Source organism: Streptomyces sp. NPDC057307, assembly GCF_042667665.1.
Classification (GTDB): Bacteria; Actinomycetota; Actinomycetes; order Streptomycetales; family Streptomycetaceae; genus Streptomyces.
Map to the genome: position 1 here is coordinate 54,909 of NZ_JBHUZM010000013.1, position 54,912 is coordinate 109,820.

General features: G+C 71.3%; 48 protein-coding genes and 1 pseudogene. 21 read left to right on the forward strand and 28 right to left on the reverse strand.

Features of this window, described 5'->3' with window-relative positions; genetic code table 11:
- Window positions 1-276: 276 nt before the first annotated feature.
- Together ACFUN8_RS08140 and ACFUN8_RS08145 are read right to left on the reverse strand one after the other, a co-directional pair.
- Window positions 277-1,047 (reverse strand): signal peptidase II, encoded by a 771-nt coding sequence (locus tag ACFUN8_RS08140; protein WP_383633250.1) that lies wholly within the window; start codon window positions 1,045-1,047, stop codon window positions 277-279.
- A gap of 14 nt (window positions 1,048-1,061) precedes the next feature.
- On the reverse strand, window positions 1,062-3,098 hold the full coding sequence (locus tag ACFUN8_RS08145; protein ID WP_383633390.1) for a HelD family protein: 2,037 nt from the start codon (window positions 3,096-3,098) through the stop codon (window positions 1,062-1,064).
- Window positions 3,099-3,596: 498 nt separating this feature from the next.
- On the opposite strand from ACFUN8_RS08145, the gene ACFUN8_RS08150 reads away from it, so the two are divergent.
- Window positions 3,597-3,806 (forward strand): hypothetical protein, encoded by a 210-nt coding sequence (locus ACFUN8_RS08150; RefSeq protein ID WP_383633253.1) that lies wholly within the window; start codon window positions 3,597-3,599, stop codon window positions 3,804-3,806.
- A 75-nt stretch (window positions 3,807-3,881) separates the two neighbouring features.
- Here the strand turns inward: ACFUN8_RS08150 and ACFUN8_RS08155 are convergent, their stop codons facing one another.
- Window positions 3,882-5,525 (reverse strand): DNA repair helicase XPB, encoded by a 1,644-nt coding sequence (locus ACFUN8_RS08155; RefSeq protein ID WP_354608214.1) that lies wholly within the window; start codon window positions 5,523-5,525, stop codon window positions 3,882-3,884.
- Window positions 5,526-5,671: 146 nt separating this feature from the next.
- Window positions 5,672-5,977, reverse strand: a pseudogene (locus ACFUN8_RS08160) (NUDIX domain-containing protein); the annotation flags it as partial.
- Between the two features lie 151 nt (window positions 5,978-6,128).
- Here ACFUN8_RS08160 and ACFUN8_RS08165 point away from each other — a divergent pair.
- A complete protein-coding gene (locus ACFUN8_RS08165; RefSeq protein WP_383633257.1) occupies window positions 6,129-6,974 on the forward strand; it encodes a helix-turn-helix domain-containing protein in 846 nt (281 codons plus the stop codon).
- Entirely contained in the window at window positions 6,952-7,230 is a 279-nt protein-coding gene (locus tag ACFUN8_RS08170; protein WP_383633260.1) for a DUF397 domain-containing protein, read from the forward strand. The genes ACFUN8_RS08165 and ACFUN8_RS08170 overlap by 23 nt, the downstream gene beginning before the upstream one ends.
- Before the next feature lie 116 nt (window positions 7,231-7,346).
- Here the strand turns inward: ACFUN8_RS08170 and ACFUN8_RS08175 are convergent, their stop codons facing one another.
- From ACFUN8_RS08175 to ACFUN8_RS08195, 5 genes are read right to left on the reverse strand one after another with little or no spacing between them, the layout of a single operon-like run.
- Window positions 7,347-8,282: an ROK family protein gene (locus tag ACFUN8_RS08175; protein WP_383633263.1), complete on the reverse strand. Its 936-nt coding sequence runs from the start codon at window positions 8,280-8,282 to the stop codon at window positions 7,347-7,349.
- Window positions 8,279-10,024, reverse strand: a complete 1,746-nt coding sequence (locus ACFUN8_RS08180; protein WP_383633266.1) for a dipeptide ABC transporter ATP-binding protein — start codon at window positions 10,022-10,024, stop codon at window positions 8,279-8,281. The genes ACFUN8_RS08175 and ACFUN8_RS08180 overlap by 4 nt, the downstream gene beginning before the upstream one ends.
- Entirely contained in the window at window positions 10,021-10,917 is an 897-nt protein-coding gene (locus tag ACFUN8_RS08185) for an ABC transporter permease (protein WP_383633269.1), read from the reverse strand. The genes ACFUN8_RS08180 and ACFUN8_RS08185 overlap by 4 nt, the downstream gene beginning before the upstream one ends.
- Window positions 10,914-11,873 (reverse strand): ABC transporter permease, encoded by a 960-nt coding sequence (locus tag ACFUN8_RS08190; RefSeq protein WP_383633272.1) that lies wholly within the window; start codon window positions 11,871-11,873, stop codon window positions 10,914-10,916. The genes ACFUN8_RS08185 and ACFUN8_RS08190 overlap by 4 nt, the downstream gene beginning before the upstream one ends.
- A gap of 50 nt (window positions 11,874-11,923) precedes the next feature.
- Complete coding sequence (locus tag ACFUN8_RS08195) at window positions 11,924-13,741, reverse strand: peptide ABC transporter substrate-binding protein (RefSeq protein ID WP_383633275.1); 1,818 nt, start codon at window positions 13,739-13,741, stop codon at window positions 11,924-11,926.
- Window positions 13,742-14,048: 307 nt separating this feature from the next.
- Between ACFUN8_RS08195 and ACFUN8_RS08200 the strand changes: the two genes are divergently transcribed.
- The 4 genes from ACFUN8_RS08200 (at window position 14,049) to ACFUN8_RS08215 (ending at window position 18,635) form a co-directional block, all read left to right on the forward strand.
- Window positions 14,049-15,281: an ROK family protein gene (locus ACFUN8_RS08200; protein WP_383633278.1), complete on the forward strand. Its 1,233-nt coding sequence runs from the start codon at window positions 14,049-14,051 to the stop codon at window positions 15,279-15,281.
- Window positions 15,282-15,317: 36 nt separating this feature from the next.
- Window positions 15,318-16,841 (forward strand): M81 family metallopeptidase, encoded by a 1,524-nt coding sequence (locus ACFUN8_RS08205; RefSeq protein ID WP_383633281.1) that lies wholly within the window; start codon window positions 15,318-15,320, stop codon window positions 16,839-16,841.
- Window positions 16,838-17,608: a copper homeostasis protein CutC gene (locus ACFUN8_RS08210; RefSeq protein ID WP_383633284.1), complete on the forward strand. Its 771-nt coding sequence runs from the start codon at window positions 16,838-16,840 to the stop codon at window positions 17,606-17,608. Before ACFUN8_RS08205 ends, ACFUN8_RS08210 begins: the two co-directional genes overlap by 4 nt.
- Before the next feature lie 145 nt (window positions 17,609-17,753).
- A complete protein-coding gene (locus tag ACFUN8_RS08215; RefSeq protein ID WP_383633287.1) occupies window positions 17,754-18,635 on the forward strand; it encodes a VanZ family protein in 882 nt (293 codons plus the stop codon).
- A 65-nt stretch (window positions 18,636-18,700) separates the two neighbouring features.
- Here ACFUN8_RS08215 and ACFUN8_RS08220 read toward each other — a convergent pair whose 3' ends face one another.
- Window positions 18,701-21,247 carry a helicase-associated domain-containing protein gene (locus ACFUN8_RS08220; RefSeq protein WP_383633290.1) on the reverse strand — a complete coding sequence of 849 codons (2,547 nt, stop codon included), beginning with the start codon at window positions 21,245-21,247 and terminating at the stop codon, window positions 18,701-18,703.
- A 406-nt stretch (window positions 21,248-21,653) separates the two neighbouring features.
- On the opposite strand from ACFUN8_RS08220, the gene ACFUN8_RS08225 reads away from it, so the two are divergent.
- From ACFUN8_RS08225 to ACFUN8_RS08235, 3 genes are all read left to right on the forward strand, one after another.
- On the forward strand, window positions 21,654-22,448 hold the full coding sequence (locus ACFUN8_RS08225; RefSeq protein ID WP_383633293.1) for a nitroreductase/quinone reductase family protein: 795 nt from the start codon (window positions 21,654-21,656) through the stop codon (window positions 22,446-22,448).
- 155 nt (window positions 22,449-22,603) lie between these two features.
- Window positions 22,604-23,677, forward strand: coding sequence for a hypothetical protein (locus ACFUN8_RS08230; RefSeq protein WP_383633296.1), 1,074 nt, complete (start codon window positions 22,604-22,606; stop codon window positions 23,675-23,677).
- Between the two features lie 219 nt (window positions 23,678-23,896).
- Window positions 23,897-24,508, forward strand: a complete 612-nt coding sequence (locus tag ACFUN8_RS08235) for a hypothetical protein (protein WP_383633299.1) — start codon at window positions 23,897-23,899, stop codon at window positions 24,506-24,508.
- 75 nt (window positions 24,509-24,583) lie between these two features.
- Here ACFUN8_RS08235 and ACFUN8_RS08240 read toward each other — a convergent pair whose 3' ends face one another.
- The 4 genes from ACFUN8_RS08240 to ACFUN8_RS08255 form a co-directional block, all read right to left on the reverse strand.
- A complete protein-coding gene (locus ACFUN8_RS08240; protein WP_383633302.1) occupies window positions 24,584-24,916 on the reverse strand; it encodes a hypothetical protein in 333 nt (110 codons plus the stop codon).
- Window positions 24,917-25,005: 89 nt separating this feature from the next.
- Window positions 25,006-25,875: an ABC transporter ATP-binding protein gene (locus ACFUN8_RS08245; protein ID WP_383633305.1), complete on the reverse strand. Its 870-nt coding sequence runs from the start codon at window positions 25,873-25,875 to the stop codon at window positions 25,006-25,008.
- Window positions 25,872-26,993 carry a FecCD family ABC transporter permease gene (locus tag ACFUN8_RS08250; RefSeq protein ID WP_383633308.1) on the reverse strand — a complete coding sequence of 374 codons (1,122 nt, stop codon included), beginning with the start codon at window positions 26,991-26,993 and terminating at the stop codon, window positions 25,872-25,874. The genes ACFUN8_RS08245 and ACFUN8_RS08250 overlap by 4 nt, the downstream gene beginning before the upstream one ends.
- Entirely contained in the window at window positions 26,990-28,024 is a 1,035-nt protein-coding gene (locus tag ACFUN8_RS08255) for a FecCD family ABC transporter permease (protein WP_383633311.1), read from the reverse strand. The genes ACFUN8_RS08250 and ACFUN8_RS08255 overlap by 4 nt, the downstream gene beginning before the upstream one ends.
- A 182-nt stretch (window positions 28,025-28,206) precedes the next feature.
- Between ACFUN8_RS08255 and ACFUN8_RS08260 the strand changes: the two genes are divergently transcribed.
- Window positions 28,207-28,866 (forward strand): HAD family hydrolase, encoded by a 660-nt coding sequence (locus tag ACFUN8_RS08260; RefSeq protein ID WP_383633314.1) that lies wholly within the window; start codon window positions 28,207-28,209, stop codon window positions 28,864-28,866.
- On the opposite strand, the gene ACFUN8_RS08265 is transcribed toward ACFUN8_RS08260, so the two are convergent.
- Window positions 28,863-29,069, reverse strand: coding sequence for a hypothetical protein (locus ACFUN8_RS08265; protein ID WP_383633393.1), 207 nt, complete (start codon window positions 29,067-29,069; stop codon window positions 28,863-28,865). The two genes, ACFUN8_RS08260 and ACFUN8_RS08265, sit on opposite strands and share 4 nt — an antisense overlap.
- A 305-nt stretch (window positions 29,070-29,374) precedes the next feature.
- On the opposite strand from ACFUN8_RS08265, the gene ACFUN8_RS08270 reads away from it, so the two are divergent.
- On the forward strand, window positions 29,375-29,758 hold the full coding sequence (locus ACFUN8_RS08270; RefSeq protein WP_078076620.1) for a cold-shock protein: 384 nt from the start codon (window positions 29,375-29,377) through the stop codon (window positions 29,756-29,758).
- A 49-nt stretch (window positions 29,759-29,807) separates the two neighbouring features.
- Here ACFUN8_RS08270 and ACFUN8_RS08275 read toward each other — a convergent pair whose 3' ends face one another.
- From ACFUN8_RS08275 to ACFUN8_RS08295, 5 genes are all read right to left on the reverse strand, one after another.
- A complete protein-coding gene (locus ACFUN8_RS08275) occupies window positions 29,808-30,836 on the reverse strand; it encodes a questin oxidase family protein (RefSeq protein ID WP_383633318.1) in 1,029 nt (342 codons plus the stop codon).
- A 248-nt stretch (window positions 30,837-31,084) separates the two neighbouring features.
- The gene (locus tag ACFUN8_RS08280) at window positions 31,085-31,951 is read right to left on the reverse strand and encodes a 1,4-dihydroxy-6-naphthoate synthase (protein WP_383633320.1); all 867 of its coding nucleotides are present in this window, start codon (window positions 31,949-31,951) and stop codon (window positions 31,085-31,087) included.
- Complete coding sequence (locus ACFUN8_RS08285) at window positions 31,948-32,676, reverse strand: futalosine hydrolase (RefSeq protein ID WP_383633323.1); 729 nt, start codon at window positions 32,674-32,676, stop codon at window positions 31,948-31,950. Before ACFUN8_RS08285 ends, ACFUN8_RS08280 begins: the two co-directional genes overlap by 4 nt.
- A 51-nt stretch (window positions 32,677-32,727) precedes the next feature.
- Window positions 32,728-33,225: a DUF2771 domain-containing protein gene (locus tag ACFUN8_RS08290; RefSeq protein WP_383633326.1), complete on the reverse strand. Its 498-nt coding sequence runs from the start codon at window positions 33,223-33,225 to the stop codon at window positions 32,728-32,730.
- A gap of 27 nt (window positions 33,226-33,252) precedes the next feature.
- The gene (locus tag ACFUN8_RS08295; protein ID WP_383633330.1) at window positions 33,253-34,602 is read right to left on the reverse strand and encodes an MFS transporter; all 1,350 of its coding nucleotides are present in this window, start codon (window positions 34,600-34,602) and stop codon (window positions 33,253-33,255) included.
- 419 nt (window positions 34,603-35,021) lie between these two features.
- Here ACFUN8_RS08295 and ACFUN8_RS08300 point away from each other — a divergent pair, with 419 nt between their 5' ends.
- Window positions 35,022-35,951, forward strand: coding sequence for a DUF3027 domain-containing protein (locus ACFUN8_RS08300; RefSeq protein WP_383633333.1), 930 nt, complete (start codon window positions 35,022-35,024; stop codon window positions 35,949-35,951).
- A gap of 19 nt (window positions 35,952-35,970) precedes the next feature.
- Here the strand turns inward: ACFUN8_RS08300 and ACFUN8_RS08305 are convergent, their stop codons facing one another.
- From ACFUN8_RS08305 to ACFUN8_RS08315, 3 genes are all read right to left on the reverse strand, one after another.
- Entirely contained in the window at window positions 35,971-36,306 is a 336-nt protein-coding gene (locus tag ACFUN8_RS08305) for a hypothetical protein (RefSeq protein ID WP_383633336.1), read from the reverse strand.
- A 183-nt stretch (window positions 36,307-36,489) separates the two neighbouring features.
- On the reverse strand, window positions 36,490-37,749 hold the full coding sequence (locus tag ACFUN8_RS08310) for a hypothetical protein (RefSeq protein ID WP_383633339.1): 1,260 nt from the start codon (window positions 37,747-37,749) through the stop codon (window positions 36,490-36,492).
- Between the two features lie 12 nt (window positions 37,750-37,761).
- Window positions 37,762-38,523, reverse strand: a complete 762-nt coding sequence (locus ACFUN8_RS08315; RefSeq protein ID WP_383633342.1) for a hypothetical protein — start codon at window positions 38,521-38,523, stop codon at window positions 37,762-37,764.
- Between the two features lie 60 nt (window positions 38,524-38,583).
- Between ACFUN8_RS08315 and ACFUN8_RS08320 the strand changes: the two genes are divergently transcribed.
- The gene (locus ACFUN8_RS08320) at window positions 38,584-39,420 is read left to right on the forward strand and encodes a glycosyltransferase family 2 protein (RefSeq protein ID WP_383633396.1); all 837 of its coding nucleotides are present in this window, start codon (window positions 38,584-38,586) and stop codon (window positions 39,418-39,420) included.
- Between the two features lie 6 nt (window positions 39,421-39,426).
- On the opposite strand, the gene ACFUN8_RS08325 is transcribed toward ACFUN8_RS08320, so the two are convergent.
- A complete protein-coding gene (locus ACFUN8_RS08325; RefSeq protein ID WP_383633345.1) occupies window positions 39,427-40,464 on the reverse strand; it encodes an NAD-dependent epimerase/dehydratase family protein in 1,038 nt (345 codons plus the stop codon).
- Window positions 40,465-40,785: 321 nt separating this feature from the next.
- Here ACFUN8_RS08325 and ACFUN8_RS08330 point away from each other — a divergent pair, with 321 nt between their 5' ends.
- The 3 genes from ACFUN8_RS08330 (at window position 40,786) to ACFUN8_RS08340 (ending at window position 46,524) form a co-directional block, all read left to right on the forward strand.
- Window positions 40,786-42,144: an XRE family transcriptional regulator gene (locus tag ACFUN8_RS08330; RefSeq protein ID WP_383633348.1), complete on the forward strand. Its 1,359-nt coding sequence runs from the start codon at window positions 40,786-40,788 to the stop codon at window positions 42,142-42,144.
- A gap of 213 nt (window positions 42,145-42,357) precedes the next feature.
- Window positions 42,358-45,468, forward strand: coding sequence for a sacsin N-terminal ATP-binding-like domain-containing protein (locus ACFUN8_RS08335; RefSeq protein WP_383633351.1), 3,111 nt, complete (start codon window positions 42,358-42,360; stop codon window positions 45,466-45,468).
- Between the two features lie 201 nt (window positions 45,469-45,669).
- On the forward strand, window positions 45,670-46,524 hold the full coding sequence (locus tag ACFUN8_RS08340; RefSeq protein ID WP_383633354.1) for a DUF5707 domain-containing protein: 855 nt from the start codon (window positions 45,670-45,672) through the stop codon (window positions 46,522-46,524).
- 97 nt (window positions 46,525-46,621) lie between these two features.
- Here the strand turns inward: ACFUN8_RS08340 and ACFUN8_RS08345 are convergent, their stop codons facing one another.
- On the reverse strand, window positions 46,622-49,102 hold the full coding sequence (locus tag ACFUN8_RS08345; RefSeq protein WP_383633358.1) for a cation-translocating P-type ATPase: 2,481 nt from the start codon (window positions 49,100-49,102) through the stop codon (window positions 46,622-46,624).
- 98 nt (window positions 49,103-49,200) lie between these two features.
- Window positions 49,201-49,464, reverse strand: a complete 264-nt coding sequence (locus ACFUN8_RS08350; protein WP_383633361.1) for a DUF2530 domain-containing protein — start codon at window positions 49,462-49,464, stop codon at window positions 49,201-49,203.
- 220 nt (window positions 49,465-49,684) lie between these two features.
- Between ACFUN8_RS08350 and ACFUN8_RS08355 the strand changes: the two genes are divergently transcribed.
- Complete coding sequence (locus ACFUN8_RS08355; RefSeq protein WP_383633364.1) at window positions 49,685-51,103, forward strand: NCS2 family permease; 1,419 nt, start codon at window positions 49,685-49,687, stop codon at window positions 51,101-51,103.
- A gap of 32 nt (window positions 51,104-51,135) precedes the next feature.
- Here the strand turns inward: ACFUN8_RS08355 and ACFUN8_RS08360 are convergent, their stop codons facing one another.
- Window positions 51,136-51,318: a ribbon-helix-helix protein, CopG family gene (locus ACFUN8_RS08360; RefSeq protein WP_354606068.1), complete on the reverse strand. Its 183-nt coding sequence runs from the start codon at window positions 51,316-51,318 to the stop codon at window positions 51,136-51,138.
- Window positions 51,319-51,495: 177 nt separating this feature from the next.
- On the opposite strand from ACFUN8_RS08360, the gene ACFUN8_RS08365 reads away from it, so the two are divergent.
- Both ACFUN8_RS08365 and ACFUN8_RS08370 read left to right on the forward strand, forming a co-directional pair.
- Entirely contained in the window at window positions 51,496-51,933 is a 438-nt protein-coding gene (locus ACFUN8_RS08365; protein WP_363242725.1) for a MarR family transcriptional regulator, read from the forward strand.
- Window positions 51,934-52,077: 144 nt separating this feature from the next.
- Window positions 52,078-53,430 (forward strand): MFS transporter, encoded by a 1,353-nt coding sequence (locus ACFUN8_RS08370; protein ID WP_383633368.1) that lies wholly within the window; start codon window positions 52,078-52,080, stop codon window positions 53,428-53,430.
- A gap of 15 nt (window positions 53,431-53,445) precedes the next feature.
- Here the strand turns inward: ACFUN8_RS08370 and ACFUN8_RS08375 are convergent, their stop codons facing one another.
- Window positions 53,446-54,048: a Uma2 family endonuclease gene (locus tag ACFUN8_RS08375; protein WP_383633372.1), complete on the reverse strand. Its 603-nt coding sequence runs from the start codon at window positions 54,046-54,048 to the stop codon at window positions 53,446-53,448.
- 98 nt (window positions 54,049-54,146) lie between these two features.
- Here ACFUN8_RS08375 and thpR point away from each other — a divergent pair, with 98 nt between their 5' ends.
- Window positions 54,147-54,779, forward strand: a complete 633-nt coding sequence (gene thpR, locus ACFUN8_RS08380) for an RNA 2',3'-cyclic phosphodiesterase (RefSeq protein WP_383633375.1) — start codon at window positions 54,147-54,149, stop codon at window positions 54,777-54,779.
- Window positions 54,780-54,912 lie beyond the last annotated feature (133 nt).

Genomic DNA, 54,912 nt, shown 5'->3' on the forward strand with positions numbered 1-54,912 from the left:
GCGGCGGAGACCACCGCGAAGACCACCGGGCGGAAGATCACCACGAGTCCGGCACGTCCGCCGTGCTCCCGTACGAGGGGCCCGCGTCCGCCCTCCTCGGACCCGGGCGTGCCAGTGGGCGGGGCGCCCGCGAAACCGGCGTATCCCGTGAGACCGCACATCGTCGCCACCCCCGGCCCCGTACGAACGGGGCAGCCTCGCGAGTCAGGCCTCCGGCTCAGTCGTGGGGAAGCCGGCGCCCGGACATCCGAAGCCGACCGCCACGAGAGGAAACGATCATTCCCGGGAGAGGTCACTCCCGGTGTCGGCGTTCCGGGTGGCGGTCTGGGCGGTCTGGGCGGTCTGAGCGGTCTGCGTGGCGGTCGCGGCGTCGTGGGTGGGCTCTATGCCCTTGAACGACAGCACCACGATGGTCACGGCGCCCGCGAAGATCCCGATGTCGGCGACGTTCCCGACGAAGAACCCCGAGTAGTCGATGAAGTCGACCACGTGCCCGCGCCCGAAGCCGGGGGCGCGGAACAGCCGGTCGCCGAAGTGGGAGGTGGCGCCGCCGAGGAGCAGGCCGAGTGCGTACGTCCACGGGGTGGAGCGCACACGCCACGCGTACCAGGCGATGGCCACCACGGCGACCCCGGCGAAGACGGTGAAGATCCAGGTCACGCCGGTGCCCATGGAGAAGGCGGCGCCGGGGTTGTAGACGAGCCAGAAGCGGATGAAGTCGCCGATGACGGAGATCGACTCCGAGTCCCCCAGCGCGCTGACGGCCCACCACTTGGTGCCCTGGTCGAGGAGGAGCAGCCCGAGGGCGACGCCGATGGCCGACCAGAAGAGGCGGCGGGTGGGGGAGGCGGTGGCGGTGTTGCCGCTGTCCGTAGGCGCCTCGACCTCGCCCCCGGCCTCGACCTCGCCCCCGGCCTCGACCTCGCCCTCGGCCTGGGCCGGTGCGGCGGGCACCGACCCCGCCCCCGACCCCGCTCCCTGCACCGAATCCGCTCCATCGGCGGCCACGGCCACCGTCTCCGCCTCGGGATCATCGTTCGAGTTCACCCGAACAGTGTCGCCTACCCGGCCGACCCCGCCCAGGCCGTGTCCAACTGCTCCGGCAGCGGAGAGGCGTGGATCACGAGCAGGCCCGAGACCGCGCGGGTCAGGGCCACGTACAGGCGGCGCAGGCCCGTGCGCTCGTCCGGTTCGCCCGCCACCACCGCCGAGGGCTCGTCCAGGACCACGTAGTCGTACTCAAGGCCCTTCGCCAGCGACGCCGGGACCAGGGTGAGGCGGGAGACCGCCGTCGTCTCCTCGCCGGGGGACAGGTACGGAAGGTCCGCCGCCGACAGGGCGGCGGACAGGGCCGGGATACGGGCGTCCGCCGCGATCAGGCCGATCGAGCCCTCGTGGCGCAGCGACTCCAGGCAGGCGCCGACGACCGCCGCGTCCGCTTCGGCCGGATCCGCCGCCGTGTCCGCTTCGGCCTGGCCCACCGCCCGTACCTCCAGGGAGCCCGGCGACTCACGTACCGATGCCACCTCCGTCAGCCCCGGCGAGATCGTGGGCAGCAGGCGCGACGCGTAGGCGATCACCTCGCGCGGTACGCGGAAACCGGCCGTCAGTTCCTCGACCAGCGCGTCCGGCTTGCCCAGATGCGTCAGGGCCTCCGCCCAGCTCGCCGTCGCCCAGGGCGTGGTGCCCTGCGCGAGGTCCCCGAGCACCGTCGCCGAACCGGTCGAGCAGCGCCGGCCCACCGCCCGGTACTGCATCGGGGACAGATCCTGCGCCTCGTCCAGTACGACATGGCCGAGCGAGTGCGTACGGGACACCAGGTCGTTCGCCTCGTCGATCAGCACCGCGTCCGCCGACGACCACTTCGCCGTCCGCAGGCTGCGCGGCGGCTTCGTCCACAGCAGTGCCTTCTGCTCCTCCGCCGTGAGCAGCCCCTCCGCGTGCTCGGCCAGGAAGTCCATGTCGGAGAGCAGCCGCAGCACCAGTTTCGCCGGGTCGACGGCGGGCCACAGCGTCTTGACGGCGGCTTTCACCGCGGGGTTACGGGCCACCGCGTCCTGCACACGGTCGTCGGGCGCCTCGCCGGATCTCTCCATCTGTACGAGCACGGCGTGTGCGATGCGCTGCGGCAGGGCGTCGTGCGCGGCGCCGTAGCGGATGTCGCGGGCCAGCAACTCCCGTACCAGTTCTTCGAGTTCGTACGCCGGGATCCGCCAGCGCCGGGAGCCGCGCACCACCATGACCGGCTCGGTCGGCAGCGTGACGTGCGAGCGGACGGCCCGGCGCAGCACCTGCGCCATGCGGGCGTCGCCCTTGACGACCGCCGTCGCCGCGCTGTCCACGCCCGTCACCCGCACCTGGCCGGGCCCGGACGCCACCAGCTCGTCGACGGTCGCCTGCTTGACCTCCAACTCGCCCAGCGCGGGCAGCACTTGCTCGATGTAGTGCAGGAAGGAGGCGTTCGGCCCGATGACCAGCGTGCCGGTACGGGCCAGCCGGTCGCGGTGCGCGTACAGCAGATACGCCACCCGGTGCAGGCCGACCGCCGTCTTTCCGGTGCCGGGGCCGCCCTGCACACAGACGGAGCCGCCGAGCCCGGAGCGGACGATCTCGTCCTGCTCGGGCTGGATCGTCGCGACGATGTCACGCATGGGGCCGACGCGCGGGCGCTCGATCTCGGCCTGGAGGAGCTTGCTGGAGTGGACCGCCTCCGTGGGGTCGGAGAGGTGTTCGTCCTCGTACGCGGTCAGCTCGCCGGCCGTGTAACCGAAGCGGCGGCGCAGGCCGACGTCCAGCGGATTCTTCTTGGAAGCCTGGTAGAAGGCCTGCGAGACGGGTGCGCGCCAGTCGATCACCATGGGGTCGCCGTCGGCGTCGTGGACGTGCCGCCGGCCGATGTAGAAGCGCTCGCCCTCGGCGCCCTCGGCCTCGTCGGCGCCGACGGCGTGCTCGTAGTCGAGGCGGCCGAAGAAGAGCGGGGTGTGGGAGAGGTCGGCGAGTGCCTTGATGCGGTCCTCGATCTGGGATTCGAGGACGGCGGCGTTGACCCAGTTCGCCGTCACGTCGCGGATGTCGAGGGCCTGGACGTCCTCGCGCATGGAGCGAAGGGCGGCGCGGGAGGCGTCGAGGTGGGCGCGTTCACGGGCGAGGAGGGGGTCGGTGCCGGTGTCAGTGCCGGTGTCGGTGTCTGTGCCGGTGTTTGTGCCGGTGCTCGTGCTCGTGTCTGTACGGGTCGGTGCGGGGTCGTGCGCGGACACGGTGGTGCCTCCGGATGTACGCAGGCCGACGGGCCGCGACCCGGTGGTGACGGGGTGGCGGCGAGGTGTCGGCGATGGATCACGTCAGGGCAGCCGCCCGGTTTCCGACCGGGTGGCGGCGCTCCTCGGAGGGAGGCGGGAGAAGAGGGAGAGTGTAGTCAGCGGGCGGCGGGCGGGCGAACGGTTATTTCCGGCTCGCTCTCGTTCCCTGGTACGTGTCAGGGATGGGAGGCGTAGTCCCCGTAGGGGATGCCGTATCTCTGGAGTCGTAGGAAACGGCTCTGCCGTTTCACTCCGCAGAGCGATGTGTTCCGGTCGCCGGAGAAGCACCATTGAAGTATGAGTACAGCGACCTTCACCCCCATCCCGACCGTGCACACCGGCCCCTCGCACAGCGGGGCGACGGCGCTCGGTTCCGCCCCTCACACCGGCCCGCACGCCCCGCACCGCGTCGGCGACGCGCTGCGGGCCGTCAAGGTCTTCGTGACCGCCGCGTTCAGCGTGGCCGTCCTCGGTGAGTACGGGGAGGAGGCGGGCATTATGCGCTGAGCCCCCGACCGCCGTAGGCCCCTGCCCCGCCCTGCCCTCCGAAGCCCTGCCCCGCCCTGCCCGCCGCCCCCCGGCTCAGTTGCCGGCCAGCAGCTCGTCGGCGTCCACGATGCGGTAGGCGTATCCCTGCTCGGCGAGGAACCGCTGGCGGTGCGCCGCGAAGTCCTGGTCGATCGTGTCGCGGGCCACCACCGAGTAGAAGCGGGCCTCGTGACCGTCCGCCTTCGGGCGGAGCACCCGGCCCAGCCGCTGGGCCTCCTCCTGGCGGGAGCCGAATGTGCCGGACACCTGGATCGCGACCGTCGCCTCCGGCAGATCGATCGAGAAGTTCGCGACCTTCGACACGACGAGTACCGAGATCTCGCCCTGCCGGAACGCCTCGAACAGCTTCTCCCGCTGCGCGTTGCTCGTCTCACCCTTGATCACCGGGGCGTCCAGATGCTCGCCCAGCTCGTCGAGCTGATCGATGTACTGGCCGATGACCAGCGTCTGCTCGCCCATGTGCTTACGGACCAGCGCCTCCGTCACCTTGCGCTTCGTCGCCGTCGTCGCGCAGAAGCGGTACTTCTCGTCCTGCTCGGCCGTCGCGTACGCCAGCCGTTCGCTGTCGGTGAGATTGACCCGTACCTCGACACAGTCCGCGGGTGCGATGTAGCCCTGCGCCTCGATCTCCTTCCACGGCGCGTCGAAGCGCTTCGGCCCGATGAGAGAGAAGACGTCCGACTCACGGCCGTCCTCCCGTACGAGCGTCGCCGTCAGCCCCAGCCGACGCCGCGCCTGGAGGTCGGCGGTGAACTTGAAGACAGGAGCGGGCAGCAGATGCACCTCGTCGTAGATGACCAGGCCCCAGTCGCGCGAGTCGAACAGCTCCAGGTGCGGATAGACGCCCTTACGGCGGACCGTGAGCACCTGGTACGTGGCGATGGTGACCGGGCGGATCTCCTTGCGGGTCCCGCTGTACTCGCCGATCTCCTCCTCGGTGAGCGACGTCCGCCGGATCAGCTCGTGCTTCCACTGCCGGGCGGAGACGGTGTTCGTGACGAGGATCAGCGTCGTCGCCTTCGCCTGCGCCATCGCCCCCGCGCCGACGAGCGTCTTGCCCGCGCCGCACGGCAGCACCACGACCCCGGACCCGCCGTGCCAGAAGCCCTCGACGGCCTGCTTCTGGTACGGCCGCAGCGACCACTCCCGCTCGTCCAGCTCGATGGCGTGCGCCTCGCCGTCCACATACCCGGCCAGGTCCTCGGCCGGCCAGCCCAGCTTGAGCAGCGTCTGCTTGATCTGCCCGCGCTCGGAGGGGTGCACGGCGACGGTGTCCGGGTCGATCCGCGTCCCGACCAGCGGCTGCACCTTCTTCGACCGCAGGATCTCCTCAAGCACGGGCCGGTCGGTGCAGGTCAGCACGAGCCCGTGGGTGGGGTGCTTGGACAGGGTGAGCCGCCCGTACCTGGCCATGGTCTCGGCGACGTCCACGAGCAGCGCGTGCGGCACCGGATAGCGCGAGAACGCCACCAGCGCGTCGATGACCTGCTCGGCGTCGTGCCCGGCGGCGCGGGCGTTCCACAGTCCGAGCGGGGTCAGCCGGTACGTATGGATGTGCTCCGGCGCGCGCTCCAGCTCGGCGAAGGGCGCGATGGCACGACGACAGGCGTCGGCCTGGTCGTGGTCCACCTCCAGCAGCAATGTCTTGTCGCTCTGGACGATGAGAGGTCCATTCACAGCTGCGCCCTTTCGTCCTTCGTACGGCCACTACACGCGGCCAAACGTCCAGTGTCGCGCATCGCGGACGGTTTCGGGGCGGGTGCCGCGTGTGAGGTGGGCCGGGTCGGATCGGGTGCCTGCTCTCTCTGCCGTACCCGGGGGCCCTACCCCAGATAGGGCTCTGCCCGATGCTCGGTGAAGTGCTGGAGACGTAGCCGTTGGGTGTGGTGCATGGGCAGCGAGTCGAGTTCGACCGCCTCCACGAACCGCAGTTCCGTGCTCTCGTCGGAGATGGCCAGCTCACCGCCGACGATGCGCGCGGTGAAACAGACGTCGAACTGCCGCCGCACCTCCCCGTCGCTGTACTCGATGATGTGCCGGGGGTCGGTATAGGTACCGACGAATCCCGTGATCTCCACATCGAGTCCGGTCTCCTCCTTGACCTCACGAACGGCCGTCGTGAAGAGCGATCCGCAGGCCGCAGACCGAGTGGAGTGTCCGCCGATGCGACGAGGGGTGCATGCGGACGGCCGGAGGAATGTCACCTTTAGTGTCTGGTTGCTGACTCTGTGACGCTAACGTGGGTTGGGGGAAATCCGCGAAGCGAAAGGGGCTGGGCGCATGGCCGGCCGGGTCGAACGCGAAGAGCCGCAGTCCAACGAAGAGTTCTACGGGGACGAGCTGCGACGCAGGCGGGAGGCCGCCGAGTTGACGCAGGCCGATGTGGGTGAGCGGGTGGTGTGTTCGCCGTCGCTGATCGCCCACTTCGAGGCGGGGCGGCGCACGCCCTCGCTGCCGGACGCGCAACGCCTGGACAAGGTGCTCCGTACGGACGGGTTCTTCGTGCGGATGCGGCGGACGCTGGGCAAGGTGAAGTTCGCCGAACACTTCGAGGCGGCGGCCGAGGCGGAGCAACTCGCCTCGTTCATCGAGGAGTACGCGGTGTCGTTGATGCCGGGTGTCCTTCAGACGGAGCGGTACGCGCGGGCGGTGCTACGAGCAGGGCAGACGAACAGCACCGCCGCGGATGTCGATGAACGTGTGGCCAACAGGCTTGAGCGCGGACGTATGTTGAACAACCGGGAGAGCCCAACCGTGTGGGCGATCCTGAACGAGAACGTCATCCGGGCCGTGGTCGGTGGGCCTGAGGTGATGGCCGAACAGCTCCGTCATATCGCCGCGTTGGGGCGATCCGGGCGGGTGCTGGTGCAGGTGGTGCCCCATAGGGAGGGCGCGCACGCGACCATGAGCAGCATGGTGAAGCTGATGCGCTTCGACGATGCGCCGGACATGGTGTACGTCGAGGGCTTGCTCACCGGGGCGTTGACCGACGAGCCGTCAATGGTGCGTCGTTACCGAGACGCATACGATCTGGCACGGGCAGCCTCTCTTCCCCCGGAGGCATCCCTCGATCTGCTCGACTCGGTGGCGGAGGAGTACGACCATGAGCGTTCATCGCATCACTGACGCATCCATACTCACCACATGGCGCAAGTCCAGCTACAGCGGTGGTGACAACGGCAGTTGTGTGGAGGTGGCCGGTGCGCTTCCGTGGCGCAAGTCCAGCTACAGCGGTCCGGATAATGGTGACTGCGTGGAGGTCGTTGACGGGCTCGTCGGTGTGGTGCCTGTTCGCGACAGCAAGAACCCCCACGGTCCGGCCCTCGTTGTCTCCGGGCAGGCATGGTCCGCATTCATCGATGGTGTGAAGAGCGACCTGTAGGCGGCATGCGGCATGCGGCATGCGGCGTCGGAGGCGGGGCGGCGCAGAGCCCGCCCCGGTGCTACGACACACGCGTAGCACCGAAGCGGGCTGGTGATGCCCCCGGCCCGGACTCCTCAGACCCCGACCTTCGCCGTCAGCTCCCGCCGGGCCCGGGCCGCGCCGCCGACCGGGACCGCGTCGGTGGTCAGGGTCGCCCTGACCAGCCGGATGGGGTGGCCGCTGACCGGCGGGTCGGCGGCCAGCGCCGACAGGACGAGGGGCTCCAGCACGGGCCAGGCGCGGCTGACCCCGCCGCCGACCACCACCGTGGTGATGTCGACGAGGCCCGCCGTCATCACGATCGCGCGGGCGATCCCGGCACCGGCGGCCCGGTACACCGCGAGGGCGTCCTGGTCGCCGTGGCCGACCGCGTCGGCGACCTCGCGGGCGGTCAGCCGGCGGCCGGTCCGCTCCGCGTAACGGGCGCCGATGGAACGGCCGGAGGCCAGGGTCTCCAGATGGCCCCGGCCGCCGCAGGAGCAGAGCAGATCGCCGAAGCCGGGAATGTGCCCGATCTCGCCGGCCGCGCCGTGCGGCCCGGCGAACAGCGCGCCGCCGGTCCACAGCGCGCCGCCGACCCCGGTGCCCAGGGTCATGCCGAGGATGTCCGACTCGCCGCGCACGGCGCCGCCGGAGACTTCCCCGTAGAGGAAGGCGTTGACGTCGTTGTCGAGGAACGCCGGGACGCCCAGCGCCTCTTCGACGGCGTCCGTCACCGCGAAGCCGGCCCAGCCGGTGAAGGAGTCGCTGGCCACCAGGATGCGGCCGGCGGCGGAGTCCACCACGCCGGCCGCGCCGACCCCGGTGCCGGCGAGGCGGCCGGGGGTGCGCTTGAGCAGCGGGGCCAGCGCGCCCATGGCCGCGCCGATCATGGCCCGGCCGCCGTCGGTCGCCGGGGTCGCCACCTCGGCGCGGTCCAGCACGGTCAAGTCCTCGGCGCAGAGCACCACTTGGGTGGTGGTGCCGCCGATGTCCACGCCGGCGAAGAGCGTACGGTCGTGGGCACTCACCCCTGGACCTCCGTCCGGCCGGCCGCGAGGGTGGCCAGGCGTTCGGCTCTGCGGCCGCGTTGGATCACCGGGTCGGGGACCGGCACGGCGGCCAGCAGCCGGCGGGTGTAGTCGGTCTCCGGGTGCAGCAGGGTCGCGCCGGTGGCGCCCTGCTCCTCGATCCGGCCGGCCCGCATCACCACGACGCGCTGGGCGAAGTGCTGGACGACGGCCAGGTCGTGGGAGACGAAGAGACAGGCGAAGCCCAGCTCGTCCTGGAGTTCGGAGATCACTTCGAGTACCGCCTCCTGCACGCTCACGTCGAGCGCGCTGGTGGGCTCGTCGGCGACCAGCAGCCGGGGCTCCAGGACCAGGGCGCGGGCCAGGCTGACCCGCTGGCGCTGACCGCCGGACAGCTCCCTGGGGGCACGCCGGGCGAGATCACGCGAGAGCCGGACCCGGTCGAGGACGGCGGCGACCTTGGCCTGGCGGTCCTTGGCGGAGAGTCCGCGGCGGTGCACCCTGAGCGGTTCCGCGACGCACTCACCGACCGTCATACGGGCATCCAGCGAGGCCACCGGGTCCTGGAGGACCACACCGATACCGGCCCGCAGCGCCCGGCGGGCCCGGGACCGGGTGCGGGCCAGGTCGGTGCCGAACAGCGAGGCGGTGCCGGAGTTCGGCGGGATCAGACCGAGCGCGACGCGGGAGGCGGTGGACTTGCCGGAGCCCGACTCGCCCACCAGGCCCAGGGTCTCCCCGGCGTGGACGGCGAGGGAAACCCCGTCCAGGGCCCGTACGGCGCCCTTGCCGTGGCCGAACACCACCGAGACGTCGCGCAGTTCGACCACCGGCTCGGCGGCCGAGCGGGTGGTCTCGGCGCCCGGCTCGGTGCCGGGGCGGGTGGTCTCGGCGGCCGGCGGCGCGGCCGGGCCCGACTCGGCGACCGTCAGCCGGGGCACCGCGGCCAGCAGCCGCTTGGTGTAGTCGTGGGACGGGCGGAGCAGCACGTCCTCGACCGGGCCGGTCTCCACCAGCTCGCCGTCGTACATCACGGCGACCCGGTCGGCGAAGTCCGCGACCACGCCCATGTTGTGGGTGACCAGCAGGACGCCGGTGCCGGTCTCGACGGCGAGGCGGCGCAGCAGGTCGAGGATCTCGGCCTGGACCGTGACGTCCAGCGCGGTGGTCGGCTCGTCGGCGATCAGCAGGGCGGGCTCGTTGGCGATGGCCATGGCGATGACCACCCGCTGGCGCTGTCCGCCGGAGAGCTGGAAGGGGTAGGCGCCGGCCCGCTTCTCCGGTTCGGGGATGCCGACCTTGCGGAGGAGTCCGACGGCCTCGGCGGCGGCGTCCTTGGCGGACACCTCGCGGTGGTTGCGGATTACCTCGGCGATCTGCTTGCCGATCCGGGTGAGCGGGTCGAGCGCGGTGGCCGGTTCCTGGAACACCATGGCGACGGTCCTGCCGCGCAGCGCCGCCAGGTCGGGCTCGCGGGCACCGACCATCTGGTGGCCGGCGATGGTGGCGCTGCCGGTGGCACGGGCGTTGCCGTCCAGCAGTCCCATCGCGGCGAGCGCGATGGTGGACTTGCCGGAGCCCGACTCGCCGACCAGGGCGAGCGTCTCGCCGGGGCGGACGTGCAGGGAGACACCACGGACGGCCGGCACGTCGCCGGTCTCGGTGGTGAAGACGACACCGAGGTCGTCGAGTTCGAGTATCGGCCCGGCCTGCGGGGCGGCGGAGCCCTGGGCGGCGGTCATCCGCGTCCCCTCACGTCGAATGCGTCGCGGAGTCCGTCCCCGATCGCGTTGAACGCCCAGACCACCATGATGATGGCCAGGCCGGGCGGCAGGATGAGCCACCAGTAGCCGGAGTAGGCGGCGGTGAGTCCGGCCGAGAGCATGCCGCCCCAGTCGGTGGCCGGCGGCTGGACGCCCAGGCCCAGGTAGGAGACGTACGCGACCAGCAGGATGGCGTCGGCGATCTGGAAGGTGGCCGCGACGATGATGGTCGAGACGGAGTTCGGCAGGATGTGCCGGGTGATCGCCCGGGAGTGCGTCCCGCCGATGGCCCGCAGGGTCAGGACGTAGTCGCGGTTCTTCAGGCTGAGCGTCTCGGCCCGGATCAGCCGGGACGGCATCAGCCAGGAGACGAGGCCGAGGATGACGATCAGTCCGGTCGGCCCCGGGGTGGTGATGGCGGAGACCACCAGCAGGATGAAGAGCGCCGGGATGGCGATCCCCGCGTCCACGATGCGCATCATGAGCGCGTCGATCCAGCCGCCCGCGTAGCCGGCGGCGGCGCCCCACAGGGTGCCGATCACGGTGGCCAGGACGCCCGCGGCGAGGCCGACGATCAGCGACACCTTGCCGCCGTACATCAGCCGGCCCAGTTCGTCGTGGCCGACCGCGTCGGTGCCGAGCCAGTGCGAGCCGCTGGGGGCGAGGTTGACCTGCTCCAGCATCGTGTGGGTCTGGTCGGTGGAGTACACCAGCGGACCGACGAAGCAGAACAGGAAGAAGAAGACCACCACGCCGAGCCCGACCACGGCGAGCTTGTTGCGCAGGAAGCGCCGGACGGCGAGCCGGGAGCCCGACGCCGCGGTGGCGGTGGTCTTGCCGGGCAGCCGGCCCGGCTGGATGACGGCGCTCATGCCCGGCCTGCCTTCACTCGGGGGTCGATGATCCGCTGGACGATGTCGGCGAGCAGCGTGCCGACCACCGTGGCGATCGCGATGACCAGCACACAGCCCAGCAGCACCGGGTAGTCGGAGGACTGCGCGGCGGTCCAGAAGAGCAGGCCCATGCCGGGGTAGTTGAAGAGCTGTTCGACCACCAGGGCGCCGCCGAACAGCACCGGCACGTAGTAGCCGAGCATGGCGACCACCGGCGTCAGCGAGTTGCGGAACACATGCCGCCACAGGATGGCGCGGGAGCGGGAGCCGCCGGCCCGCGCGGTCCTGACGTAGTCCTCGGAGAGGTTCTCCAGGGTGGCCGCCCGCATGTAGCGGCTGAACACCGCGATCATCGAGGCGGCACCGGCGACGACCGGCAGCACCAGTGCCTGCGGGTCGGCGAACACCTGGGCGAGCGTGTCCCCTTGAGGGGCCTGGGACGGGAACCACGGCAGCACCTGGCTGAACACCAGCACCAGGATCAGCCCGAGGAAGTACACGGGCGTGGAGTAGGCGATGAAGCTCAGCGTGGTGATGACGTAGTCGACCGGCCTGTTGCGCCGGACGGCCTGCCACATGCCCAGCGGGATGGCCAGCAGAAGGCCGACGATCGCCGAAAGGGCGGTGAGCAACAGGGTCTTGGGCAGCCGCTCGGTGATGAGCTGGGAGACCGGCTCGTTGAGGGTGTACGAGGATCCGAGGTCACCGTGCAGCAGGTTGTTGACGTAGTAGAAGTACTGCACGGGAATTGGCTTGTCGAGGCCCTGATCGTGGTTGAACGACGCGATCTGCTGCGCTGTGGCCTGCGGGCCGAGGATCCCGCGAGCGGGACCCCCGGGCAGGGCGTGCAGCAGACCGAAGACCACGATCGTGACGATGACGATCACCGCGAGGGCCTGGAGGGCCCGTCGCAACAGGAACGAGGAAGTGCTCATGTGCTTTCCGGTCGCTTCGGCTCAGTGGTACGCATGGTCACCGGCCGCGCTCACTTGGTGGTCCACTTCCACATGGCGGGGTGGAAGTTGGCGAGCGAGTCCTGGGCGAAGCCGCTCAGGCCGTTCCTGACCACGGAGACCTGGTAGTCCGGCTCCGGCAGCCAGATGACCGGGAGGTCCTTGGCCAGGGCCGCGCTGTACTTCTGCGCGGCCTCGTCGGAGGCGGAGGTGGTGGTCTCGGTGATCAGCTTGTCCACCGCGGGGTTGGAGTAGCTGCCGAAGTTGGAGCCGCCGCCGGTGGCGAAGAGCGAGTCGCCGCTCGGGTAGGCCGGGAAGTACCAACTGCCCGCGGTGCCGAAGAACGAGAGCTGCCACTTGCAGCCGGACTCGTCGGCCGTGCACTGGCCGGACTGCGCGAGGACCGAGTTGACCGGGGCGGTCTTGATGCCGAAGCCGATGCCGCTCTTGGCGAACGACGACTGCAGGGCGCTCATCATGTTGTCGGTCACGGTCGAACCGGACTGCGAGAGCACCTGCATCTGGAACTTGGTGCCCTTGTCCACCCCGGCGCCGCACTGGTTGTCACCGGTGCCCGGCGTGGTGCACACCATGGTGCCGCCCTGCTCGGTCCAGCCGTGGTCGCTCAGCAGCTGCTTCGCCTTGTCGGTGGAGAAGGGGTACGGGTTCTTCTTCTGCTCCGGCGAGACGAAGGACGAGCTCTGGCCCTGCGGGATCGGACCGTACGTCGGGACCGCGGTGCCGTTGAAGACGACCTTGGAGAGCGTGACCTGGTCCACCGACATCTGGATCGCCTGGCGGGCGTAGAGCTGCTTGAAGACCGGGCCCATGGCGGGGTTGTTGAAGTTGTAGGGCATGTACGTGATGGCCCAGCCGGACCACGGCTTCACGGTGTAGCCCTTGGCGGTGAAGGACGACTTCTGGCTGAGGTTGGTGGCGTTGATGTAGCCGTAGTCGACCGTGCCCGCCCGGAGCGCGTTCTCCTCGGCGTCCGTGGTGGTGAACGGCAGCAGGTTCACGTGTCTGATGTTGGCCTTGCCGCCGCCGTCGTACTTGGGGTTGGCGGTCAGCTGGACCTTGCCGGCCGTGGAGAACGACTTGATCGTGTACGGGCCGCTGACCGTCTTCCAGAGCGGGTCGGTCGCGTAGCCGGAGATCTTCTTGGCGGAGTTGTTCAGATACGTCCAGACCTTCTTGGCGCCCGCGGGGGTGCGGTCGAGGTCCGACACGGCGCCCGAGTCGCTGGTCTTGTCCCAGACGTGCTGAGGCATCACGCGGATCATGCTGAGCTGGTTGGCGAGCATCCACTGCTGGTTGTACGCCTTGTCGAAGGTGAGGGTGAAGTGCGTGGGGTCGACGACCTTGAGCGAGGTCCAGTTGTCCGGCGCCTTGCCCGGGCTGTAGCTGGCCCAGTCCGCCTTGTTGGCCTTGACGAGGTTGAACCAGAACTCCATGTCGCGGGAGGTGATCTGCTTGCCGTCGCTCCAGTGCCGGTCGCCGAGCGTGATGGTGACGCTCTTGCTGTCCTCGGCGAATTCGGCGGCGGTGGCCAGGGAGTTCTTCTTGTTCCAGCCGACCGTGCCGGTGGAGCCGTCATATGCGATCAGCGGCTCCCAAAGGGACTGGGATATCGAAGAGTTGTTGGTGTTGAGGTGCGCGGCGGTGCCGACCGGGAGTATCCAGTTCGGCGTGAAGTTCGCCGGCAGCGCGTAGTTGATGGTGTCCGACGAGCCGGAGCCGGACGACGAGGTACCGCCGCCGGAACAGCCGGCCAGCAGAGCGCCCGTAGTGGCGGCGACGCCCGCGGCGAGGGCCCAGCGGCGGCTGTTCGCCTTGTGACCAGGGAACATGATTCTCCTCAGAGTGAAAGGGCCCGCATGCGTCCCGGGGAGCGGGGCGGGTGCCGCAGGACCGGCACTGCGTTCCCGACAGCTAACGCCGGACACACCTGAGAAACAAAGCAAGAATTAGTAACAAGTAAGTTACTGCGAATTCGAAGTAAGTCTGGCTGTCTCAATCGACCCTCTTTTGTGGGTGCATTTGGATTGATTTGAGGGAGTTCAGGGACGGCTCACTTTCTTCGCCGGACTCTTCCCTTGCGCGAAGGGCGGGCATACTGTCGTCGCCACACCCCCCGTTGCGGAAGTTACTTCTTACATGACTGGAATAAGTGCTTGGGACGGCAAGGCCGCCAAAGGCACCTCGGCCCTTGCCGCGCGAGTTCTGGAATTCGTCGCGTCCGGCCAGGCATCGTCGCGCGCCGAACTCGCCGGACTGCTCGGCGTATCCGCCTCCACGATCTCCCTCAGCGTGGCCCAGTTGCTGGAGCGCGGGCTGATCGCCGAGGAGGGCACCCAGTCCTCCACCGGCGGGCGGCCCCGCAAAGTGCTGAGACTGGGAAGCAGCGACGAGTTCGCCGTCGCCGCCGACCTCGGCGGCCGGCACGCCCGGATCGGTGTGGTGCTGCCCGGCGGCCGGCTGACCGATGTCTCGACCGTCCCCTTCGTGATCGCCGACGGTCCCGAGGCGGCCCTGCCCCGGCTCGCCGAGACCCTGGAGGGGCTGGCCGAGCAGCGCGGACGGAGCAGGCTGCGCGGCGTCGGGCTCTCGCTGCCCGGCCCGGTGGACATCGCGTCGGGCTCCGCCGTCATGCCGTCCCGGATGCCGGGCTGGAACCGATTCCCCGTCACCGCCTGGCTGGAGGAACGCTTCGGCGTCCCGGCCGCCGTGGACAACGACGCCAACTGCATGGCGGTCGGCGAGCACACCGTACGGCCCGCCGAACACCGGAAGACGATCATGGTGAAGATCGGCTCCGCGATCGGCGCCGGCGTCATGGTCGACGGACATCTCTACCGGGGCGCCACCGGCATGGCCGGTGACATCACCCACATCCGGATCGACGGCGGCGGCGACATCCCCTGCTCCTGCGGCAACACCGGCTGCCTGGAAACCGTGGCCTCGGGCGCCGCCCTGGTCCGTATCCTGCGCGAACGCGGCGCCGACATCAGCAGCCCCGAGGACGTGGTCCGGCTGGCCGTCGACGCGGACCCGGACGCCACACGCGCGGTCCGCAAGGCCGGTGCCTACCTCGGCCAGGTGATCGCGGCCAACGCCAACTTCTTCAACCCGGACGCCGTCTACCTCGGCGGCATCCTCTCCACCCTGGAACCGTTCGTCGCCGCCGTGCGCAGTCAGCTCTACGAGAGCTGTCACCCGCTGGTCACCCAGCACCTCACCATCGAGCGGACCAGCCTGGGCGCCAACGCCGGACTGGTCGGCGCAGGGCAGTTCGCCCTGCAGAGCGCCATGGCCCACGCCCTGCGCGAGGTCGGCGGCGCCGAGCCCGCCACCGACCGGTTCCGCACCCCCGCGCCCCGCCACGCCTGACGCCCCACCCGCTACGAGTACGAGCCACGAGGAGCCATGCCGCAATCCCGCACCGCCGCAGCCCGCCCGGTCATCGCCGTCGCCGGACTCGGCATCGAGTCGTCCACGTTCTCCCCCGCCCGCACCCGGGCGCCCGCCTTCCACCCCTCGCGCGGCGCCGAAGTGCTGGACCGCTACCCCTTCCTGGCCCCCGGCGAGGAGTTGCGCGAGGCGGCCGACTGGCACGGCGCCCTGGTCGGCAAGTCGCTGCCGGGCGGCACCGTCACCGCCGCCGCCTGGACCGAGCTGACCGACGAACTGATCGAGCGGCTCGCCGCGCTGCCCGAGCCGGACGGCCTCTGGTACGACATCCACGGCGCCATGACCGTGGAGGGCGTCGACGACGCCGAGGCGGTGCTGCTGGAACGTATCCGCGCCACCGTGGGCCCCGACGTGATCATCTCCACCTCGATGGACCTGCACGGCAACGTCTCCCGCGAACTCGTCCACGGCAGCGACCTGATCACCTGCTACCGGATGGCCCCGCACGAGGACCACATGGAGACCAAGGAGCGGGCCGTCCGCAACCTGGTGGACCTGCTGGTCTCCGGCGCGCCCCGCCCGGTCAAGGCATGGGTGCCGGTGCCGGTGCTGCTGGCCGGCGAACAGACCTCCACCCGGATCGAGCCCGCCAGGAGCGTGTACGCGGCCGTCGCCGAGACCGAGGCCGTCGAGGGCGTGACCGACGCCGCGATATGGGTCGGCTACGCCTGGGCCGACGAACCGCGCAACCGCGCCGCGGTGGTGGTCACCGGCCCCGACCGGGCCGCCGTGTCGGCCGGCGCCGAGCGCCTGGCCGAGGACTTCTGGAAGGCCCGCGACGACTTCGACTTCGTCGCCCCCACCGGCACCTTCGACGGGATCCTCGACGAGGCCCTGGCCGGTGACCGGCGGCCGTACTTCGTCAGCGACACCGGCGACAACCCGACCGCGGGCGGCGCCGGCGACGTGACCTGGGGCCTGACCCGGCTGCTGGCCCGCCCGGAGTTCCGGAAGGACGAAGGCCCGACCGTCATCTACGCCTCGGTGCCGGGACCGGCCGCCGTCGAGACCGCCGTCGCCGCCGGTGTCGGCGCCACCGTCACGGTCACCGCCGGTGCCGAGGTGGACGACCGGCACGCCGGCCCGGTCACCCTGACCGGTGTGGTGCACGCCGTCCGGCACGGCGACCGTGACGCCGGGACCGAGGTCGTCATCCGCGTCGGCAGCGTCTACGCGATCCTCACCAAGCTCCGCAAGCCCTACCACCACGAGCACGACTTCACCGACCTGGACCTCGACCCGCGCGGCGCCGACATCGTGATCGTCAAGATCGGCTACCTGGAGCCCGAACTGTTCGACATGTCGGTCGGCTGGAAGATGGCGCTCACCCCCGGCGGCGTCGACCAGGACCTGGTACGCCTCGGCCACCACCGCATCCGCCGCCCGATGTTCCCCTTCGACCGCGAGATGACCGACCCGGACCTGTCGGCACGGCTCATCCCCGCCTCCGACCAGCCGCTGAGCGGGGACGACGAGTGACCGCGCGACCCGCCCTGGAGATCGCCGTCACCTCACCGGCCGGCGCCCGCGCCGCCCGGGACAACGGCGCCGACCGGGTCGAACTCTGCGCCGCCCTGGAGCTGGGTGGTCTGACCCCGTCGGCGGCCCTGGTGGAAGCGGTCGCCCGGGAGGGGCTGCCCGTACAGGTGCTGGTCAGATGCCGGCCCGGCGACTTCGTCTACGACGCGGAGGAGATCGCGCTGATGGCCGCCGAGGTGCGGTCCGTCGTCGCCTCCGGCGCCGGAGGCGTGGTGATCGGCGCGTTGACCGACGACGGCGCCCTGGACACCGTGGCGGTCGCCCGGCTCGCCGAGGCGGCCCGCGCCTCGAGCCGCCCGGTGGACATCACCCTGCACCGCGCCGTCGACCAGTCCGCCGACCCGGTGGCCACCGCCGCCCTGCTGCCCTCGCTCGGCCTCACCCGCGTCCTCACCTCGGGCGGCTCCCCCACCGCGGCCGAGGGGCTGACGGTGATCGCCGAGATGGCCGCCGCCGCGGCCGGAGTACAGGTGATGGCCGGCGGCGGGATGCGCCCCGCCGACATCCCGGCCCTGGTCTCCGCCGGAGCCGGCGCCGTCCACCTCTCCGCCAAGGCCAGGGCACGGCCCCGGCAGGGAGGCCGCTGGGTACCGCTCGGCGCCGGGGGCGCGTCGGCCGAGCAGGACACCCACTTCGTCACCGATCCCGACGTGGTGGCCGAGGCACGGGAAGCGGTGCTGCGCCTCCAGGAGACCGGCGGGAGATGAGCCGCGCCCGGCCCGGACATCGGACCGGCGGGAGATGAGCCGGGCCCGGACCGGACATCCGACCGGCGGGAGATGAGCCGGGCCCGGACCGGTTCGGGTGCGTAGGTGAGCCGGGCGGGGGCAAGCGGGGCCTATGGCCGCTGAAATGGAACGGACCGGTGGGCGCTCGGGTGCCCGTGCGGTGGAGGGGTCGGGGCGTGCCGGCTCGACATGGAGTACGTCGTGGGGCGGAGCCGTGCTGCGGGTGGTGATCCTCACCGTCGCGCTCCTGCTGCTTGTCGGATTCGCCGCCGTACTCGCGGAGTTGACGCTCACACCGTCGCCCGCCTCCGCGGAGATCGCCGGGGCCAATCTGCGGCCGGGGCATTCGCTGCGGCAGTACGCCGAGGACTACACGTTCCTCGCGGCGTGCAAGCAGGTCGGCGGCAACGTGCTGATGGGGGCGCCGTTCGGGCTGCTGCTGCCGGTGCTGGTGCCGCGCAGGTTCCGGATGTTGCGGGTGGTGGCGCTGACCGTGGTCATGATGACCGTGGTCGAGCTGGCGCAGGGTGCGATCGTCGAGGGCCGTGCCTTCGACGTGGACGACGTGATCATGAACACGAGCGGCGCGTTCCTCGCGTACCTGCTGCTGGGCCGCCGGCTGAGCCACCGCTTCCACACGCTGGGGTTCCGTTCCCTGGAGGCGCAGGCCCAGCGCGAGGAGGAGCGGGAGCGCGAGCGGGCGGCGGAGAAGAAGGCCCGGCGCGGCGGCGTGGCCACGGCCACGACCGGGCGCGCGCCGTGGATCGAGCGCGCACGGGCCGCCGTGAAGCGCGAGCCCGTGGCGGCGGAGAAGACCGCCGCCGGGAAGACCACCGCGAGGACGAGCACGGCGAGGACGACAACCGCCGGGAAGACAGCCGCCGGGAAGACCACGGCCAAGAAGGCCACCACCGCCAAGAAAGCGGTCGGCGCGAAGAAGAAGGCCGTGGCCCCCAAGACGGCCGCCCCGAGCCGGCGCTTCCGGAAGCAGCCGCCTCGTCCGTGACGCCGGGTCGTCCGTGACGCCGGACCGGCCGTGACGCCCGATCGACCGTTACGCCGAACCGACCGTCACGCCGGGTCGTCCGCCAGTTCCGCCACGCCCGTGATGCGGTGCAGCGGATACGTGCGGACCTCGTCCGCCGTGTGGTCGTACGCCGTCACGAATCCGCCCTCGACCCGCACCGGCGCGATCACCCGCTGGCTCGCCGCGCCCTCCGCGTTGACGTAGCCGATCCAGAGCGCCGATCCCGTCAGCGCGGCGGCCTGCACCGTCGCCAGTGTCTCGGCCGACGTCGTGCGGGGCAGATCGCCGCCCGGTGCCGCCGACGCCGGCTCGGGAAGCGTCTTGCGTACGACGGTCGCCGCCTGGTCCCCGGCCCGGATCGCCCGTACCGCCGCGCCGAGCAATGTCGGCGCGGGCACCGGCGGGCCGTCGGGAACGGAGGCCGGCGGCGTACGCGGCGGGGTGCGGTGCGCGTGGGCGCGGGTGACCAGGACGTCGCCCTCGGCGGACTCGGCGGCCGGCGCGAGCCCCATCGAGCGCAGCCCGTCCAGCAGCGTCGAGGGATCGGCCTGGGCCGCCAGGACGGTGGGCGCGAGACGGCGCAGCCGCAGACCGTGGGAGCGCCGGTCGGCCAGGATCTCGTCCAGGACGGCCTCGTCGTCGCAGCGTACGTACGCCGACGCGGAACCGATCCGCAGATGCCCGTGCCGCCGCGCCATGTCGTCGATGAGATAACTGAGCGGCTGCGGCACCGGCGTACGGCTGTGCGCCGCCAGGAACGCGTGCAGGTCGGAGGCCGACAGCCCGGCGTCGAGCGCGCGGCGTACCGACGCGGGCGTGAAGCGGTAGACGGTCGCGCCGCCCCGAGACTCGATGTCGGCGATCACGGACAGCGTCTCGGCGAGCGGACGCAGCAGCGGCCCAGGGGCGACGGCCGTGAGGTCGGCCTGGAGCAGCACATGGTCGAGAGGTTCGGGCAGGTGCGGCGCGAGGACGCGGGCGGCGTGCAGGCCGGTGGCCGACAGTTCCGCGCCGGTGGCGGAGCCCGCGCGGGAGGCCGGCTTCGGGAAGGCACCCATCCCGGTCGCCACGTCCGGCGGGGCGATCAGCGCGCGGCCGTGCGACGACAGCGCGCCGCGGCCGGTCACGCCGAGCATCTCCGCCTCGTTCAGCGTCCACGCGGCGATACGCGCCCGCAGATCCTCGGGCCGGCCCGCCACCGCGCCGCGCAGCGGGCGCTCCCAGCGCAGCCGGGCGAGCACGCTCTCCGGGTCGGGGGCGGTGCCCTCCGGGAGGCTCGCGAGCAGGTCGAGCACATGGCGCCGTACCTCCGGCGCGATGCCCCGGTCCAGGTCGGGGCCGAGCACGGCGAGCGTACGGCCCTTGCTGTCCTGGCTGCCGACGAGGCCCGAGGTACGGGTGGCGCCCAGCCAGGCCGTGGCCAGCCGGGCCCAGCGTTCGGCCGGGGGCAGCTCGGGCCACTGGTCGTAGGCGGGCGTCGGCGCGTACCGCTCGTCCGCCTCGCCGTCCGCCGCCAACAGCCCGGCCGCGTAGGCGAGTTCGACCCAGAAGGCGGCGACGGGCTCGGTGGTGTCCAGCGCGGTGGCGGTGCGCTTGAGGTCGCGTACGGAGAGGCCGCCGGCGCGCAGGACGTTCGGACCGCCCTCGTTCCACTCCTTGGCCAGCTCCTCGACCGTCTCCAGCGCGGTGTACGCCTGGGCCGCCGCCGCGCTGTCCACAACCTGTGGGTGGTCGGCGATGGATGACGCCGAGGGGGACTTCGTGGACGGGTGCGGCTGGATCTCCGGAGGCTGCGGCTCGGTGTGCCGGTGCGCGCGCCCGCCGCGCAGATGCAGCGCGGCCTCGCGCGGCAGGACGACGGTGCGGGTGGAGGTCGGCAGCAGCAGCCCGTGGTCGCGCAGCCACTGCACGGGCGGTGCGGGCTTCGAGGTGATCTCGCCGTACGGCGGCCCCCACACCAGCCGGTCGAGAACGGCCAGCGCGTCGGGCGGGGCGGTGTCGAGGAGCGCCGCCATGCGGGTGCGGTCGGTGAAGAGCCCGGCCAGCGCGGTGACCGCCGAGACCGAGTCGTGCGTGGAGGGCAGCCCGGCGGTGGTGATGATCTCCTGGATCCGGCCCGGCGACATTCCCGCCGTGGCCTCCGCGACGGTCGGGCCGAGCCCGGTCGGGGAGGGGTGGCTGGGGGACGGGGCCAGGATCTCGCGCGCCGTACGGACCAGCCGCAGCCGGTCGTCGGCGCCCCAGATCAGTGCCTGCTCGCGCAGCGCGGCGACGGCGCGCGGCAGGGCCGCCTCGACGCGCGGATCGCCCTCGTCGCCGGTCATCAGCGCGCGGACGGCCTCGTACGGCGCGGGGTCGGTCGAGGCCGCCAGCGCCTCGGCGGTCTGGAGCGTGAAGCGGTCGAGCCGCTCCAGCGCCCGCATGACGGAGGCGCGGGTACCGGCGCGGGTGGCGAGCTGGCCGAGGTCGTTGGGTACGGGGCTCAGCAGGTCGGGACGCGCGCGCAGCAGGGCGGCCAGCGCGTCGTCGTCGCGGGTGCGCAGGGCCTCCGCGAGCGTACGCGGGGGCGTTCCGCCGGATCGTTCGGACACGTGCGCCTCCAGGGGCGGCTAGCTGATTCCCATCCGCCCCACGTTAGCCCCTGTGGGACGGATGGCCGGGGTGTCGGCCGTCGGGGGGACGTGCGGCGTTCCGGACGGTGTCCGGGTTTGTTGACAGGTGCTGGACAGCTGCATGTAATGGGGGTGGTGCCGCGTGGTGCCGGCCGAAGAGCAGTGGGCGGGCCGGTGACCGGGCGAGCACCCTTCATACGAGGGATCCGCCATGAGTACGTACTCCGCGACCCGTACGACGTGACGTAGCGAGCGCCACCGCGCACGCGCACCCGCGAGCGCCTGTGAGCGCCTCCGCACATCACCTTTCACCTTTCGCAGTCCCCGGCTCCGGCCCTGCCGCCCGCCGACGGCTGCTCCCACTCTTCCGGAGAACCAGAAACGTATGCCCACATCGTTCGACAACGGGGGGAACACCCTCCTGCTGACCACCACCACCGCCGTCAAGTCGGCGGCCACCAGGACCACTTCGCTCGGCTATGTCCGCCGCGGTGACTCGTTCCTGGTCGTCGCGTCCACCTTCGGTACGGCCGAACCCCCCGACTGGTACGACGACCTGCTCGCCCACCCCGTGGTGGGCGTGGAGATCGGCGCCCGTACCTTCCAGGCCCTGGCGGTCCCGGCCGAAAGGGCCACATCCGACGGTCTGTTGGTGGTGCTGGAGCCCGCCGTGTCCCAGAGCCCGCGCGAAGTCAGCACCCTCGCCGACAAGATCCTTGAGGTGCATGACGAACTGCGGGCCCAGCTACGGCTGGTGACGACGGACGTCGAGGCGCACTTCGCGGCGCTCGCCGCCCACGAGGGTCCCGGCGAACCGCCCGCGCCGGGGCTCGGATTCCAGATCCGGCAGCGCTGCCTGGCGTTCTGCCAGGGCCTGCAGTTCCACCACACCAGCGAGGACGGGCACCTGTTCCCCGGAATCGCCCGCTACCACCCGCACTTGACCGACGTCTTCGACCGGCTGCGCGCCGAACACCGCACCGTCGCGCGGATCCAGGAGGGGCTCGTGGCGCTGCTGGCCGACCTCGGCGCGGCCGAACCGCCGCGCTTCCGGGGGGAGTTGGCGGAGATGACGAGGGAGCTGAACGCGCATCTCGACTACGAGGAGGAGGTGATCCTGCCGTTGGTGGCGGACGTGCCGTGGCCGCCGGCACCGCCGCCGCCCGCCGAGGGGGCATGACCGCTGCCCGTAACCGCTGCCGGTGACCGCTGTCCGTAACGTCTGTCGGTGTCGGTGACCGCTGCCGGTGACCGTCGCCGTCGGTCGTACTGGACGTACGGGTACGAGCGCGACACCATCGGCCGCAGGTGAGGCGCGCATGTGCGGAGGGCAGTGTGGGGATCGAGAGCGACCAGCTCGTCTACGACTATCTGAGCCGGGTCGGAGACGTGGCCCAGCAACGGCAGTTGCCCTCCGGTGAACGGATGAGACTCGTCTCCGAGCTACGGGGCGAGATCGACAAGCAGCGCGGCAAGTTCGGCGGCGACAGCCCCGCCGCCGTCCGCCGCATCCTGGGACGGCTCGGTTCGCCGGACCAGGTGGTGGGCGCGGCGGCGGCGGGCGGGGGCTCGTTCGGCCAGGAACCGGCGGCCGAGCCGCCGCCCGCCGCCACGCTCCCGAAGCAGCGAGCCAGGCGCGGGCGCGGGCTGCTCGGTGGCCCCCGTGAGGCGCGGCGGCCGGACGGGCCGGACGGGCCGTCGCTGCCGAAGCAGACGCGCAGGTCCGTACCCGAGGCGCCCGCCGACCCCCCGCCGCAACTGGCCGGCACGCACGAACTCGGCACGCCCGGCGGCCAACCGGACTGGTGGCGCGTCGACCCCGGCCCGACCGGGGCGGCGACCGGTGTCTCCGGCTTCGTCGGCGGTGTCGAGATCCCCGAGATACTGAAACCGCCGCCCACGCCCGAGGAACTCGCCGAGAAGGCCCGCCTCGCGGAGGAGGCGGAAGCGGGGGACGAGGCCGACGGGCTGGAAGAGGCGGAGCCGTCCGAACGGCGCCGACTCCTGCCGCGGCTCCTGCGCCGAGGCGGGAAACCCGATCCCGATCCCGAGGCCGCCGAAGCCCGACCCGGGTTCCAACTCACCAACCCCTTCCTGCTGTTGGCCGCCGCCCTCCTCGTGGTCGGCGCGCTCCTCGGCTCCTGGCTGGCCCTCGCCGGCGGCTGGGTCCTGGCGTACGCCTCACGCCGGCTGTCGCGCTTCGAGGCGAAACTGGCGGTCTTCGGACTGCCGGTCGTGGCCGTCGTCGGGGGCGGGGTCTGGCTCTGGGGCCGTACGACGGAGCGCTGGGGCGAGGTCATCGCGGACGACGCGATGGGCGAGGCGATCTCGCAGACGTGGCCGGTGGTCGTACGCGTCGCGGCGGTCAGCTCGGCCCTGTTCCTGGTCTGGCGCTCCCGCCGGAACTGACACCCCGCCACCCGCGCCTGGCTTCGCCCCGGCCGGCGTCCAGCTCGGTGCCCCGCCCCGTGTCCCGGTCGGCGTTCGATAACCGGGCAAGTCACCCAACCTCCCTACCGAATCTACGCTCTTTCATCACGGCATCGTCACAACCGGAGCATGCCCGGGTCTATGGGCAATCAGGGTCGCTACGGTCATCCCTCCATGAACCCGTCCTTGGGGGGACACATGAGCCACAATCCGCCGCAAGGCCCGCCTCCGCCGCAAGGTCCGCCTCCCCAGCAGGGCCCATCCCAGCCGTGGGGGCAGCCACCCCAGCCGTACGCCCCGCCGCCAACCCCCCAGGCATCGCGGCCCCGTTGGGCACGGAAGCGCGTCGTCATCCCCGCCGCGGTCATCCTGTTCGGCATCGGGGCCGCGGCGGGCGCCTCCGGCGACACCGGTGCCGACGCCACCGCGAAGGCCGGGCCCGGCCCCACCGTGACGGTCACGGCGAAACCCGCCGCACCCGCCGCGGACGAGGGGCCGGCGCCCGAGGTCACCGTGACCAAGACGGTCACGGAGAAGCCCAAGGCCAAGCCGAAACCGAAGGCTGTCGGCATCCCCGGTGACGGCACGTTCGTCGTCGGCGACGAGGTGAAGCCCGGCACGTACAAGACGACGGGGCCTGCCGACTCCGCTTTCCCGAACTGCTACTGGGCGCGGCTGAAAGGCACGTCGGGCGACTTCGAGGAGATCATCGCCAACGGGAACCCGCAAGGTCAGACGACCATCACCATCGCCGGTGGTGATGGGGCGTTCCAGACCTCCGGCTGCGAGGAATGGAAGAAGACCGGCTGACACCCCGACAAGCGGAAGCCCCGCCGACCCGGCTCGGACACGGCCCAGGACGGGCGGGGCTTCTCGGGTGGGAGCTCAGAGGCGCGTGCGTGCGCGTGCCTTGAGTGTTGACAGGCGCGCCCACAGCGCCACCGTGAACAGCAGGGCGCCGATCGTGCAGTAGACCCACGCGTTCGCCGTCTCCCGTGCGATGCCGATCGCGCTCCACAGCACCCACGCGCCCAGGACGATCACGAGCGCCGTCCAGGCGATGTCCGCGACGCGGGTGCGGAGTTGGGCCCGCTGGACCGTGCCGCGTGCCAGGTCCGACAGGGGCTCCGGCTCGTGGGTCGTCCCGCCTCCCGGGCCGTCGTGCGCCGCGTGGTCCCGGCCGTCGCCGCGTTCCCGGTTCCGCTCCTCCGTCGCCATGGCTCGTCATCTCCCGTCGCCGGTCGACGCGTTCGTCGCGCGTCGGCTCCCTCTCCGGCTGCCCCCGTACACCGCGTCTACGCGAACGGCTACGCCGCGCCCGACGCGTCCCGCGGCCGGTACGGCGCCCCCGGAACCACCAGCGGCGAGCCCGTCACCGGGTCCGGCACGACCACCGATTCGAGGCCGAACACCTCTCTCACCAGCTCCGCCGTGACGATCTCGCCCGGGTGGCCCTCGGCGACGATGCGGCCCTCCTTCATGGCCACCAGGTGATCGGCGTACCGCGCCGCCTGGTTGAGGTCGTGCAGCACGATCACCACCGTGCGGCCCTGGTCGTGGTTGAGCCGTCGTACGAGGTCCAGGACCTCCACCTGGTGCGCGATGTCCAGGAACGTCGTCGGCTCGTCCAGCAGCAGCAGATCCGTCTCCTGCGCCAGCGCCATCGCGATCCATACGCGCTGCCGCTGCCCGCCCGACAGCTCGTCGACCGACCGCTCGGCCAGTTCGGTCACGTCCGTACGCGCCATCGCCTCCGTGACGGCCCGCTCGTCCTCCGCCGACCACTGCTGCCACCAGTGCTGATGCGGCTGGCGCCCGCGTGAGACCAGGTCGGCGACGGTGATCGCCTCCGGCGCGGACGGCGACTGCGGCAGCAGGCCGATCGACTGCGCGATCTTCCGCGTCGGGATCCTCGCCAGCTCCTCGCCGTCCAGCAGCACCGAACCGCTCTTCGGCTTCAGCAGCCGTCCGAGCGCGCGCAGCGTGGTCGACTTGCCGCAGGCGTTCGGGCCGACGATCACGGTCACGCGGCCGTCGGGGACGGCCAGTTCGAGCTCGTGGACGACGGTGCGGTCGTCGTAGGCGAGGGTCAACTCACGCGCCGTGAGCCTGCTGATGTTCTTGTCCACGTCCACGTCCACGCCCACGCCCGTGTCCCTGTCTCTGTCCTTGCTCATTTCCCAGCTCCTGCGGTACGGCTGCGAATGATCAGCCAGATCAGATACGGCGCGCCGATCGCCGCCGTGAGCACCCCCACGGGCAACTCGGTGGGCGCGAACAGCTTGCGCGCGAAGAGATCCGCGAGCACGACGATCACCGCGCCCAGCAGCGCGGAACAGAGCAGCGGAATCTGCGCCGTACGCGTCATGCGCCGCGCGATCTGCGGTGCGAGCAGCGCCACGAAGTCCACCGGCCCGGCCGTGCCGGTCGCGACGGACGCGAGCACCACGCCGAGCAGGACGAGCCCGAGCCGTACGTGCCCCAGGCGCACGCCGAGCGCGGTGGCTGTCTCGTCGTCCATCGACACCGTGCGCTGGGCGTACGCCGCCCACGCCACCGCCGGCAGCAGGATCAGCAGCACCCAGCCGAGCGGCGCGGCCTCGTCCCAGCCGCGGCCGTTGAGCGAGCCGGACATCCATACCTGGGCCTGCTGGGCGACGAGATAGTCGCCCTTCGTCATGAAGAGCGTGGTGAGCGAGCGCAGCGCGATCGCGAAGCCGATGCCGATGAGTACGAAGCGGGTGGCGTGCAGCCCGCCGCGCCAGGCGAAGACGTACACGAGGACGGCGGCCAGCATCCCGCCGCCGACCGAGAGATACGGCAGGACGGTGAACGACGTGACCCCGTACGTCATCGCGAAGACGGTCAGCGCGCTCGCGCCCTGCGTGACGCCGATGATGTCCGGGCTGGCGAGCGGGTTGCGGGCGACGGTCTGGATCAGCGCGCCGGAGACGCCGAAGGCGGCGCCGACGAGGAGGCCGACCACCATGCGCGGCAGCCGCAGCGTACCGACGACGAGTTCGTCCGACGACGGCTGTCCGAGGATCACCTTCAGTACCTCGGCGGGGGCGACGAAGCTCTCGCCGACGCTGAGGTAGGCGACGCAGCTGAGACAGAGCAGCAGGACGAGTACGACGGCGACGACCGCCGCGCGCCGGTGCACGAGGAACGACACGCGCCGGGCGCCCAGCCGGGTGCGTACGAGGGAGTATCCGGCGGGCCGCACCCCGGCGCGCGCTCCGGCGGTCTTCCGGTCCGCCGCGGGCGGTGTGGCCGGTGTGGCTGTCGTACTCATGCCGGTACCGCCTTCCTGCGTACGAGAGCGACCAGGAACGGCACACCCAGCAGCGCCGTCATCACCCCCGCCGGCACCTCGCCCGGCGGGAACAGGACGCGGCCGAGCACATCCGCGACCAGCAGCATCACCGGGCCGACGAGCGCGGCCATCGGCATCAGCCAGCGGTGGTCGTTGCCGACGATCGCGCGGGCGATGTGCGGGACGGCGAGGCCGATGAACGCGATCGGGCCCGCCGCCGCGACACCGACACCGACGAGTACGGTCGCGCCGACGCCGCCCACGACGCGTACGGCTCCGACGTTCTGGCCGAGGCCCTTCGCGACGTCCTCGCCGAGCGCGAGCGCGTCGAGCCCGCGCGCGACACTCACCACCAGCACCGTACCGACGACGAGGAACGGCCAGACCTGGCCGACGAGTTCGGCGTCCCGGCCCGCGACCGACCCCACCTGCCAGAACCGGAACTCGTCCAGCGCGGCGGCCCGCGTCGTCAGGACGCCCATGGTCACGGAGACCAGGAGCGCGTTGATCGCGGCGCCGCCGAGGGCGAGTTTGACCGGGGTCGCGCCGCCTCGGCCGCGCGTGGCGATGGCGTACACCGCGACCGAGGCGACGGCGGCCCCGGCGAACGCGAACCACACGTATCCGGTCAGCGTGTGCACCCCGGCGAACGCGATGGCCATGACGACACCGACCGCCGCGCCCTGGCTGATGCCGAGGATGCCGGGGTCGGCGATGGGGTTGCGGGTGATGCCCTGGAGGACCGTACCGGCGAGTGCGAGCGCGGCGCCGACCATCACGCCGACGACGGTACGGGGCACCCGCAACTGCCGTACGACCTCGGCGTCGTCGCCGTGGCCGCCGCCCAGCAGCGCGTCGAGCACCGCGCTCGGCGCGACGGCGCGGGCCCCGACCGCGAGGCTGAGCAGGACCGCGAGCAGCAGGGCCGCGGCCGCGGCGGCCGTCCAGCCGATGCGGCGGGCGACGAGGGCACGTCTGGTGCGGTGGGTCGTCGGGGCGGCGGCTGGCATCGGGACCAATCGGGTGCTGGGCTCGGGGGCGTGGCGGCGTGGCGGCGTGGCGGGCTTGGCTTGGTAAGGCTTGGCTAAGTCTAAGCGTCGAGATCCGGCCACCCACCGGCGCACCTACCAGCGCACCCACCGGCGAACCCACCGGCGGAGGGATCGCGGAGGGACCCAGGCACAATGCTCGTATGACTGCCCTCCCGGCCCCCACCTCGACCCCGGCCCCGACCCCGCGGCCGTTGACGGTCGGTTTCGACCTCGACATGACCCTCATCGACTCCCGGCCCGGCATCCACGCCGCGTACCGCGCGCTGTCGGCCGAGACCGGTGTCGCGATCGACGCCGACCTGGCCGTGACCAGGCTCGGCCCGCCGCTGGACGAGGAACTGGCGCACTGGTTCCCGGCGGACCGCATCGCCGAGATGGGTGACCGTTACCGGGAGATCTATCCCGCCCACGCCATCGCGCCGACGCTGCTGATGGCGGGCGCCCGCGAGGCCGTCGCCGCTGTCCAGGCGCTCGGCGGGCGGGCGATCGTGGTGACGGCGAAGCACGAGCCGAACGCCAAGCTGCATCTCGCGCACCTCGGCGTCGAACCGGACGCGGTGATCGGCTGGCTGTGGGCGGAAGCGAAGGCGGAGGCGCTGCGCGAGCACGGCGCGAGCGTGTACGTGGGTGACCACACCGGCGATGTACGGGGCGCCCGCACGGCGGGCGCGCTCTCGGTCGCGGTACCGACGGGCCCCTGCGACGAGGAGGAACTGCGCGCGGCGGGCGCGGAGGTGGTACTGCCGGACCTGCTGGCGTTCCCGGAGTGGCTGCGGTCCTACGTGGCGACGACCACCTAGTCCACCGACGACCTGGCCTGACGGCGCTGCGCCGCGATTGACCGGAGCAGCCCGGCGCCGGCGATCACGAAGCCGACGCCCATCAGCATGCAGAGCGCGTACGCGACGGTCGGGAACGGGTCGGTCCCGAGGAACAGCGGGGCCACGGTGACGAGCGTGGCCACCGCGCCGACGATGAAGACGATCGCGCCGACGCGGACCAGCCGGTCGCCGGGACCGGCCTCGTGGGCCCCCGGTCCGGCCGCCGGTGCCGCCGCGGGGCGCGCCGCGGCTCCCGTCGCAGGTCGCGTCGTGGATTCAGCCGCAGGTTCAGCCGTGGGTGATGAAGGAGTAGCAGTCACTCCACCAGGGTAGTTCCCTGCGGACAGGAACCAACCGGCGACGTCTTGTCACCAGCCCCTGGACCATTAGCCTTGGGTTTGGCGGGTCGTCCGACCCGCTGTAGTGCTATCCAGAGCCGTTTTTGTGCGCGCCAGCGCCCCCAACACATATGAGGACGAGGACAGACGTGCCTACCGGCCAGGTCAAGTGGTTCAACCGTGAGAAGGGCTTCGGCTTTCTCTCCCGTGACGACGGCGGCGACGTCTTCGTCCACTCATCGGTCCTCCCTGCCGGAGTCGACGCACTGAAGCCGGGCCAGCGCGTCGAGTTCGGCGTCGTCGCAGGCCAACGCGGTGACCAGGCTCTCTCGGTCACCGTCCTCGACCCGGCCCCCTCGGTGGCGGCGGCCCAGCGCCGTAAGCCCGACGAACTGGCCTCGATCGTCCAGGACCTGACGACCCTCCTGGAGAGCATCACGCCGGTGCTGGAGCGGGGCCGCTATCCGGACAAGTCCCAGGGCGCCAACATCGCGGGCCTGTTGCGCGCGGTGGCGGACCAGCTCGACGTGTAGGCCCTGTCCCGCGCGTCCCTGTCACGTCCCCGGCCTCACGTCCCCGGCCTCAGTAACTCAACGGCTCGCTCAGCTCCACCGCGCGCAGTGCCGCGGTGAGCGCCTGTGCGTCGCCCACGTCCACGGCGGTGTCCGCGAACTTGATGACGTGTTCGTCGCCGTGGGCCAGCGCGCGTCGCAGGACCTCTTCGGGGGTGGTGCCGGTGACCGGTGCGTACGGGGCCGGCTCCGGCGGGGCGTACATCGCCGTCACCGCCGCCGAGGCCGTCCACGCCGCGTGCAGGCTCGGGACCCACAGCGCGCGGGGCAGGGCGGGCAGTGTGCGCAGCACGGCGTTCGGGGCCGTCGCCGCGTGGACCAGCATCGTCTCGTCGCCGTGGCCGTGGGTGGCGTAGCGGTGGGTCGACGCGCGGACCAGCTCGGTCAGCCGGCGCCGCGCCTCGTCCGGGTCGGTCACGTCGGCCGACCAGACCGGCAGCCGGTCGACCCGTGCGAGCCGGTCCGTGAACCCGCCCCGGAGGTCGCCGATCGGGGGTACGGCCTCCAGCGCGCCGTCGGCGTCCGGGGCGCCGGTGAGCGGGGTGACCCCCGTGACCGGGCGGTGCCGGGCGGCCCAGTAGCCGAGGCCGTGGGCGAGTTCGGTGAGGCGTGGCGCGGTCTCGCCGCTCTCGGTGATGACGCGTACGGCGTGGCCGACCCGGATCACGGGGTGCGTGGCCCCGCCGTACAGGCCGGGCAGCAGCCGGGGCCACCACTGGGCGAGTACGTCGCGCCAGGGGCGTTCCCCGATCGCGCGGCGGAAGTACCCGATCCAGTCGGCGCCCCGGCGCGTGTCGCCCAGCGCCTCACGCCAGTTGGCGTCGGTGACGGGGGACACGAGCGTGGGGAAGTCGTCGAGCCTGACCTGGTAGGCGTCCAGCCAGCGGTGCACGGCCCCCGACAGGCCGTGCGTGGCGAGTGCTTCGACCACCATGGGGGCGTGGTTGGTGAGGCGCCACTCGTAGATCTCCGGACCGGAGGCGTGCAGCCGCTCCAGGGCTTCTTCCAGGACACCGCTCGCGTTCACGCCGTTGGTCATGCACCCGACGTTAGGTCGAGGTGTTCCGACCGCGTATCGGCCGCGCGGACCAGGCCGCGCGGCGTCCGGACGTAGGCCCCAAGTCCTAGGTCCTGTCCGGGCGATCTTGCCGGGCCCGGAACGCCTGGCACGGCACCTCGCCGCGTTGCCGAAATGCCCACAGGAAACCACCTTGAGGGCACTTCGGCGCCTTGCTATGCACCGCACCAGACGCCCCGGGCTATCCGACAAGATCGCCCGGACAGGACCTAGCCGAACGTCAGCGCGTCCGCCGCCAGCGGCGGGACCAGGCCCTCCGCCGACGCCCGGGTGAGGAGCCCGCGGACCGCCGCGTAGCCGTCCGGGCCCAGGTCGGCGGTGAACTCGTTGACGTAAAGACCGATGTGCTGGTCCGCGACCGCCGGGTCCATCTCCTGGGCGTGCGCGCGGACGTAGGGCCGCGAGGCTTCCGGGTCGTCCCACGCCATACGGACCGACGTACGCGCCGAGTCCGCCAGCAACTGGAGCGTGTCCGCGCCCAGATTCCGCTTCGCGATGATCGCGCCCAGCGGGATCGGCAGGCCCGTCGTGGACTCCCAGTGCTCGCCCATGTCGGCGAGCCGGTGCAGCCCGTAGTCCTGGTAGGTGAAGCGCGCCTCGTGGATGACGAGCCCCGCGTCGACCTTGCCGTCGCGCACCGCCGGCATGATCTCGTGGAAGGGCATGACCACGATCCGGCCCACCCCGCCCGGCAGGACCTCCGCCGCCCACAGTCTGAACAGCAGGTAGGCGGTGGACCGTTCGGACGGTACGGCGACGGTCCTGCCGGTCAGGTCGGCGGCCGGTTCGCGGGTCAGGACCAGCGGGCCGTTGCCGCGGCCGAGCGCGCCGCCGCACGGCAGCAGCGTGTACTCGTCGAGGACCCACGGCAGCACGGCGTACGACACCTTCAGCACGTCCAGCTCGCCGCGCTCCGCCATGCCGTTGGTGATGTCGATGTCCGCGAACGTCACGTCCAGTTCGGGTGCGCCGGGCACCCGGCCGTGCGCCCAGGCGTCGAAGACGAAGGTGTCGTTCGGGCAGGGCGAGTACGCGATCCGCAGCGGCGGTACGGCGGGTCCGGCGGCATGCCTCATGGCGACGACTCCTCGAAAACGGGGCTGAGTTGCTGGAAGGCGTACCGCAGCGCGTCCAGAGCCGGGCCGATGCGCCAGGCCGAACGGTCGCGCGGGCCAACGGCGTTGGAGACCGCCCGGATCTCGATCACCGGCACCGAGTACGCCGCCGCGGCCTCCGCGACACCGAAGCCCTCCATGGCCTCGGCGGCGGCGCGCGGGTGACGCGCGGTCAGTTCGGCGGTACGGGCCGCCGATCCGGTCACGGTGGACACGGTCAGCACCGGCGCGTGCACGGCGGCCAGCAGGCCCGCGATCCGGGCGGCGAGCGCCGGGGGCGGGCGGTGGACGGTGCGGCCGAAGCCCAGCTCGTCCACCGGGAGGAACCCCTCGGGCGTCTCGGCGCCCAGGTCGGCGGCGACGATCGCGTCCGCCACCACCAGCGAGCCGAGGGGGGCGAGCGGCTGGAACCCGCCGCCGATACCGGCGGAGACGACCAGGTCGTACGGCGCGGGGGAGGCGGCGGAGGCTGCGGCGAGGGCCAGGGCGGTCGCCGTACCGGCCGCGGCGGCGGCGGGGCCGACCCCGGCCGCCAGAACGTCCGTACCCCCGGCCGCCGCAACGTCCGTACGAGGGTGGGCGGTCAGCAGGTAGCCGCCCGGCAGGTCGCGTTCCGTGCCGGCACCGAGCCCGCCCGAGACCGCGTCCGCCTCGGCGGTCACGGCCGTCACCACCAGTACGCGCACGAACGCCCCTCCCTCACCTCAGGAAGTCAGGAAATCAAGTCAGGACCGGGATCAGGTCAGGGACTTGTTCTTCAGCTCGAAGTTCCAGACCCCGGTCACGGCCCGCTTCTTCTCGCTCGTCTCCACGATGCTCAGATTCACGGTCTTGATCGGCTGCCCGTCCTGCGACGAGAAGAACGCGCTGGCCGGGAGGGTCCGGTAGGTGTTCTTGTCCGGCTCCGGCTCGACCCGCTGGCCTTCGATGTAGAAGGTCCAGCCGTTGTCGGCGATCTCCGGGTCGACACCGAAGTGGATCTTGTCGTCGGGTGAGACCGTGAACGTCTTGCGCCCGTCCGTGTCGTTGAGGCACTTCTTCAGCTCCGCCTCCCCGCCCAGCGCCTTGCCGTCGTTGTAGCAGGTCGCCTCGGAGTGCACGGAGTCCGTACCGGCCGTCAGCGTCGAGAGCGGCGTCGGCTTGTCGCAGGCCGAAAGGGCGAGCAGGCCCGCGGACATGGCGCCCAGCGCGACACCGGCCCGGCGGGCCCTGGCAGAGATAAACGCAACGGTCATGGGCCGAAGGCTATCGCCCGGCCGGGCTCAGGCGACGCGCGGGTGCGGCGCGCCGTGCCGGGCCGCGCCGAGCAGCCCCCGTACCGAGAACACCGCCCCGGTCGCCACCAGACCGGCCGCCACCGACATGCCGAGCACCCCGTTGAGCGGCAGGGCGATACCGATCGCGCCGCCCACCACCCAGGACATCTGGAGGAGCGTCTCGGCGCGCGCGAAGGCCGACGTACGGACCTCCTCGGGGACGTCCCGCTGGATGCACGCGTCCAGCGACAGCTTCGACAGCGCCTGGGTGAAACCGGCCGTGGCACCGAGCACCGCGATCATCAGGCCGCCGAAGAACACCGCGGCGAGGATCGCCGCCGTGAGCGCGAGCCCCAGCACCGTCGCGATGATCAACTCCGGCGCGCGGGTCTTGAGCCAGGCGCCCACCGCCGTACCGACCGCGTTGCCCGTACCGGCGGCGACGCCCACGATGGCCAGCGAGACGGCGGCGCTCTGCCCGGCAAGCGGATGCTGGCGCAGCAGGAACGCCAGGAAGAAGATCAGGAAGCCGGAGAGCGCGCGGTGCGCCGCGTTGGCCTGGAGACCGTTGAAGACGGACGGCCCGACCGTCCGCAGACTCGGCCGCTTCTTGCCCGCGCGCGCCATCAGCTGCGCCTTGCGCTCGCCCTTCGCGGAGTCCACCTTCGGCGGCATCGTGAACGCCAGGAACGTACCCGCGACGAAGATCACGAACGCGCCGTAGAGCGGCCACTGCGGCCCGATCTGATGGAGGCCGGCCCCGATCGGGGCCGCCGCACCCGTCGCCAGCAGCCCCGCGAGCGTCACCCGGGAATTGGCCCGGACCAGGGGGAACTTCGGTGGCAGCAGACGTGGCACGACCGCGCTGCGGACGACTCCGTACGCCTTCGAGGCGACGAGCACGCCCAGCGCGGCCGGATACAGCTCAAGACCGCCCGTCGCGACCGCGCCCGACATGGTCAGCGCGAGCAGCGCCCTGGTCAGCATGGCGCCGGCCATCGCGGCCCGGCGGCCGTGCGGCAGACGGTCCAGGAGCGGGCCGATCACCGGGGCCAGGAGTGTGAAGGGGGCCATGGTGACGGCCAGGTAGAGCGCGACGCGGCCACGGGCCTCGTCGGTCGGTACGGAGAAGAAGACCGTCGACGCGAGGGCGACGGTGATCATGACGTCACCCGCGCCGTTCACGGCGTGCAGTTCGATCAGCCGGCCGAGGCCGGATTCGCCCGCGCCGTGCGCGTGCGTGGCCTTGCGGATGCCCTTCGCGGTGCCGGTGAACGGCAGGTGCAGGGCGCGCCCCACCGACCGGCCCGCTCTGCGGATCGGCCCAGCCTCTTCCGACGACCTGACGGCTGCCACCCCGTCATAGTGCCCCCAGTTCGGCCGGGGGAACGCTCGCGACGTCCCTGACGCGCTGAAGTTCGGCTGTTCTTCTCATTACTTTGCCGAGATTTCACGGCGTGTCCGGCCGCCCGCTCCACCGCCGGATCCAGGGCTTTCCGAGGTGCTCGCACCCCCTCCTGACTGCCCGAACACCGGGAAAGGGGGCGTGCGGGTGGGCGGCGGGCGGTGGAGAGGGTAGCGTGCGTAGCGCGCCACCGGCGGTTGTTCTCGGCCGCGCGCCTCTTCGTCATCCCGCAGAATGGTTGACGGTAGGTGTGCCCGGGAGAAGTCGGGCGTGGACGTCGATGCGGCCCTCTGGTCCGCTCCGCCCTCGGCCCGTGCATCGCAAATCGGCCGGCGCACCCGTGAAACGGCGTAGGAGAGAAGCGAGACCTGTGAGTGCTGCGACGACTCGAAGCCGAACCCCTGACCGCCTGTGCGCCGAGGCGGTAGACCTCGCGAGGGCGGCGGCCGAGGAGGCTGCCGCGCCCGGAGTCGTCGGCGAGCACGTGTCGGCGGTGTCCGAAGGTGACCGCGTCGTCACCCATCTCTTCGAATGCAAGGAGATGGGCTACCGCGGCTGGCGCTGGGCGGTGACCGTCGCCCGCGCCTCCCGCTCCAAACTCGTCACCCTTGACGAAACGGTGCTGCTGCCCGGCCCGGACTCCCTCCAGGCACCCGAATGGGTGCCGTGGAGCGACCGGCTGCGCCCCGGCGACATGGGCCCCGGCGATCTGCTGCCGACCGAGGCGGAGGATCTGCGCCTGGAGCCCGGCTACACCGGCGAGGACGCGCCCCCGCCGAACTCCGCCGTGAAGGACGCCGTCACCCCGCAGGCCCTGGCCGACCTGGTCGAGGCGGAGGACATCGAAGACGTCGCGGTGACGGATCGCGACGACACCACTCCGCTCAGCGTCCGCGGCACGATCGCGGCGGTCGCCGAGGAACTGGGCATGCGCCGGGCCAGAGTGCTGTCCCGGTACGGCCTCCACATCGCGGCCGACCGCTGGGACGAGGCGTTCGGCGCGAAGACCCCCATGGCCCAGGCGGCACCCGCCCCCTGTGTCTCCTGCGGCTTCCTCCTGCCGCTCGCGGGCTCGCTGCGCCAGGCGTTCGGCGTCTGCGCGAACGAGTTCTCGCCGGCGGACGGCCGGGTGGTGTCCCTGGCGTACGGCTGCGGCGGCCACTCGGAGGCGGCGGTCATGCCCACCCCGCCCCGCCCGGCCCCGCACGTACTGGACGAACTGCGCGCGGACGCGTTTCCGCTGGGGCCGTCGGGGGACGACGGCGGGGCCGGTACACAGGGGGGCCCCGGCCGGCCGTGAGCCGTCCGGCTCCCGCAGGTCACGCCATGGGCACGGCGGCGTGCGCGGCGGCGTGCGCGGCGCTCCGGTGGCGCCCGGAATAGAGACGGCAGTCGACGGCTTCGCTCAACTCGCCCTCGTCCAAGGCCAGTTGCTCGGCCCACCACCAAGCGACGCACTCCTCGCACTCCGCGCGGGCCTCGGGGGTCGCGGTGCCGCCCGGCACATGGACTTCGTTCGTCCGCCGGACGTCCTCGGGGCGTGCCTCCCATTCGTCCCTACCCGGAAAGGACCGCAGTCGCCACAGCCCGGCGGCGGCCGTTCCCCGGTACTCGCCCAGTCTCCCCACGGCGACATCGAGAACCGCAGCCCCCACTTCCGGTAGCGCCTCGCCGATCATGGCTGGGTCACTCCGAAATTCGCCTGGGATTGTGCGTCAAGAGTCCTTCCGTACGCCGGAGACGTGCCATGCCACGGCGGAAGTGAATTGGCTCTCGCCGAGCGGATGTGCCCGGCGGCTCTCCCCGTCGCGTCCCTGCGCATGGCGGTCATACTCAGCTCAGCCAGACGGGGAACGGGGGTCACGTTGAGCTCGTCGACGGGTTGGAGGCCCCCGCTCGCAGGTCTCCGCCACCCACACCCTGCATCTGGACTCGGGGTAGGCCGGATTGACGCCGATCTCCCCCTTCGGCAGGAAGCCGTTGAACGGCGTCGGGATCCCCTCACCATTCCAGTAGGCCCACGCTTCCAGGGCCTTCGCCTGCTCGAAGGCGAGGTAGAGCTGGGGATACCGCTCGAACATCCGCATCTCGCGGAAGACAGCCTGCCCCAGCAGGGATGGCGCGGCGACGGCGAGCGCGTCGAAGTCCGGGCCTTGGAAGGTGAAGGCTTCCGCGTCCTGGGACAGGTCGAGCGACACGGTGGCGAACAGATACGACAGACGGTCTCTCGTGTACTCGGCCGCGCCGGGTGCCAGCCTCGGCTCGATCCCTGTGACCAGCTCGACCAGGTGGTCGTATCCGGGATGGAAGCGGGACAGATCGAACAACTGCTCCATGCCCTTGGCGGCGGTATGCGCCAAGCGCTTGTACAGGCGGTTGTTCAGCTCACCGGCCTGTGCGTACGTCTTTGTCTCCGCCGTGACGGAGTGGAGCATCAGGTACTCGGACAGCACCTCGAAGTAGAGGTAGCCCAAGAAGGGGAAGTCCTTGATGGCGGCGCTGAGTTGGTCGGTGAACGCGGCGTACGGTGTCCGCTTCCCCGTGGCGTTGGCCAGGAGCACGTCCATGAACGGGGCTGCGGCGCGGATCCTGCCCAGGGCGGCCCGGCGGAGCCGGGCGTCCTCGTCCCCGGTGAGGAAGCTCCGGTGCCGCAGGTAAGTGCGCAGGTGGATCCGGCCCAGTCGAAGGTAGTCGACACCCTTGGCCGGTACGGGGGCGGCCGGGGTGATCTCGAAGACCAGGGTCCGGGTGTGCGGTTTGGTCTCCAGTAGGTACGCGCCCAGGTTGTGCGGACGCAGGCCGGCCCGCTCGGGGGTGAGCGGCGCGCAGTAGAGCGCGGCGACCAGGCAGCCGGAGCTTCCGTACAGCTGACCGCTGGCGCGGATGGCGTCCAGCGCGGTCGTGGTGTGCATCAGGTGGATCGGGCGGCCGCTGGTCAGGGTCTGAGTCATGGCGTTTCCCGCCAGCAGCCAGCCGCCGGGCGTCTCCTGTTGCAGGCGTCGGCGCCAGTCGGCTTCACACTCGGTGAGCCCGGCGGGGACTGAGCGGGTGACGGGACTGGTGAAGTCGGTGTGGGCGTCGTCCCAGTCTGCGTGCATGGCGAGTCTCCATTACTGTCCATGAGCGAGGGTCTGGCGGGCATGAGCGAGCGCTCGGTCCTGGGTGGCGCCTCCCAGTCGTGCCTTCTCGCTCCGCACGACGAGGTCGAAGGCGAGCGGGTGGAGCCAGTGGGGCACGGCGACGCGGAGCCGGGAGGGGTCCGGCCACCAGCGGGTGAGGGGCAGGCGGTAGCGGTCCATGGCGTCTGCGGCCTTCAACAGGTCGACAAGGTGAGGGGCCTGCCGGTAGGCGCGGTCCTGCGCCGTGGTGAATGCCTCGTACGGCACGTCGTGGAGGCCGATGGCGAGCGCCGCCCGCGCGAGTGGGGTCGGCGGGATCTGGTGGCCCATGGCGGCGGTGACGATGCCCTCGTTGGTGGTGAACCAGGTCGCGGCGCGCTGCCCGTGGCCCGGGTCTGCCCTGTCGTTGCGCCTGCGGCAGTCGTGAACAGCCGCAGCGGCGCACAGGGCCAGGGTGTCGTCCAGGTCCAGGCCGTGCTCGGCGGCGAGTACTGACGCGAGCAGGCTGACCCGCGCGCCGTGGCGGATGCCGTGGAGGGAGTCGGCCAACCGGGTGTCCGTGAACCAGGCGGCATCCGGGATAACCATCGTGGCCTGGGGGGACAGGCGAGGCGGGCTGCCGGTGAACGGCGGCCGGTTGCGGGCGATCCAGCCGAGGGTGGCCGGATCCATGGCCTGGTGGGCGGGCAGGCTCCCGTTCGTGGCGAGCTCGTGCAGCGCGGTGACGTTAGGCTTCGGCGATCCGGAGTTCATCTCTGGTTCCTCGGAAGGACGGTTCGAGTGGGTAAGACGCTGGGCGTGGCGATCCTCACGATGGGGACGCGGCCGAACGATCTGGCCGCGCTGCTGGCCTCGGTCAAATCGCAGACGACGCCGGCGACGCGCACCGTGGTGGTCGGCAACGGGTGCTCCCTGGCGGATCTGGACCTGCCACCGTGGGTGGAGGCGGTGGAGCTCCCGGAGAATCTGGGCGTGACCGGCGGACGGAACGTTGCCCTCGGACACTTGCGGGACATGGACCTGGTGCTGGACCTGGACGACGACGGGTTGCTGGTCACAGACACCGACTTCGAGCGGATCACGCAGTTGTACGAGGCGGACCCGGGTTTGGGGATCGTGGGATTCCGGATCGCGGACGAGACCGGGCTCACCCAGCGCCGCCATGTCCCTCGACTGCGGGCAGGTAACCCGATGCGCGGTGGATCAGTGACGACGTTCCTGGGCGGGGCGCACGTGCTGTCAGGGAAGATGCTGGCGCAGGTCGGAGACTGGCCGGCTTCGTTCTTCTTCTCCCACGAGGAGACGGACATGGCCTGGCGCGCGCTGGACGCCGGATGGAAGATCATCTATGAGCCGCATTTGCTGCTCCAGCACCCCAGGACGTCACCCGCTCGGCACGCCTTCTTCTACCGGACCAACGCCCGCAACCGGGTCTACCTGGCCCGGCGTCATCTGCCGACCGTGCTCGTGCCGGTCTACCTGGGTGTGTGGACGGCGCTGACCGTGGCCCGCACTCGGGACATGGCCGGGCTGCGGGCATGGTTCGGCGGCTTCGCCGAAGGCTGGCGCACGCCCTGTGGGACACGCCGGCCCATGCGCTGGTCCACGGTGTGGAACATGACCCGCCTCGGACGACCCCCGGTGCTGTGAGGGCCGTCAGGCGCACTCGGCCCGCAGCCATCTCGGGATCGCCTCGGGCGTGCGCCGTACCCACTCCATGTATCGGTGGACGCCGTCCTCGATGCTGACGGAGGGTTCCCAGCCCAGGAGGTCCTTCATGCGGGTGGTCGTGGCGCAGGCGCCGAGCGGGTCTCCGTGCGGCATTGGTGTCCGGACGAGCGGACTGTCGGGGCAGTGACGACGTACGAGGTCGGCGATCTCCCGGATGGAGGTGGCGCGCCCGGTGCCGACGTTGATCGTCGCCCGGTGGGCGCGCGGGGCGAGAGTGGCCAGCAGGGTGGCGTCGGCGATGTCGTCCACGTGCACGAAGTCGCGGACCTGGGAGCCGCCTCCGTTGAGTTGCAAGGGCAGGCCGAGGACCGCCCTCATGCCGTACCAGGCCACCACCCACGAGTGGCTGTTTTCCTTGATCACCTGCGGCTCTCCGTAGACGGAGAAGTACCGCACGATCGCGTGGGAGTCGCCTTGACCGGCCAGGGCCAGGGTGGTCTGGTGCTCGCCCCAGACCTTGGTGTTGGCATAGACGGACGCAGGGGCCAGCGCGTCGTTCTCGCTGAACCGTGCCGTCCGGCCGGATGATCCACGCCCCAGACCGTAGACGCTGGCTGAGGAGACGAAGACCAGGCGCTTGAGTGTGCCACTGTGCCGGGCCGCGGCGCCCAGCACAGTCTGGGTTCCGGCGATGTTCGCGTGCACTGCGGCCATCGGGTTGCGGGTGCACTCGGCGACATCGGCCAGCGCCGCGGCGTGGACGACGTAGTCGCTGCGCGAGATGAGATCGTCCATCAGCGTGGAGTCGGTGATGTCGCCCGCGACCACGTCCGAGTCGGCGGGAGAGATCCCGAACACGGTCGAGTAGACCTTCGAGTCGTAGGCGTCCAGCCGCCCCACGGCCAGCGGCTTGGCTCCAACAGCCCGAAGCCTGTGGACGATACGGCTTCCGACCAGCCCGAACCCTCCGGTCACGGTGACGGTGGCGCCGGACAGTTCCGCAAGGCGATCCTTGGTGTTCACAGCAGTCGACCCTTCTCGTAGAGACCGCGCGAGCGCGGCCAGAAACGCGTCATGGCAGGGAAAGGCGCGGCGAACGCTCCGGAATCGACACTGTGAAGCTGTGCGAACGGAGGAACGGCCGGGCACTCTCAAGAACAGCGCTTCGACCGGTGCGGAAACAGAGGGCTGGGAGGTGGGCACGGTGGACCGGGTGCAGCACACGCGCTCAGCGGCCCACACCCCCAGGTGTAACTACACCCGAGGCGGGTGATTGCTCCTGCCGCCCGGCCACGAGTGACTGCTAACGTCCAATCAGAACCGTCCCGGACCAGGGGGAAGCTGGTGGACCGCAAGCCAGAACTGAATCCGCTTCGCGAACAGTTGGCCGGCCTTGGGTGGAGTCCGGAACAGCTGATCGCCCGGGTGAACCAGCGCCGCGCCCGGCGCGGGTCTCCGCCTTTGCATCTCAAGACGGGCTACCCGTGGATGCGCGGTGGTCGGCCGTCGGCCGAGACGAGGGCCGACGTACTGGTTGTGCTCTCGCACTACGCCGGGCGCCCGCTGACGGCTGCCGGTCTGGGCTGGGACCGCCCCAGGACACGCCGCCGCCACCGCGCACTGGAGCACCCTTACGACGCCACCGCCACCGAACTGCTCCGTGCGACCCAGGGAGATGTCCCCATGCAGCGACGCTCGTTCATCCTGCTGTCCGGAGCCGTCGCCACCGCGCCGGCACTGGATCTGCTGATGGACGGAGCACCTGAACTGCGCGCGGCCCAGGAGGGCGACAGGGTGTCCCCACAGCTGACGGCAACGGTGGAGCGTGCCGTGCGGCAGGCCCGGGAGCTGGACGACAGCGAGGGCAGCGCCTCCACGCTGCTGTGGACCGGTGGGGTCTGGCAGAACCTTGGCAAGCTGATCACGGAGTGCCGGTACGGTGCGGCCGAAGGCGTGCGCCTGCACACCGCGTACGTCGAGATGTCGGAGACCTACGGGTGGATGCTGTTTGACGCCGGCCACCACCCGCAGGCCCAACGCGTCTACCAGACCGGCCTGCGCCTCGCTCGCGAGGCCGCGGAGGCACCCAGCGTCCACCACGCCACCGTCAACCTCCTTGCCTCGGCCGCCTATCAGGAGTCCTGGCTCGGTCAGTACCACGAAGCCTCGACCCTCCTTGAAGTCGCCGAGAATCGCAGGCCCCAGGCCCTGACCCCGCGCCTGCGGGCGGTGCTGGAAATGCGCCGCATCGCACTGGCGGGTCAGATGGGAGACACCGAAGCGGTGCGTCGCGCCGATGGCCGGACTCGTACCCACCTGGCCTCCGTCCGCGACAGTGAAGAACCCTGGTGGACCCTGTGGCTTGGCTCCTCGGCGGTTGATGCCCAGACCGGCCGGGCCCTGCTCGCCGCTCGCCACCCCGATCTTGCCGAGCCCTACCTCGGCGGCCGCACGGTCGACGACGCCGAGGGCTATCCTCGCGACAGGATGCTCTTCGCCAGCGAACTGGCCGATGCCCGCGCCCAGACCGGCGACATCACCGGAGCGGTCAATGCCACACGGCAGGCCCTGACCCTGGCCGAGCAGGTCGGTTCCCACCGTGTCCACCACCACCTGCAATGCGTGATCGCCACCTTCCGCCAACAGCACGGCACCCACCCCGGTGTCCGAAACCTGCTCGGCGACCTGCCCCAGGCTGTCTGATCTGTCCTCGCCCCACTGGGGGAATCCATCCCCAAGTTCCTCGGATCGGGAGAGGGACACGGCGACTCGGAGGACCCGGGCGGCTCCTGATCAGCCGAGCCCACCGGGATAATGGACCCGCACCCCGCCCAAGGCGCCCCGCGCGGTACGTTCGGGCCCGCACACTTACCGAGTAGCGGACCGGTAGGCGGACGGACAGAGCGGAGTCACAGGGTGAGCGTCACGACGACCGAGGGAGCCGATCCGTTCGGAACGGGTCGGCTGCGGCGTGCGGTGCTGGACTCGTGGGCGGCCGGACCCGCTCGCTTCCGGGAGGACGCCAACGCCGAGGAGGACCTCGCACTCGGCGGCTACCGTGACCGGCTGGTCGTCGAACTGGCGCAGAACGCCGCCGACGCCGCCGCCCGCGCGGGCACCCCCGGGCGGCTCCGGCTCACGCTGCGGCCCGGCACCGCCGAGGGCCCCGCCGTGCTCGTGGCCGCCAACACCGGTGCGCCCCTCGACGCGACCGGTGTCGAATCCCTCAGTACCCTGCGCGCCTCCGCCAAGCGCGAGGGGCACGAGTCCGCCGTCGGGCGGTTCGGCGTCGGGTTCGCCGCCGTCATCGCCGTCAGTGACGAGCCCGCCGTCGTCGGACGGCACGGCGGGGTCCGCTGGTCCCTCGCCGAGGCGCGCGGGCTGGCCCGGCAGGCCGCCGAGGCGAGCCCGGGACTCGGCGACGAACTGCGGCGCCGGGACGGGCACGTACCGCTGCTGCGGCTGCCGCTGCCCGCCGAGGGCAGCGCGCCCGAGGGCTACGACACCGTGGTCATCCTGCCCCTGCGGGACGGAACCGCGCTCGATCTGGTGGAGCGGCTGCTCGCCGCGATCGACGACGCGCTGCTGCTGACGCTGCCGGGGCTCGAAGAGATCGTGGTCGAAACCCCCGACGGCGAGCGGGTGTTGAGGCGCGGCGTGCACGGCGCGTATGTGCACGTGGAGGACAGCGCGGCCGACGCCGTGAGCCGCTGGCGGGTCGTCAGCCGTCACGGGGCCACCGACCCCGCGCTGCTGGAGGGCCGGCCCGTCGAGGAACGCCTGCGGCCCCACTGGGCGGTCACCTGGGCCGTCCCCGTGGACGGCGAGGGTGCGCCGGTCCCGCCCCGTACCGCGCCCGTCGTGCACGCCCCGACACCGACCGACGAACCCCTGGGCGTGCCCGCCCTGTTGATCGCCTCGCTGCCGCTGGACACCACCCGGCGGCACCCCGCGCCCGGACCGCTCACCGACTTCCTCGTGGAGCGCGCCGCCGACGCTTACGCCGAACTGCTCGGCGACTGGCGGCCGGTGTCCACCGGCACCATCGACCTGGTGCCGGGACCGCTCGGCAAGGGCGAGCTGGACGGGGTGCTGCGCGCCGCGATCCTCAAGCGCCTGCCGCGCGTCGCCTTCCTCGAACCGGCCGCTCCCAGCGAGGAGTTGACCGCGCTGCGGCCCTTCGAGGCGGAAGTCGTGGAGGGCGCGGGGGACGAGACCGTACGCGTACTGGCCGAAGTACTGCCCACGTTGCTGCCCGCCGGGCTCGAACGGCGCACGGAGCTGCGGTCCCTGACGGTGGGCCGGCTGCCCCTCGGCGACGCCATCGAGCGCATCGGCGGCAGTGAGCGCGCCCCCGAGTGGTGGCGGCGTCTCTACGAGTCGCTGGCCGGCGTCGACCCGGACCGGCTGTCCGGGCTGCCGGTACCGCTCGCCGGCGGCCGTACGGCGGTCGGCCCCCGGCGGGTCCTGCTGCCGCTCACCGACACGCCCGCCGATCTCGCCAGGCTCGGCCTGAAGGTGGCGCACCCCGACGCCGCCCACCCGCTGCTGGAGAAGCTGGGCGCGCTCCCCGCCACCCCGCGTGCCGTGCTGACGACCCCGGAGGTACGGGCGGCGGTCGCCGCCTCGCTGGACTCCGGTGATTTCTGGGACCAGGACCCGCGGAACCGGCTGGACGCCGAGGAGTTGGCCGAGACGGTCCTCGCCCTGGTGCGGGACGCGGACCTGGACGTCGGCGACGAGCCGTGGCTGGCCGCGCTCGCCCTGCCCGACGAGGAGGGCGAACTCGCACCCGCCGGTGAACTCGTCCTGCCCGGCAGCCCGTTCGCCGCCGTCATGCGCGAGGACGAACTCGCCCTGTGCGACGCCGACCTGGCCGAACGCTGGGGCGAACAGCCGCTCGCCGCCTGCGGCGTGCTGGCCAACTTCACCCTCGTACGCGCCACGGACGTCGTCCTGGACCCCGACGAACTGGAGCCGCGCGACGGCGACTTCGCCGAGCCGGACGACGCCGGCCTCCTGGACGCCGTCGACGTGTGGTGCGAGGACGTCCTGGACCGGCTGCCCGAGACGCCCGTGCCGCCGGTCGCCACCGAGATCGTCGCCGTACGCGACCTGGACCTCGTGGACGACGACGCCTGGCCGGCGGCACTCGCCCTGCTGGCGCGGCCGCCCCTGCGGGACGCGCTGACCGCGCCCGTACGGGTCCTGCTGCCCGACGGCACGACCGAGAGCGTCCGCTCGTACACCGCCTGGTGGCTGCGCGACCACCCCGTGCTCGACGGGCGCCGCCCGGCCGGTCTGCGCGCGGAGGGCGGCGATCCGCTGCTGGCCGGGCTGTACGACTCCGTGGACGCGTCCGGCTTCGAGGACGCGCAGGTGCTGCGCGCCCTGGGCGTACGGACCTCGGTCGCCGCCCTGCTGGACGAGCCGGGGGGCGCCGCCGAGCTGCTGACCCGGCTGGCCGACCCCGACCGTGAGGTGACCGCTCGTCAGCTGCACGCCCTCTACACCGCCATCGCCGACCTCGACCCCGAACAGGTCACCCTGCCCGACGAGTTGCGCGCCGTCGTGGACGGCGAGGTGCGGATCGTGGACGCGGCGGACGCCGTGATCGCGGACGTACCCGACCTGCTGCCGCTGGCGGGCGGGCTGCCGCTGCTGCCGGTGGCCCCGGCCCGCGCCGGGGACCTCGCGGAGCTGCTGCAGGTCGGGCGACTCGGCGAGAGCGTCACGGCGGAGGTGACGACGCGGGGCGAGGAGTACGAGGTACCGGAGTCCGTCCACGTACTGCTGGGCGCCGGCACCCCCGACACCTACATCGAGCACGAGCGACTGCTGGCGGGCGGCGTGGAGCTGGACTGGCGGCGCACACCGGACGGCACGGTCCACGCGGCCACCGTGGAGGGTGTCGCGGCCGGGCTGGCGTGGGCGGCTGGGCAGTGGCCGCGCCGCTTCGAGGTGGCCGCGCTGCTGGAGGACGCGTCGCGTACGGAGGAACTGGCGCGGGACCGCTGGTTCGACTGACGGCTCACGAGTGGCGGGCGGCGACTCACGAGCGGCGAGCGGCGGTTCACGAGTGGCAGGTGACGGCTCACGAGGCGCCACCGACCACTCGCGACCCAGATGTGTGACCTTCACGAAAAAGTCACGCGGCGCACAACCATCGGTCCGCACTTCTCGTCTGAACAGGCGAGCCAACAGGCTCACTGACCAATGGGGAATTGCATGCGAATCCGTGCCACTGTCGCCGTCGCGACCGGTGCCCTGGCTCTGTCCGCCCTCGCCGTGCCGGCCTCCCAGGCCGCTCCCGCGGACGATCGTCCGGGCGTGCCCGCCTACGGCTCCGCCACGCACCAGGGCTCCACCGCCGCGCCGAAGGGCAAGGCCAGGGCGGCCGTTGAAGCCCCGGTGATCAGCAAGGCCGTGGTGAACGGTGGCAAGCCCATCGTCGTCGGCGCCAAGGCCGTCAAGAAGGTCGCCGTCTCGATCACCGCGTCGCACCCGTCCGGCATCGTCGACGCCGACGCGATCATCTGGACCGGTGTCGGCCTGGACGACCCGGACTCCTTCGGGTTCGGGTCGCCCGCCCCCTTCACGTGCAAGGCGGCGAACGCCACCACCTCCACCTGCACGCAGAACATCGAGATCGACCCGGACTGGCTCCGCAACAGCGACACGAAGACCTGGAACGTCGGCGTCTGGGTGACGTCCAACGACACCTACAGCGCGCAGAACGACAAGTTCGGCAAGACGAAGCTCCAGCGCCTGTCCAAGCTGGACGTCAACGCCGCCCCCGAGCCGGTGCGGCCGGGCGGCACGATCACCATCACGGGCAAGCTGTCCCGCGCCAACTGGGAGACGGGCACCTACAAGGGCTACTCCACCCAGCCCGTGCAGCTCCAGTTCCGCAAGAAGACCAGCGACACCTACACCACGGTGAAGACGGTCAAGACCTCCACCACCGGGACGCTGAAGACCACCGCCAAGGCGACCGTGGACGGCTACTGGCGCTGGAACTTCGCCGGTACGTCGACCACCCCGGCGATCATCCCGGCCGGCGACTTCGTGGACGTCAGCTAGTCCGAGCAGTCGTCGAAGCAGTCGTCGAAGCAGTCGTAGCGAGGGCCCCGCGCAGCACGCGCGGGGCCCTCGCCGTCTCCGTCACTCTTCGCCGGGCCTACGCCGGGTACCTCCGGTCCACCCACCGCCACGCCACTTCCAGCAGCACCGCGCCCACGCCCGCGATCGCCACCGCCGTCCACGGCATCGTCGTGCCCACCAGCTTCAGCGCGAAGAAGTCCTGGAGCCACGGCACCACCAGCACGACCAGGAAGAGGAACCCCATCGCCAGCACCAGTCCCACCCGCCACCAGGTGTAGGGGCGGGCGATGATCACCAGGACCCACATCGAGACCAGGAACAGCGTCAGCGTCGCCGCGCTCGTCTCGGCGGCGAGCGCGCCCGATCCGCTGTAGTGCGCGCGGGCCAGCAGATACGTCGCGAAGGTGGTGCCGGCGGCGACGATGCCGCTGGGGATCGAGTACCGCATCACCCTGCGTACGAAGTTCGGCCGCGCGCGCTCCTTGTTGGGCGCGAGCGCCAGGAAGAACGCCGGGACGCCGATCGTCAGCGTCGAGATCAGCGTCAGATGCCGGGGCAGGAACGGATACTCCACCTGCGTGCACACCACCAGGACGGCCAGCAGCACGGAGTAGACCGTCTTCGTCAGGAACAGGGTCGCGACGCGGGTGATGTTGCCGATCACCCGGCGGCCCTCGGCCACCACCGAGGGCAGCGTGGCGAAGCTGTTGTTGAGGAGCACGATCTGGGCGACCGCCCGCGTCGCCTCCGACCCCGACCCCATGGCCACGCCGATGTCGGCGTCCTTCAGGGCGAGCACGTCGTTCACACCGTCACCGGTCATCGCGACCGTGTGGCCGTGCGACTGGAGCGCGCCCACCATCTCCCGCTTCTGCTGCGGGCTGACCCGGCCGAAGACCGACGCCGAGTCGAGCGCCCGCGCCATCTCGTCGCGGTCGGTGGGCAGTTGGCGCGCGTCGACCGTACGGTCCGCGCCGGACAGCCCGAGCTTCGCGGCCACGGCGCCGACCGAGACCGCGTTGTCGCCGGAGATCACCTTCGCCGCGACGTCCTGGTCGGCGAAGTAGGTGAGGGTATCCGCGGCGTCCGGGCGCAGCCGCTGCTCCAGTACGACGAGGGCCGTCGCCACCGCGCCGTCCGTCACGTCGGGCGCGTCGAGAGGGGTGTTGCCGTCGACGCGGGCCAGCAGGAGCACCCGTAGACCCTGCTCGTTGAGGGTGTCGATTTCGGCGAGCGTGGCATCGCCGGCGGGCAGCAGGACATCGGGCGCGCCGAGGAGCCAGCCGACCGGCCCGCCGTCCGACTCCGGGTGACCGTCGGCGTCCGGTGCGAACGTGGCGCCGCTGTACTTGCGGGCCGACGAGAACGGCAGCGCCGCCGTGGCACGCCACCCCGACTCGTCCGGATACGCGTCGATGATCGCCTGGAGGCTGGCGTTGGGCCGGGGGTCGGACGCGCCGAGGGCGCCGAGCACCTTGCGTACGTAACCCTCGTCCGTGCCGTTCAGCGGCCGCAGCTCCGTGACGTCCATGCCGCCCTCGGTGAGCGTGCCCGTCTTGTCGAGACAGACGACGTCGACCCGGGCCAGGCCCTCGATCGCGGGCAGCTCCTGGACGAGGCACTGCTTGCGGCCGAGCCGGATGACGCCGATCGCGAAGGCGACCGAGGTCAGCAGGACCAGGCCCTCCGGGATCATCGGGACGATGCCGCCGATGGTCCGGGCGACGGAGTCCTTGAAGTTGTTCTCCTTGACGACGAGCTGACTGATGATCAGCGCGACCGCCGTCGGGACCATCATCCAGGTGACGTACTTCAGTATCGTGCTGATGCCGTTGCGCAGTTCGGACTGGACGAGCGTGAAGCGCGAGGCCTCCTCGGCGAGTTGGGCCGCGTACGCCTCCCGACCCACCTTCGTCGCCCGGAACGCGCCGCCGCCCGCGACCACGAAACTGCCCGACATCACCGTGTCGCCGGGGTGCTTGAGCACCGGGTCGGCCTCACCGGTGAGCAGCGACTCGTCGACCTCCAGATTGTCGGCCTCGACGATCTCGCCGTCCACGACGACCTTGTCGCCGGGGCCGAGTTCGACGACGTCTCCGAGGACGATCTCGGAGGTGGAGATCCCGGCCGCGACGCCGTCCCGCCGTACGACCGGCTTGGCCTCGCCGATGACGGCCAGACCGTCGAGGGTCTTCTTGGCGCGCAGCTCCTGGATGATGCCGATTCCGGTGTTCGCGATGATCACGAAGCCGAAGAGGCTGTCCTGGATCGGCGCGACCAGGAGCACGATCGCCCAGAGGATCCCGATGAGCGCGTTGAAGCGGGTGAAGACGTTGGCGCGGACGATCTCGGCGGTGGAACGGCTGCTGCGTACGGGAACGTCGTTGACCTCGCCCCGCGCGACCCGCTCGGCGACCTCCGCGGCCGTCAGCCCGGTGGCGCGGCGGGCCGACCCGGGCAGCTCCTGCGGGTGGACGGGGTCGAGCTCCGCCCCCGCGTCGATGGAGGGGCCGCGCGGCTCGCCGCCGCCGGTGTCGGTCTTCGCCCGCTGTGTCATGAGGTCGACGTTACGGCGGTGAGGGGGCGTTCACCCGCCGCGACCCCGAAGATCCGACCGAGGTACGAGAGCTCGTGACCGCAAGTCCACCCACGGCACTACGGCTGTACGTCTGCGCCCGCCCGCGACCGCTTGATGGCGGCGTCGCGCCTGCGGACGTACCAGATCCCGATCAGGCCGAGCCCGGCACCGGCCAGACAGGTCCACAGCCACCAGAGGTGCCCGTGGTCGTCGAACCACCCGTAGAAGGGGAGCTGCACAAGAAAGAGGACGAACCAGATGACGGTGCCGCCGACGATGGTCGGGACGATCGGCCCCTCCAGGGGCTCGGGTGCCTCGTGCGTCGGGGTCCATTTGGCCATGACGTCAGTCTATGCGGGGCGGTCGCGGGGTGGTCGCGGGCCGGTCGCGAGGCAGTGGCTGGGCTGTCGCGGGCGGGCCGGTCGCCGGGCGCCAGGGGGCTCTACGCGCGGAGATAGCGATCACCGGCCCATCTGTTCATACTGAAACGGTTTTGCGAATGGCCTGTTCTGTTCGTTCGAACGCCCAGCATCCAGTGATCACCACGACTGAGGGTTGCGCATGCCCGTCCAGGACAAGGCCACCGCTCCGGTCGCCGTCGACCGCTTCTTCAAGATCTCGGAGCGCGGCTCCACCGTCGCCCGCGAGGTGCGCGGAGGCTTCGCCACCTTCTTCGCGATGGCCTACATCATCGTGCTGAACCCGATCATCCTCGGCAGCGCGAAGGACATGTACGGCCACCAGCTCGACAGCGGCCAGCTGGTCACCGCCACCGTGCTGACCGCGGCCTTCGCCACCCTCCTGATGGGCGTCATCGGCAACGTACCGATCGCGCTCGCCGCCGGGCTCGGCGTCAACACGGTCGTCGCGCTCCAGCTCGCCCCCAGGATGAGCTGGGCCGACGCGATGGGCATGGTCGTCCTGGCCGGTTTCCTGGTGATGCTGCTGGTCGCGACCGGCCTGCGGGAACGGGTGATGAACGCCGTACCGACCAGCCTGCGCAAGGGCATCGCCATCGGTATCGGCCTCTTCATCATGCTGATCGGCCTGGTCGACTCCGGCTTCGTCTCCCGTATCCCGGACGCCGCCCACACCACCGTGCCGCTCCAACTCGGCTCGGACGGCCACCTCAACGGCTGGCCCGTGCTGGTCTTCGCGCTCGGCGCGCTGCTCACCCTCGTACTGATCGTCCGCAAGGTGCCCGGCGCGATCCTGATCTCGATCGTGACGATGACGGTCGTGGCGCTCGTCATCGAGGCGGTCGCCGACGTACCGAGCTGGGGCCTGACCACCCCGAAGTGGCCGGGCAACCCCGTGGACAGCCCGGACTTCGGACTGCTGGGCGATTTCAGCCTCTTCGGCGGCTTCGAGAAGGTCGGCGTCCTCACCGGCGTCCTCTTTGTCTTCACCGTGCTGCTGTCCACCTTCTTCGACGCGATGGGCACGATCCTCGGCGTCGGCGACGAGGCGAAGCTGATGGACGAGAAGGGGCGGCTGCCCGGGATCAACCGGGTGCTGTTCGTGGACGGCATCGCCGTCGCGTCCGGCGGTGCGACCTCGTCCTCCGCCACCACCTGCTTCGTGGAGTCCACGGCGGGTGTCGGCGAAGGCGCGAGGACCGGACTGGCGTCCGTCGTGACGGGCGCGCTCTTCTCGCTGGCGCTGTTCCTCACCCCGATCGCGACGATGGTGCCGTCCCAGGCGGCGACGCCCGCGCTGCTGGCGGTCGGCTTCCTGATCCTCGCCGGATCGGTCCGGGACATCGACTGGACCGACTACACCGTCGCCGTGCCCGCGTTCCTGGCGATGGTGCTGATGCCGTTCACGTACTCGATCACCAACGGCATCGGCATCGGCTTCATCACCTTCAGCCTGCTGCGGCTGGCGGTGGGCCGGGGCCGCGAGGTGCCGGTGGCGATGTACGTCGTGTCGGCGGTCTTCGTCTTCTACTACGCGATGCCGGCGCTGGGCCTGACCTAGGCCGTGTCGACGCCGGGGGCCCGCGGTGCCGCTCACGCGGCCCCGTAGAACCTCTCCGTCTCGTCGACGGACGCCCGGAAGCGTTCGTCGAAATCGTCGCGCATGAGCGTCCCGACCACATAGTCCTGGACGCTCATTCCCCGTCTGGCGGCATGCTGCCGAAGCCGGTCGAGCAGCTCACCGTCTATCCGCAGGCTGAGCACTGTCGATCCCATGCCGACCAGGGTCGGGGGCCGGTGCGCGCCCTGGTGTGACTTTCCGCGGTTGTCTCACTCGTACGAGTGAGCTAGAGCCGCTCGATGTGTGACGCGATGTGTGGGATCTGTGCGACCTGGTGAGGGAGACGCGTTTTCCATTTTCCTTAGCTTAGGTAATGAGTTACGCTAAACAACATGCCTGACCTATCCCACGGCGACGACGCGGCCGCCGTGAACGCACTCCGCTCGGCCGTCATGCGGCTGGGCCGGCGACTCAAGCACCAGCGCGTCGACGAGTCGCTCAGTCCGACCGAGATGTCGGTGCTCGGCACCCTCGCCCGGTGCGGCTCGGCCACCCCCGGTGAGCTGGCCCGCAAGGAGCACGTACAGCCGCCGTCGATGACGCGCATCGTGGCGCTGCTCGAAGCCAAGGGACTGGTCCGGCTGGAGCCGCACCCCGACGACCGCCGGCAGAAGGTGGTCACGTCGACCGAGCGGGCCGAGGCCATGCTCGAAGAGAGCCGCCGTAAGCGCAACGCGTGGCTGACCGCTGTGGCGGAGGGTCTGGACGAGGACGAATGGGCCAAGCTCCGCGCGGCCGCGCCGGTACTGGAAAAGCTCGCGCACTTGTAACTACCCGCCTGTAACTACCCGCCGACCAACGCCGTTTCGTGAACTACCGCCGTCCCGGCTCGCACCTCCGCGAGCCCCAACCCCCTGGGAAGCCCGTACGCGTCCGCAGACGAATGTTGTCAACGCCGAGGAGGCGAACCGATTTTGAGTACGGGATCCGGAGCAGACTCCGCCCCCGCACCGACCACCCCCGACCCCGTTCAACAGACCGCACAACCCCGCACGAGCATGTTCAGCTCGCTGAAGATCCGTAACTACCGGCTCTTCGCCACCGGACAGGTTGTGTCGAACACCGGCACCTGGATGCAGCGCATCGCCCAGGACTGGCTGGTGCTCACCCTCACCGGATCCTCCACGGCCGTCGGTATCACCACGGCCCTCCAATTCCTGCCGATGCTGCTCTTCGGCCTGTACGGCGGTGTCATAGCCGACCGGTGCAACAAGCGCACCCTGCTGCTCGGCACGCAGGCCGCCATGGGAATCACCGGCCTCGCGCTCGCCGCCCTCACCCTCAGCGGTCAGGTCCAGGTCTGGCACGTGTACGCCACGGCCTTCGTACTCGGCCTGGTCACGGTGGTCGACAACCCGGCGCGGCAGTCGTTCGTGCACGAGATGGTCGGCCCGGACCAGCTCCGTAACGCCGTCAGCCTGAACTCCGCCAACTTCCAGTCCGCCCGGCTCGTGGGCCCGGCCGTCGCCGGTGTCCTGATCACCGCGGTCGGCAGCGGCTACGCCTTCCTGCTCAACGGATTCTCCTTCATCGCACCGCTCACCGCCCTGCTGCTGATGCGCAACTCCGAGCTGCTGAAGGTCGAACGCACCCCGCGCGGCAAGGGCCAGTTGCGGGAAGGGCTGCGTTACGTCGCGGGCAAGCCCGAGCTGATCTGGCCCATCGTGCTCATCGGCTTCATCGGCACGTTCGGCTTCAACTTCCCGATCTGGCTGTCCGCCTTCGCGGACGACGTCTACCACGCGGGCGCCGGTACGTACGGCCTGCTCAACACCCTGATGGCGGTCGGCTCCCTGATCGGCGCCCTGCTCGCCGCGCGCCGGGGCACGTCCCGGATGCGGCTGCTGGTGGCCGCGGCGGTCCTCTTCGGTGTGCTGGAGATCGTGACCGCGTTCGCGCCGACGTTCTGGCTCTTCGCGGCGCTGCTGGTGCCGGTCGGCATGTGCGGCCTGACGGTCAACGTGACCGCCAACTCCAGCATCCAGATGGCCACGGACCCGGCCATGCGCGGCCGGGTGATGGCCCTGTTCATGATGGTCTTCACGGGCGGTACGCCACTGGGCGCCCCGCTCGTCGGCTGGGTCACCGACACGTACGGCGCGAGGGTCGGCTTCGCGGCCGGCGGCGCGGTCGCCGCCCTGGCGGCGGTGGGCGTGGGCGTGATGCTCGCGCGGGTGGGCGACCTGCGGGTGAAGATCGACCTGCGGCGGGGGCGTCCGCATGTGACGTTCGTGCCGAAGGAGCAGCCGCTGGCGACGGCGGCGTGATCGTGGGGGCGGCGGTCAGTTACGGGGGAACTCGTCGGTTTTGATGGTCAGACCGACCACGGTGTCCTTGAGCTTGATCTCCTCGCCGAAGTCGACGGTCCGGTCGACGGTGTATTCGTCCTTCTTCGGTTCGGTGAAGACGCGGCAGCGGCCGATGTACGGATCGACGACGACATAGACGGGCACGCCGGCGGTCGCGTAGGCGGCTTTCTTCGGGCCGTAGTCGTTGAGGGCGGTGGACTTGGAGATCACTTCCGCCACCAACTCGATGTCCTCGTAGTCCCAGAGGCCCTTCGCGTTCTTCACGGCGTCGCCGGACAGCGCGACGACATCGCAGGCGAAGCCGTTCAGATGCCCGGGAAAGTCGAAGCGGACGTCGGACTTGACCTGGCTGCGCGCGTACCCGGAAGCCCGCAGTTGGTCGTAGATGTCCGCGATGATCTCCCAATGGGTGTCCCGTTGCGGCGACATGAAGATGTTCCCCCCGACGATCTCGGCCTTGTATCCCTCGGGGACGGGCAACTGCTCAAGCCACTCGAACATCCTGTCCAGAGTCAGCTTGTCTTTTTCGTCGCTCTCGTCGGCCATGGCGATCCTGTCGGTGTCTACGACGGTCATCGTGGCGCTCCTCCCCGCTGCCGTACGAAATTCGGCAGCCGCGCGGTACAACGATAACCACGGTGACCCGGTCACGCCCGGATGCCAGACTGGCCGCCATGCGTCTCTTCGCCGCCGTACTGCCGCCCGCCCACGTCGCCGACGAACTCGCCGCGGCCGTCGATCAGCGGCTGCGGGGGCTCCCCGGAGCCGGCGAACTGCGGTGGACCGGGCAGGCGGGGTGGCACTTCACGCTTGCCTTCATGGGCGAGGTCGACGACGCGGTGGTGCCCGAGCTGACCGAGCGGCTGGAGCGGGCGGCGCACCGTACGGAAGCGTTCCCGCTACGGCTCCACGGCGGCGGGCACTTTGGCGGGCGCGCCCTGTGGGCCGGTGCCGCCGGGGGCATCGCGGAGCTGCGGCGCCTCGCCGAACGCGCGGATGCAGCCGCGCGCCGGACCGGGCTGCCGATGGAGGAGCACCGCGCCTACCGGCCGCATCTCACGCTGGCCCGTACGCGGGTCGACACCGACCTGAGCCCGTACGCCGCCGCTCTCGACGGCTTCGAGGGGACGCCGTGGGAGGTCGGGGAGCTGGCGCTCGTACGGAGCAGGCTGCCCGTGGCCGGGGTGGCGGGCGAGCAGCCGAGGTACGAGACGCTGGCGCGCTGCCCGATGGCGAGGCCCGCCGCGAGCCCCACCACGAGCCCCACCGTGAGGCCCGGCGCGAAGCCCGGCGCCGAAGGCCGTTAACCTCGACGCGTGGACCCCAAAACCCGGAACCGGATCATGGCCGCCGCGCTCGTGCTGATGTTTGTGATCGTCGCCGTGACGGCGGCGTTCGGCTAGCCCGTGTACGAGGGCGGGCGCGGCCCCGAGGCCGCGC

Bases quoted from the DNA above. Each gene is read 5' to 3' on its own strand.
- ACFUN8_RS08235 (WP_383633299.1), top strand. From the start codon at position 23,897: ATGAGCCACAATCCGCCGCAAGGCCCGCCTCCGCCGCAAGGTCCGCCT.
- ACFUN8_RS08365 (WP_363242725.1), top strand. From the start codon at position 51,496: ATGCCTGACCTATCCCACGGCGACGACGCGGCCGCCGTGAACGCACTC.
- ACFUN8_RS08320 (WP_383633396.1), top strand. From the start codon at position 38,584: ATGGGGACGCGGCCGAACGATCTGGCCGCGCTGCTGGCCTCGGTCAAA.
- ACFUN8_RS08215 (WP_383633287.1), top strand. From the start codon at position 17,754: ATGGAACGGACCGGTGGGCGCTCGGGTGCCCGTGCGGTGGAGGGGTCG.
- ACFUN8_RS08360 (WP_354606068.1), bottom strand. From the start codon at position 51,318: ATGGGATCGACAGTGCTCAGCCTGCGGATAGACGGTGAGCTGCTCGAC.
- ACFUN8_RS08350 (WP_383633361.1), bottom strand. From the start codon at position 49,464: ATGGCCAAATGGACCCCGACGCACGAGGCACCCGAGCCCCTGGAGGGG.
- ACFUN8_RS08355 (WP_383633364.1), top strand. From the start codon at position 49,685: ATGCCCGTCCAGGACAAGGCCACCGCTCCGGTCGCCGTCGACCGCTTC.
- thpR (WP_383633375.1), top strand. From the start codon at position 54,147: ATGCGTCTCTTCGCCGCCGTACTGCCGCCCGCCCACGTCGCCGACGAA.
- ACFUN8_RS08190 (WP_383633272.1), bottom strand. From the start codon at position 11,873: ATGAGCACTTCCTCGTTCCTGTTGCGACGGGCCCTCCAGGCCCTCGCG.
- ACFUN8_RS08280 (WP_383633320.1), bottom strand. From the start codon at position 31,951: ATGAGGCATGCCGCCGGACCCGCCGTACCGCCGCTGCGGATCGCGTAC.
- ACFUN8_RS08205 (WP_383633281.1), top strand. From the start codon at position 15,318: ATGCCGCAATCCCGCACCGCCGCAGCCCGCCCGGTCATCGCCGTCGCC.
- ACFUN8_RS08245 (WP_383633305.1), bottom strand. From the start codon at position 25,875: ATGAGCAAGGACAGAGACAGGGACACGGGCGTGGGCGTGGACGTGGAC.
- ACFUN8_RS08310 (WP_383633339.1), bottom strand. From the start codon at position 37,749: ATGCACGCAGACTGGGACGACGCCCACACCGACTTCACCAGTCCCGTC.
- ACFUN8_RS08240 (WP_383633302.1), bottom strand. From the start codon at position 24,916: ATGGCGACGGAGGAGCGGAACCGGGAACGCGGCGACGGCCGGGACCAC.
- ACFUN8_RS08250 (WP_383633308.1), bottom strand. From the start codon at position 26,993: ATGAGTACGACAGCCACACCGGCCACACCGCCCGCGGCGGACCGGAAG.
- ACFUN8_RS08340 (WP_383633354.1), top strand. From the start codon at position 45,670: ATGCGAATCCGTGCCACTGTCGCCGTCGCGACCGGTGCCCTGGCTCTG.
- ACFUN8_RS08150 (WP_383633253.1), top strand. From the start codon at position 3,597: ATGAGTACAGCGACCTTCACCCCCATCCCGACCGTGCACACCGGCCCC.
- ACFUN8_RS08200 (WP_383633278.1), top strand. From the start codon at position 14,049: ATGACTGGAATAAGTGCTTGGGACGGCAAGGCCGCCAAAGGCACCTCG.
- ACFUN8_RS08345 (WP_383633358.1), bottom strand. From the start codon at position 49,102: ATGACACAGCGGGCGAAGACCGACACCGGCGGCGGCGAGCCGCGCGGC.
- ACFUN8_RS08170 (WP_383633260.1), top strand. From the start codon at position 6,952: ATGAGCGTTCATCGCATCACTGACGCATCCATACTCACCACATGGCGC.
- ACFUN8_RS08195 (WP_383633275.1), bottom strand. From the start codon at position 13,741: ATGTTCCCTGGTCACAAGGCGAACAGCCGCCGCTGGGCCCTCGCCGCG.
- ACFUN8_RS08185 (WP_383633269.1), bottom strand. From the start codon at position 10,917: ATGAGCGCCGTCATCCAGCCGGGCCGGCTGCCCGGCAAGACCACCGCC.
- ACFUN8_RS08375 (WP_383633372.1), bottom strand. From the start codon at position 54,048: ATGACCGTCGTAGACACCGACAGGATCGCCATGGCCGACGAGAGCGAC.
- ACFUN8_RS08255 (WP_383633311.1), bottom strand. From the start codon at position 28,024: ATGCCAGCCGCCGCCCCGACGACCCACCGCACCAGACGTGCCCTCGTC.
- ACFUN8_RS08165 (WP_383633257.1), top strand. From the start codon at position 6,129: ATGGCCGGCCGGGTCGAACGCGAAGAGCCGCAGTCCAACGAAGAGTTC.
- ACFUN8_RS08260 (WP_383633314.1), top strand. From the start codon at position 28,207: ATGACTGCCCTCCCGGCCCCCACCTCGACCCCGGCCCCGACCCCGCGG.
- ACFUN8_RS08290 (WP_383633326.1), bottom strand. From the start codon at position 33,225: ATGACCGTTGCGTTTATCTCTGCCAGGGCCCGCCGGGCCGGTGTCGCG.
- ACFUN8_RS08315 (WP_383633342.1), bottom strand. From the start codon at position 38,523: ATGAACTCCGGATCGCCGAAGCCTAACGTCACCGCGCTGCACGAGCTC.
- ACFUN8_RS08180 (WP_383633266.1), bottom strand. From the start codon at position 10,024: ATGACCGCCGCCCAGGGCTCCGCCGCCCCGCAGGCCGGGCCGATACTC.
- ACFUN8_RS08275 (WP_383633318.1), bottom strand. From the start codon at position 30,836: ATGACCAACGGCGTGAACGCGAGCGGTGTCCTGGAAGAAGCCCTGGAG.
- ACFUN8_RS08225 (WP_383633293.1), top strand. From the start codon at position 21,654: ATGCCCACATCGTTCGACAACGGGGGGAACACCCTCCTGCTGACCACC.
- ACFUN8_RS08145 (WP_383633390.1), bottom strand. From the start codon at position 3,098: ATGCGCGAGGACGTCCAGGCCCTCGACATCCGCGACGTGACGGCGAAC.